Source organism: Bacillus sp. EKM501B, assembly GCF_011800505.1.
Classification (GTDB): domain Bacteria; phylum Bacillota; class Bacilli; order Bacillales; family Bacillaceae_G; genus Bacillus_A; species Bacillus_A cereus.
On sequence record NZ_JAALFZ010000011.1, the window covers coordinates 93539 to 151209 of the forward strand.

Genomic DNA, 57671 nt, shown 5'->3' on the forward strand with positions numbered 1-57671 from the left:
TTGACTTCTTCAAAATTTTATTAGGGGTAATATTTTGAAAAAGAAAGCCTTTCATATGTAGGTTAACACCACTGGAATATATAGTAAATTGATAATATTTATACGGAAGATTGCTAATGTTTAGTATAGATAGTTTACACTATGCTAACAGTGAAAACTATCTATACTAATAAAAAAAGGTGCCTTCAAAAAAGACACCTTTCAAAAACAGACACTATAAAACAGAATTATTTATTGTTATACGATTGTTAGATACAAAAAGTAGAGGGAAATGTTTGTATTAAATTCTGCTTTATAAAGTCTGTCTACAAATTATATTGTAATCCTCTTCATTTGAAAAAAAATATAATATGCACAATTGCATACAAAAAGAAAAAGCACTCTATTGAGTGCCTTTTCAACCATTTTACTTTTAATATATCGCTTTGAATATATTGTAACATATGTATCCATATATTTTATTGAGAAAATTCAAAATCCTTTTTCTTTCATTTTCACTTATAAAATCATGTAATATAAAAGGTATGTCAAATTCTTATACAAATTGAGGTGTACTATATTTATGATGTATTTCGGAATTATTCCTCTTATATTATTTATTATTTTTCTTATCTCATATTTAAAAGATCCGCGAAAAATAATAAACGGCTTTTTATTTAATTCCTTTGTCTGTTTTTTCCTTCTTTTTTGTGTGATTATATCTGTAAATTCAAGTAGTGATGTCCTACGCTATATTATAATTTTACCTATTTTAGCACTTCTTATTATGCTTCCTTTCGGTATTGTTGCTTTAATGTTTGGGCTATTTCTTAATGCTAGAATTTTAATGAAGCGAGAAGGAAGACGGTTCACTAACTGTTTAACACTCCTTGCTGCTTTAGGGATGTTATTCTTTATGTTACTCCCTATCATAAACCCAGCAAGTTTGGTCTCATCGCATTTAGAGCCTATTTTTGCAGCTATTTCTCTTATAAGCTTCTATTTCTTTATACACTTATCTAACTTCTTAAGTGCATATTTTTTATACCAATTCAACAGACCAAGACGTAATCAAGATTTCATCATCGTTCTTGGTAGCGGCTTAATTAATGATAAAGTACCACCATTACTTGCAAGCCGCATTAATAAAGCTATCGACTTCTATTGGAAACAAGCAGCTGTAAATACACCACCAACAATTATTTTCTCTGGTGGTCAAGGTCCAGATGAAGGTCTTCCAGAGGCAGAAGCAATGCAAAATTATGCTGTTGAAAAAGGAATTCCTCTTGAACATACGGTGCAAGAAAATCGCTCTGTAAACACATATCAAAATATGTTGTTCTCTAAAGAAATTATGGATTCTTTAAAACCTGAAGGTAAATATAAAAGTATTTTTACCACAAATAATTTCCACCTTTTCCGCGCTGGCATATACGCTAGACAAGCTGGTCTTAATAGCCAAGGAATCGGGTCAAAAACTGCATTTTATTACTGGCCTAACGCAATGATTCGCGAATATGTTGCGATTGTCGTAATGGGACGTAAGCGCCATATGAAAATATGTGGAACTATTTTAGGTTTCGCTTTATTCGTATCAATACTTAGTTTTATATTTTCTTAATAGCATCCCATCCTTTGAAAGGATGGGATTTCTTATACTGATTTCAAAAATATTTTAAAGATAATATGATGATAATATTCCCTGCATACATCCATTAAAGGAGAATTTTTTCAAATTAAATGTTAAAATAAAATTTAGGTGTGAATGACGTAACAAATAAGAAACTAGTTTGAAACGAGGAAATTATATGGAGAAAATTATCAAAAACAAGCCCAATAAGCTAAAAATTGCTTCAAAAGCTTTGATGATTATTATTGGGGCATTTATCACAGCGTACGGATTAGAAGCAGTATTAATTCCAAATAACGTATCAGACGGTGGTGTGACTGGTTTAAGTATCGTTAGTTCAAGATTATTTGGATTGCCATTAGGAGCTCTAATCGCAGTTATTAACATTCCTTTCGTTTGGTTAGGGTATAAGCAAATCGGTAAAAGCTTTGCGATTTATTCTATTATCGGAATTGCTTCATTAGCAGTAGGTACCGTTGTCATGCACGGAATACCAGCTATTATTGAAGGCGATACATTATTAGTTACAGTTGTTGGTGGTATTATCATCGGTTTTGGTATGGGACTAGCATTACGTAACGGTGGGGCATTAGATGGAATCGATATGCTTGCTGTATTGCTTTCTCGTAAGTTACCATTTGGAACGAGTGACCTTATTTTATTCTTAAACATGTTCGTATTTATTTTCGTATCAACGGTATTCGGTCTTCAAGGAGCTATCCTTTCGGCAATTGCTTACTTTATCGCTTCGAAAGTGATTCATATCGTTGAAGTTGGTTTAAGTGGTTCAAAAGCATTTAAAATTATTACAAAAGAGCCTGAATTAATGGTAGAAACAATTCGCGATCGTTTAGGCCGAAGTGCAACATATAACGAAGTATACGGTGGTTATTCAAGAGAGAAATTCAAAGAAATTTCTTGCGTAATTAACCGTTTAGAAGAAAGTAAAATGAAAGAACTTATTAATGAAATCGATCCACACGCCTTTATTACAGTTTATGACGTAGCAGAAGTAAAAGGCGGTAATTTCAAGAAACGTGATATTCATTAATCGTTATATAAAAGAGGGTGTGCCAAAATTTTGGCACACCCTCTTTTTATTATTAAGTTGCTATCGTTGTCAGTTTTTGTCGGTAAGTCGATATATTTCAATAATCGCTGATATATTTTGAGTTGTGGTCGATATATTCCAATAATCGCTGATATATTTTTACTTCCCCCCTTATGCCTAAATCGTACCAACTGAAAGGGATTAATTCCCATAACAAAAAAAGACCAAAAAGCAATTTACACTTTTCGGTCTCTACACTATCTTCTCTTCGTAATCTTTCCTGAACCACCGACCCTCGTTTTCGGAGGAGATGTATTCCTTGGCGGCGTTTTAATAGATGATTTTGGCTTCACATCTGATCCGCTTGAACCGCCTGGTGTTTTCGTAATTTTCCCCTTGCTTCCAGTAGAAGGTGGGGGCGTCGTATTACTTCCTTTTTCAGTAATACTTCCCTTATCACCTACTGATGGTTTCGAATCTACATTATCGCCTCGCTTAATGATAGATCCTTTCCCTTCCTTCGTAATTGGAGGTGGGGTTTTCTTTTCTTCTTTCGTAGGTGGTCTTTCTGGAATAACTGGTTGATGATTTTGTCTGTCATTATATCCTCGGTAATCACCGGATGATGATCTTTTTGAACCGAATATATCGTTTAATATGCTACCCATAATATATCCTTGCAAGAAGGACGGTTGGTAATTTTGACGGACAAATTCTTTATTACTTATTTCAATTAACGTATCAGATGGTTTCTCTTTATCCTTTTGCAGGTTATAAATCTTATCAGAATAAACGAGGAACATTTGATTTTCGTCTTCTTTAGATGCTTGCTTCGGTTCTCTTTCGTTAATGAGTTCCTTCGCTACTTCAGGAACTGACCGATTGGCGGCCCTATACACGTAAGATTCTTGTTTACCTTCCTTGGCAACAGATTCAAGTGGATAACGGTCTTGAATCGACTTTGTCTGCCCGCCTTGACAACCTGATAAGGCATAACCAGCAACAACAAGTAATATAACGATAGCAAGTATAGGGATTACAAACGATTTAATCATGGTAAACAATCGGTTTGACATGATTACGCCCCCTTACGTTGCTCTTATAATTTGTACATCAGCAGGAATGATTGCTTCTCCCTCATACATCATTGTGCGACCATTTTGCCATTCAATACGCAATAATTTTCGATTGTCTGATTGGAATTCCCATACGTGCTGTTCTTCTGAAGCTGAGAATGGAGTTTTTCCCATAACAACAACACGTCCGTTATATTGTTCTTCCATATGGTACTCGGTATCATCCATTTCAATTGTCGTCGGAATTTCATCAATTGAATCTAAGCGACCATCAATTGGTGTATATAATTTGTAATACGTATTTTCACGATCTTCAATTTTTAAATAACGAATGTCTTTTCCATCTTGCAATGTCAAAACAATTTCCTTACGCGAATGCATACTCGTTTTCCCAATTAATTCATACATAACTAATGACACTTCAATCATATCGCCAGGAGCTAACGTTAAAAGACTCTTTTCCGGCTTCGGTGGCTCTGGGCTTTTCATTATATTTTTAATTCGTTTAAATAAACTCATGATCTACCCCTCCTTTTCTCTTTATAAACAAGCACCTAAAATTAGTGCACCAACAATATGTAATGATCCGGCTAACATCGCATGTGCAACGCTACCTTCTTTCGTACCTTCTTCTAAATCAAGACCAGACATTTTCTTTAATACAAATTCGATAAACATTTCTACCACTAATAAAATAACGAAAGAAACTGCTGAAGCAAGAAGTGCCTGCCATAAGTCATTTGCTTTCGTAATTGATTGAGATAAAATGTACCCTTGTGCAAATAATTTCATAATAAAACGAGTTGTTACAGCTGTATTTCCATTTTTAATTTCTTTTAAATCATTGTATTTTGTAAAAATTGAATCAACCCACATAATTGCAAATAAAAGTACTGCACTCGCTCCAGTCCATACAAGCATGGCAACTACATTCATCCATGTCATTGCAAAACCTCCTCTAAATATAATAGAAAACCGACATGAATATATTTAGACATGTCGGTTCATTTGTCTTTATTCTATATTATTTCTCATACTGCTTCATAATACGAGCTAATTCATCGTCAACAGCAGAATTTTTGTTTAAGCTTGCGAATTCATCATCTAATGATTTTTCTTTCTTATAAACTTCACCGCTTGCTTCTGCTTCAGCCTCTAATTGAAGAGCTTTCTCTTCCATACGGCTTAAACCAGCTTTTGCTGAGTTTGAATCAAATCCAGACATCGCCTGATTAATATTCTTTTGTGCTTTCGCCGCATTTACACGCGCTACAAGTGTCTCACGTTTATTTTTCAGCTCATTTAATTGCTTACGCATTTCTTCTAGCTTTAGGCGCAGGTTATCAGCAGCAGCTTTATTTTGCTCATAGCTTGCTTTATACTCATTCATCTTTTGCTCTGCATTTTGTTTTTCTTCTAATGCACGACGCGCAAGATCTAGGTTATTAGCTTGAACAGCCATATGAGCTTGCTCTTCACGTTTTTTCACAAGTGCTTCTTGCTCTTCAAATAATATTTTGAATTTCTTCTCAAGCGCGATTTGAGCTGCTACACTTTTCTCAGCTTCTTGTACATCCGCTTGCATATCGCGTAAATATTGATCCGTCATCTTAACTGGATCTTCCGCTTTTTCAATTAATGAATATACATTCGACATTGTTAAATCTCTTAATCGTTTGAATACAGACATCTAAATTCCTCCTATGATATACCTCATATTTCAAATTCACTACTTGGAAAACTGAAAAATCTCCCTTTACAGTAAAGAATATTCATTTTTACAGCCTATGTGTTTATTATAACAAAACTAATATGTCCTTACATGTTATTTCCAAAATACATCCATTATAATATGACATTCTATATACAATATTGTATTTCTAATATATTCTCATTATCCCTCTTTGAAATTAACTTACTTTTGTGCAATTTCACTAAATTACATAAGTGTAATGTTACTGTAAGCTAACTCGATAGTTGCATTCTGATATTTCTTATACACTAATACCAGAAGCAACAAACAAGCTTCTTCACTTGTAAGCAATAATACAAAAATTGTATTTAATATAAAACATATAAAAGGAGAAATCATCATGAAAAAATTAGTAGGAATCGGATTAGCAGCAGCAATTTCACTTGGAGCATTATCAGGTTGTTCTTTATTAGGAGAGAAAGCGAACGGTTTTGTACTGTACGGCTCAGAAGAACAAGTTCAGCAAATTACAGATAAAAACAAAAAAGAAGTGAAAGAAAAAGACTTCTATAAAATGAAAATGACAACATTAGATGGTAAAAAAGTTCTTGTAATGGATAAGAAAACTGGTGAGGAACTAGTGAAAAAAGAGTTACTTAGCAAAGTTGATGAAAAAGACAACACGAAACCACTTGATAAATTACCAGCTGTAACAACAGAACAAGGTGTATTATTTGCAAAAGAAAAAGTAGAAAATGCTACACTTGATGGAGCGAAATTAAAATATGAAGGCAACACAATTATCGGAAGTGGCCGTGCATATACAGATATGTATGCGATTGTCGATGACGCAACTTACAACAATGTAAAAGGTGATGAAAAATCTGTAGGTGTATTAAAATTTGATAAAGACCCAAGTAAAGAATTCCCTGGTTACAACGGCGTCGAAGCTTCTCAACTTGTAAAAATTAAAAAGTAAAACAAAAAAGCTTTGCGACATTCGCAAAGCTTTTTTCTATTTATTATGAGCAACTTGTTCCATATCTGGACTACAAGTTTTCGACTGACATGACTTATTTAAAGAACATGCTGCGCATTTTCCTTTTTTACTTCTCTTTACAAAATTAACTAACGTGTATGCTGCATAACCAAAAATGATAGCTCCAATTATAATATTGACCATCATTATACATCTCCTTTTAGAATCCTAGTAAAGATCCAACTTGGTATATAATAAGCGTTAATACATAAGCAACAACAAGCGGGTAAACGACTGAGAAAATCGTCCATTTCGCTGATCCTGTTTCACGTTTAATAACAGCCACCGTCGCTAAACATGGAACGTATAATAAAATAAAGAACATAAATGCATAAGCTGATAATGCTGTATAATGTGCTCCCATTACGTTTCCAAGCACATCTTCTTTAACTGCATAAATAATTGCCATTGTTGAAACGACAACTTCCTTCGCTAAAAATCCTGTTAAAAGGGATGCTGCAGCTTGCCACGTTCCGAAGCCGAGCGGTGCAAATAGCGGTGCGATAAATCCACCAATCATCGCTAAGTAACTGTCTCCCATATCAACACCAAATCCTGATGGACCTGCATAGTTTAATAACCAAATGACAACCGAACCACCAAAGATGAATGTACCAGCTTTACGAACAAATCCTTTTCCTTTCTCCCACGTGCTCAGCCATAATGTTTTCGCTTGTGGCACACGGTAAGGCGGTAATTCAATTACGAAAATAGACTTTTCCGCTTTCAAAATCGTAAGAGACATAATTTTTGTAACTAATAACGCAAGAACAATCCCTGCAACATATAAAGAAAATACAACAGTCGCCTGACTATGCGGGAAGAATACGCCCGCAAATAATGCATATACAGGTAATCGTGCTGAACAAGACATAAATGGTGTTACTAAAATGGTAAGTAAACGTTCTTTCTCCTGTTCAATCGTTCTCGCAGCCATAATACCTGGAACGTTACATCCAAAACCGATAATCATCGGAATAAAAGCTTTTCCGTTTAAGCCGAAAAACTCCATAATTCTATCCATAACAACTGCAATTCGCGCCATATACCCTGAGTCTTCTAATAATGAAATGAAAAAGAATAGTGCAAAGATTTGTGGTACGAATACTAATACAGCACCAACACCGGCAATAATACCTTCTGTAACGAGTGCTTGAATAAAATGAGAAGCTCCAATACTTGTAAGTCCAGCCGTCACCCAATCCGTAAGCTGGCCACCAAAAAACTCATCTAACATATCAGATAAAGGTGTACCAATCCACGTAAACGTAACCTGAAAAATAAAAAACATAACTGCTAAAAAGATTGGAAGTCCTAAAATTTTATGTGTAATTAATCTATCAATTTTTTCTGAAAAAGGAATTTTTCCTTCTTTCTCATGCTTCATAACATTTGTTTTTAACTTTTCAATATACGCTTCACGAGTTTTGTAAATGTGCTCTTCTAACGTACAATCAAGTTCTCCTTCTAAGCGAGATCGAATGGCTATGAGTTCCTTATAAATTGGTAATGCTTTCATTTCTTTTTCTACTACTTCGTTATTGCTTAAAAATTGAAGTGCTAACCATCTCGGATGCTCGTAATTCGCTGTCTCTAAAAGAGCAATTACTTCTCCAATTCCTTCATCCATTTGTACACCATATGAAATAAGGAATGGCTTTTTCTCTTTTTTGTCATTTTCTTTAAGAGTCGTAAGCAGTTCTTCACAGCCTTTTCCACTTCTTGCAACAACAGGAACGACTGTTACACCTAATAGTTCTGATAATCGTTTTACATTAATGACAATTCCTCTTTGCTTCGCCACATCAACCATGTTTAAACCAATTGAGACTGGCTTACCAAATTCAAGTAATTGCAACGTTAAATGCATATTTCTTTCAAACTGCGAGGAATCTACGATATTTAACATATGATTAAATTCTTCTGTTAATAGAAAGTTTGTTACAACACCTTCATCACGTGAAACTGGATTTAAATCATAAACACCTGGTAAATCAATTAATGTTCCTTGTCTATCTTTTAATTTACCAACCTTCTTTTCTACTGTTACACCGCTCCAGTTTCCTACATACTCATAAGAACCAGTAAGTGCATTAAATAATGATGTCTTCCCTGTATTCGGATTCCCTAGCAAAGCTACCTTATTCACGCTAATTCCACCTTTATCATTTTCGCGTCACAATGACGAATACTAATTAACTGTCCACGACACTCCAATGTACAAGGACCTTTGAACATCGCTTTCTGTTTCAGGCGAAGTTCGCTTCCTTCAGCAAGACCGAAAGCAGCTAGTCTACGCTTTAATAGCTGATCTAAAGACTGAATACTTTTTACTAACACTTTCTCTCCAATTTTAATATCTACTAAACTCATAACCTTCCCCCTCAGAAGAGAATGATAATTATTTTCAAAAAAATTATACCACACCCAATTTCTCTTGTACTATACCCTTTTGCTTCATATTTATTAACATTTCGCTACAATTCTATTTCAATTATTGTCATACTGTATTCGTTTGCCATTCTCATCCATTTCGCTTACAATAAAAAATAGCAAATAAAGAATCTCGTTATCACTGGGGGAGCCATGCCGCTGAGAGGGAACACTTCGTTCCGACCCTTCGAACCTGTTAGTTAATGCTAACGCAGGGATTGTGCAAACGTCCGAAATACATACCTCATTTTTATTTACGTATTTCGTATCCTCCTATGATATCTATTCTTTTTTGTACAACTTGGATTTAGGGGGAGACAACATGCGTAACACTAATTTACAAGCGATGATCGAATCTGCTATTCTTGCAGCCTTCGCCATGATTATCGATATTTTACCATTATCACTTAAACTTCCAACAGGCGGTTCTATCTCATTCGCTATGATTCCTATTTTTATTATCGCTTACCGCTGGGGCTTTAAATCAGCTTTCTTAGGTGGTTTAGTTTGGGGACTATTACAAATAGTCGTGGGGGATGCTTACATTTTAACACCTGTTCAAGCATTCATTGAGTACTTCATTGCCTTTGCTTTTATCGGATTTGCTGGCTTATTCTATCGTCCAATTCAAAAAGCACTTTTAACGTCTAATGAAAATAGTGAAGAACATTCAAGTTTAGGTAGTCGCAATGAAAAACCTTCAGCAAAACAAAACCATGGTAAGAAAATCCTTGTTTACATTATCCTTGCTACATTTGTCGGTAGCTTTGCTCGCTATTTCTGTCACTTTATTGCCGGTATTATTTTCTGGGGACAATATGCGCCGAAAGGTCAATCAGCTGTGTTATATTCATTAATCGTAAATGGAAGTACAATGCTTGGTTCTTTTATTTTATGTACAGTTTTACTTATATTTTTATTCCTCACTTCCCCACGCTTATTCAAAAGCATCAGTGCTTATCAAATGAATACACAAAAAAAGGGCGCTTAATGAGCGCTCTTTTTTCATATCGTAATATTAATTAAAAATACAATAAATGCGCAAAAGAAAATAAATACCATTATACTTAGCCAATTGCTATGCACGGTTCATCGACTCCTTACATAACCTCATTTTCTAACCAGATTATATCGCTTAAAAATAAAGATTAGGTAAAGATAATATGAAAATAAATTAAAAAAAGCGTAGCATGCATTATCTACGCTTTTTTCGGTAAGTAAAAGTAAAATAATACACCGTCTTCTGTATTTTTCACTCCATATTCAGCATCGTGTAATTCTAAAATATTTTTAGAAATAGCAAGCCCAAGTCCCGTCCCACCTTGTGAACGCTGACGAGCTGTATCCACTCGATAAAAACGATCCCAAATTTTATCTAATTGTTCTTCTTCAATGTGAGTACCTTTATTTTCAATGCACACTTTTATACGATCCTTCTCATCTATTGTAGAAATAATAATATCTTCTTTATTTGGTGTATAACGTATGGCATTCGTAATGAAGTTAACGATGACTTGTTCAATCCGGCCTTGATTTGCAATCACTTCAAATGAATGTATATTTTTATGAACATGAAGTTCTTTTTTCTCTATTTCCACAGATAGATGTTCACATATATCTTCAATTACTGTATCAATATAAAACGAAGACTTTTTCATTTTATATGTACCAGATTCAAATTTAGCTAACTCAAGCATATCCAAAATTAAAGTATCCATTTTGTCTACTTCTCTCTCCATCGCTTGAAAATAATACTCTTTTTTATGCTCAGCTACCCCGTCTTTTAAAATGGAAATACAACTTTTCATAATACTTAGCGGTGTTTTTAATTCATGCGAAACACCAGAAATGAATTCTTTCCGTGTATTTTCTAACTTTCTTTCCTTTTCAATATCTTCTTCTAACTGTCCAATATGGGAATGGAGTTTATTTGATAGCACATTAATATTTTTCGATAAATCTCCAATTTCATCTTTTGAAGTAATCGGTATTTTTTCTGTAAAATCTAATTGTGCTATTTTCTTCGTCGTATCATTTATTTTTAATAACGGTTTGGCAATTTGTTTTGAATAATAGAACGAAGCTAAAAAAATAAGAACAACTACAAATGCAATGATATAGATATAGTAATCTTGCACCATTTGTACAGCTTCATCTACGGGCTGTAAAGAAGCCATCGCATAAATATATGTTACTGATCCGTCTTTTTCTATTGGCTTAATTAATAATTTATATTTAATATCATTTTTCTCATAGTCCATTGTTTGTGTTGTATATTGTATGGGCTTGCTCTCTTTTAATAATAAATTAGTTTGAAATTCTTTTATGCTATCTAAGAAGATGCCATTTTTATAAATTGGATTCACAGGACCTTTTACATCTGGTAACTGTACTTTTGTAACACGTCCTCCTATGTAAACATTTAATTCTTGAGCAGCTTGCTCCTGAACAGCTGGTTTCTTTTCCTTAACAAGTTGTTCCTCAACTGCTCTCTTTTTCTCCTCATTTAATTTGCTCATTTTCTCATTAAATGCTTTTTCTAACGGTTTATTAGATCCACTTAAATTCTGCTTAGATAAAGAAAAAGAGAATGGAATAAAACTATCTTCTTTTCTCACTCCAGAAAAATAAATTTCTTGCCCTAAAAACTGCTCTGATAATTTATTATCAATTTCCTCTATATTGACGAGATTACCTAAGGGAATTTTAAATATTTGTTGTCCAAAGCTCTTTTGTTGCCTACGATCTATCGTTACTTCAAAATAAAAATCATCTGCATGTTTTAAATTCCCGTTCTTATCTAATGTCGTAATCCACGTATTATTTTCTCTTAAAAAGTCTTGCTCTAGTTTCTGAATTTCTTCTGCATTTCCTGCATAATTTAAATAATTCTTCTCAAAAGAATTTAAATTCACTTTAATATCTTCCACTTTTCGATTCGCATAATATTGTTTAAAAAATATCGTTTGTCCAATAAATATCGTCGCTAAAATCAACATACATAATGCTGTTGTAAGAGTAAATAATTTTAGTACAATTCCTTTCTTCATACATTCCCCTCAAATTTATAACCAGTTCGTACTACAGTTGTAATATACTTTGCTTTCTCTCCTAATTTATTTCTTAAATTACGAATATGGCTATTCACCGTTCGATCATCGCCAGCAAATTCATATCCCCAAATTCTTGAAATGAGTTGCTCTCGCGTTAAAACGATTCCTTGATTTTTCATGAAATACACCAATATTTCAAACTCCGTATGCGTTAAACTAACATCTGCCTCATCAACAGTAACAGTACGCGACGGAAAATGGACATGGATGCCATGAATCGATAACGTATCATCTTCGTTCTCTAAAGGTTTCTTCGATGCTTTTCTACTTTCTAATAATCGTTTCGCTCTTGCTAATAAAATTGGAGGACTATACGGCTTCGTCACATAGTCATCTGCTCCAAGTTCAAAACCAAGTAACGTATCGTCTTCATCTACACGCGCCGTCAGCATAATAATAGGCACCTCGGACGTCTTCCTAATCCTTCGGCAAACAGACCATCCATCGAGTTCTGGCAACATGATATCTAAAATAACTAAATCAACCTCTTCTTCTTCAAATACAACTAAAGCCTCTTTCCCGTCCCTCGCTTCAAACACTACATATTGTTCACTTAAAAAATAATCTTTTAATATTTCACGTAATATGTCTTCATCTTCAACAATTAAAATGTTTTTTGACATAACTTATATATCCCCCTCTCGCTTTCAGAAACTATAATTTCACTTTGAATAACTGCCAGTTAACTTCGCCTCGATAATATATCTATCTGGTGCATCCCCTATATAATCAAATGGGTAACAAGTTGTCAGTGTTAATATCGGTTCTTCTTTTTTTATAATAACAGTACGATCATCCGCATGAGTAATCCATGTCTTTTGAATTTCATATGTGTACGTTTTATTATCATACTCTAAAACAAGGGTATCCTTTTCTTTCAACTCTTCTAAATCTGTAAATACAGTATCTCGATGTCCACTCAGTACAGTATGTCCCCCTCCAGATGGAGTTGTCGTTAAATCACTAACGAACATACCCACTCCTTTTTTCAAAGTCATATCATCTGCTCCCCAATATATAGAAAACTTCTTCTTTATTTTCGGTATGTTTAACATCGCTACCTTTTCTCCTTCTTTATGTTCTGTTTGAGAAGAAGGCACTTGAGAAGTTACAGGTGTTTCATGAGAAAGTTGAGTACCTTGTATATTTTTAAGGCTCTTTATTTCTTCTGCCGTTAATTGCCCGGCAGAGCTTCTTCCTTTATACCATTCCACAGCATAATAGGATCCCATGAATAGCCCTATAGCCATCAATATGATACCGATATAATTGAGTAACTTCATTCTTCATTCCTCCATGCCAAAAATGGTAGGAGTAACCTACCATTTTTAATATATGAAATTATCCCATTCTTTATAGGAAAATATTTTATTTACGCTTTAATCTTATTGCGACGATTCAAACCAAATAATGTACCTACCGCTACAAGACATGCACTTAATCCCATCATTGCTACATTATTTGATGCTGTATTTGGTAATTTTTCACCTTGTACAACTGGCTTTGCTTCTTCTTTTTTAGCTACTTCATTCTTTTGCTCGGCTTTTATCGCTGCTTCTTTTTTGGCCATATCGTTTTTTAACTGTTCTTGCGCTATTCTCTTTTTCTCTTCTTCACTTTTTTTCTCAGCTTTTATTGCTTCCTCTTTTTTAGCCATATCATTTTTTTCTTGTACTTGTGCCGCTTGCTTTTTCTCTACTTCACTTTTTTGCTGTTCCTTAATTGCTTCTTCTTTTTTAGCTTTATCCTGTTGTACTTGCGCTTCTTCTTCCTTTGTTACTGTTCCAGTATCCGCACTCGCTACTGAAGAATATCCTACTGTTAAAAGTGCCATTGCACAAATTGGTAATAGTTTCTTTTTCATTTTCACTCTCTCCTTAAATTTTATTCACATCTACTCGCATCGGATGTATTACTAGAATAAGCAAGAGATATAAATATAAGATGCAGATGAAATATATTTCATTTAAAGATTTCATTGTAGAAAAAGAAAAAAACATCGCAATATGTACGATGTTTTTTCGGGTGTGTGTCTCAATTATTTACATGTTACTTTCGCGTGATTTGGAAGTAGAACGGGCCGGAGCGATAACTAATTGTCTCGGCTCAGTTTTCTTGAAGTGATTTTTGACGTTACACTTACGACGTTGAACAACCCACGCTTTAATAGGGTTTGTTAAAATAATCTTTTGCTCTTCGTTAGGGGCCTCTTCTTCAAACCTACAACTCTCGCTCCATTTATTCCATTTCATTGTAAATTTAGAAGAAGAATGATCATCTTCACGATCAAACAAGTGCAAAAAATCTATTTTTCCATCTAGCATTACGGTGTTACTAGTCGCTAAAAAAGAAAAGGTCGTCCAACGTTTCTCCATGCCCTCCTACTCCTTTTTCACATATAGAGTGCCTAAAACTTAATTTACCTAAAATATGCTTGCCTTTTACCTTACACCCATAGTTTATCCAAAATGCTCTTATGCAACTATCGATTTGCCTTACAACTACCTTACATTTTTGTAAGAAACAAAAAAACCTTCACTCTATATAATGAAGGTTTCTTACTTTTTATCTATATGATCTCTCATATCATCAAGTCCAGCTTCTTTTAGCTGCGACATCATACCGTGCGAAATTGCTCCTAACACTAAAGTCATTCCAATTAATGAAATACGAATCGCAGGTACATCAATTACGTAAGCCAACAGGCCAAGAACAATTGTTAAAAGTAATGCTTTTATAAATGTTACACTTGTGTACTGTTTCTTCTTCATCATATTCACCCTTCATGGAAGCGTTTTCTTAATAAACTTAGTATATCATATCATCAGATGATTTTGTCGTTACCTTTGTAAAAAATTACTATCTCCTTTGACTTTTTCTATTCTATCCTTTACAGTCGGAATGTTCATAAGTTTTACACTGTAGGAGGATTACAATGAATATTGAAATAAAAGACACTTTAATTTCTGAAGAACAATTACAAGCAAAAGTTAAAGAATTAGCACTTCAAATCGAACGTGACTTTGAAGGAGAAGAAATTGTAGTTATCGCAGTATTAAAAGGTTCATTCGTATTTGCTGCTGATTTAATTCGTAACATCAAAAATGATGTAACAATTGACTTTATTTCTGCATCTAGCTACGGAAATCAAACAGAAACAACAGGAAAAGTGAAACTACTAAAAGATATCGACGTAAACATTACTGGGAAAAACGTAATTGTTGTAGAAGATATTATCGATTCTGGTTTAACACTTCATTTCCTAAAAGATCACTTCTTTATGCATAAACCAAAAGCACTCAAGTTCTGTACATTACTTGATAAACCAGAACGTCGTAAAGTAGACTTAACAGCTGAATATGTTGGCTTCCAAATTCCAGACGAATTCATCGTTGGATACGGTATCGACTGTGCGGAAAAATATCGTAACTTACCATTCATTGCTTCAGTTGTAACGGAATAATCGTATAACTTAAAAAATCGATAGTACATAAAATGTATATCGGCGATTTTTTAAATATATCGACTTACCGACAATAACTGACAATCTTAGCACCCAATTAATAGGGAGAAGCTGTTCTAAAATACATGGGAACAGCTCCTTTCTTTCCATTACAAACTACAGGGAGAGATGAAATATGACAAAGACAAAATTTGAAAAAGTACTCCTCATCGTAAATCCGAAAGCTGGTCAAGGTGACTTACATACAAATTTAACGAAAATCGTACCACCTCTTGCCGCAGCTTTTCCTGATCTACATATCCTTCATACGAAAAAACAAGGTGATGCAACAAAATATTGCCAAGAGTTTGCTAGTAAAGTAGATTTAATTATCGTCTTTGGTGGTGATGGAACAGTATTTGAATGCACAAATGGCTTAGCACCTCTCGAAACTAGACCTACACTTGCAATCATTCCAGGTGGAACTTGCAACGACTTCTCTCGCACACTTGGTGTTCCGCAAAACATTGCAGAAGCGGCAAAACTTATTACAAAAGAACATATAAAACCAGTTGACGTTGCAAAAGCAAATGAACAACATTTCTTAAACTTCTGGGGCATTGGACTCGTATCTGAAGTATCAAACAATATCGATGCAGAAGAAAAAGCAAAGCTTGGTAAAATTGGTTACTATTTAAGCACAATTCGAACTGTAAAAAATGCTGAAACATTCCCAGTAAAAATTACTTATGACGGACAAGTATATGAAGACGAAGCTGTCCTTGTCATGGTTGGAAATGGTGAATATCTTGGTGGTATTCCATCCTTTATTCCGAACGTAAAATGTGATGACGGAACACTTGATATTTTCGTAGTCAAATCAACAGGTATTCAAGCATTTAAAGATTACATCGGAAAGAAACTATTTGAAGACTCAAATGAAAATGACATCTTCCACGTAAAAGCGAAATCCATTCATATTGAAACGAAAGAAGAAAAAGAAGTAGATACAGATGGAGAAAGCTCGCTTCATACACCTTGTCACATTGAATTATTACCAGGACACTTTACGATGATTTATAATCCTGCGGTTGTGTAATAAAAAAACGAGTGCTAGCACTCGTTTTTTCTCTTCTAATCTAGTTATATTGTTGGATCATTTCCTCTATTTCTTTAACTCTCTCTAAAGTAATTCCATTTCTTTGTTCGATCGCTAAAGGATGCTCGGTTGGCTCTAATTCAACATACGGTGCCATTCCAACTTCTCTTATATGTACATTTGTTTTTAAATTTAATGTTTCTGGATAAACTGGTATTTCTACAGATAACCAACCAAAATAAGGATCACTATTTTCTCGGCCTCTTTCATCCCACTTTTCTAATACTTCATCATAACTTTCTTTACTAAGTGATACCCACACAGTCCATATGAAATTTTCGTGGTAGTCAATTATAGGAATCTCTAAACATCCTCTAATAAAATAATGTTCACCATCCATTACACAAAGATCTGATGTTAAATGGAAGCGTTCCTCTCTTTCATGGGGCGCTACCTCGTAATAATAATATGGTGCTTCACTTCCGTAGCATAGAGGTAGTGCAAAACGATGCATTTGTACTTTTTCTCCGGATTTTCTTCTTCTTTTCATTTGTCATTCTTTCTCCTATCCTTTTCAGTCACAATCAAACTCTACCCAATTTCTCCAATGCGTATTAGCATTTTCATTCACAATAACACTTGGATCTTTCTTCTCTATTGCAGCGGCTACTGATTGGAAGAATTCATTTTCACTTACTTTTTCGTCTTCAACATGTTTCCATTCTTCCGTTTCATACGCTACTTCCCAGTCGCCTTCTAAACCGAACTCTTCTAAAATTTCTCCTTTATCCCACCACAATAATTTTTGAGCTTCCTCATTAGTAGCAAGCATACGCATAAAGTATGTTGGATAATGCTCTGTCGTTTGTACTTCTATTCCATTATTTATATAATCCTCTTCTGTAAATTCATATTCAAAATGATGCTCGCGAATTTTTAAACTGCCGTTATAAATATTCGGTATAAATTCACCTTCATCATCAAACAACTCATAATCGCCATTATTTAATTGTAAAATGCAATCATCACCCATTGAATGAGTAATTCTATCGCCATATACTTGAATATCATTACATACACCTAATGAACCTACACCCACAATTTGAAACACCATTAGCCAATCCTTAGCATCTTTAAAGAAAAGAGAGAATTTCACTTGTGAAATATCCATATATTCATTATCAAAGGCAGGAAATTCATAGTTACTTTGCTTTTTATCTAATAACCTTAAAATCTCTTTTTGCACATGTATCACCTTTTCATTAATATTATCTAACGTTTACCGTGCTCTCATGTAGCTAGAAAAATTCCTCTTTCATCACTATTCGTATACTCAATCTATCTTAACAAAAATGCTTTTCCTACTTCCATCATATATAGGCCGTACACCGATTCCATTTCTCTTACTTACGCATATATTGGAATATTGTTGCTTCTAATGCAGTGTGTTTTATTTTTGCTCGGAGGTGTTATAAATCGTGTTCGAATGTAAGAACGAACTAAGTCTCTCTAATATAGAAAACTTAAAATATAATTCAAACATTCCTATAATAGTAATAGCCTTCAATAACCTTACTTATGTGAAAAATATGTTAAAACAATTAGAAAACAAAAAGATAAAAAGTGAAGATATATGGATTTGGGACAATAATTCAACCGCTCCCGCTTTGCTTGCTTTTTATGAGCAAATATCAACTAAATATAATTTAGTGAAAAATAATGCCAACTATGGACCACGTTTTTTTGCCGTTCCTTATATTTTCGATTTACTTCCAGATTTTTTTGCTGTAACTGATCCTGATTTATCTTTTAATGAAAAAATGCCAGATAACTTTTTAGAGTATTTAAAGCAGTTAACAATCGAGCTTTCACTCTTTAAAGCCGGCCTTGCTTTAGACATTATACCTACTTCTAATTTCAACAGAGAGCTCATGTCAAATGAAAAATGTACAGTAACAGAATGGGAAATGCAGTATTGGCTTTTTCCTATAACTAAATACAATAACCCTAAAGTTTTCAACGCTGGAATTGATACAACTTTTGCTGTTTACAATAAAAAATTTATTAGTAACGGTTTTTATAATGCCGTAAGGGTAGCTGATAATTTCACCTGTAAACATTTACCCTGGTATAAAGACAATATAATTTCAGAAGAAGAAAAAAATATGCTAAATACGAAATGGGCTAACTGGCACTAATAAAACGAAACGTTATTCAGTAGCAGATATTACTACAAATCGAAAACCTACTTTACAGCATATGTAATAATTCAAAAATAGCTTGAATGGTTTCAAGCTATTTTTTATCAAATTTCCTCAATACTATCCAATTGAGTCTTATAACATTCATCACACTCTGGCCTCGTAGGAAGAATCCCTCTTTCATCAGGTAATAAAACCCTCAAAACTTCTCGATCCATCTCTACGAAAGACTTCATAATAATGGGATATCCTTCAATAATATTCGTATACTCAATCCCTTGTTCAAACTTTTTTCCGCTCTTTATTTCTTCTATTATGGTACAAAAAACACTATGCGCGACTTCAGGATCCATATTTAATGCTATTTGTAAATCTTGATGATTAAAGTTATCTCTTAGACCATGCGTATGATAATTAGCATGGATGCCATCAATATCTTCTGCTAATATGCTATGCATGTACCATCCATACTCTTGTAGCATATTTTCTTCCCATTCATCTGCATCCTCTTCTAAATCTTCATCAAACAAATTCGGATCATACCACACGTCCTCGTAATCTCCAGCAATTAAAAATCTCCAACCAGGTGGTAACCCTAAATACTTCTTTATTTCAGGTGCCCATTCATCAATATGTTGAACGTGTAAAGGAAGAAAGAAATCTTCTTCTGTCCCCATTTCTTCACCAGCCCAAATGTACCAACCTGTCGTTCCATTTTCTATAGGCATTCGTAACCCATTAATCGGAGCGATACCATCTTTCACATTTTGCGCTATTCCTAATTTCAAATCATTCGGAGATTCTACATACTCCGCTTTATATTTATCACATATACTCTTCTGTTCTTTTATGTATTTTTCCACCCTTTTAGCACACTCCCCAATTTTTGAAAGATAGATTTCTTTGCCGAAGCACTCTCTAACTTCCATACCCCACACGGATTATAAAATGGATCCTCTTGTTCATATATATCAATTTCAAAGCCAATCTCTTTCTCCTTATGGTGCATAACATTTCCCGCTAATATATAGTTACTTTTACTCACAACTTCTTGTATTAATTCTGTTCTATCTTTCCATAAACCAGGTACTCCAATAACGATTTGTGTCTCCATCATATGCACTCCACTTCTCATCTATTTTCAATCTATTCTTTCAATCTTCCAAACTAAATTAGCTGGGATATCTTTCTCTAAAAAGGTTAACATCCATACAGTTTAGACATCCTACTATGATTAAAATCTCCAAATATAACACTCCATGTGTACATTTATATTTATTTTCGTTTACATACTATTGTTATTCATAATCCATTTTAGCTAATAAACAAACGAAAGAGAACTAGGTGGATTAATGTTTACTTAAAAATATTAAATTACATTTCGAACAAAAAGGAGCTGAATTTCCTCTTCTAATTTTTGTATCACATTTTGGACAATATACATATCGTTCCTCTACCTTTTGTCGTTCTATCATGTGTAAAGATACTATTTTCATACTGCACATAATTCCAATTAAGATAAGGCTAAAAATGAGTAGCACAACGCTCTTCCTCCCTTAACTACTTACCTATATTTCACCATTAAATAAAGATAATTTTATACTTATAATCCTATCTTGTCCTTCATACTGGAAGAAACTTTCTTTACTTCTATTTACTCATCAGTGTGATTCTTTTTTGTCTATATAAATAAAGAATACCTGTAACAATAAAAACAATCACGCCAAAATACAAGCCATATTCTATCGCAATCGCTACAATACTTTCAATGTGTTGTCCAAATAAAGCACCGAGCACAAAGTAAACGAGTGTCCAAACAAATCCTGTCGTATAAGAATACAAAGCATACGTCTTAAATGGCATGTTATTCATTCCAACTAAATACGGTACGATATGTCTTACAACTGGTATGAAGTAACTTGTGACTAACGCATAATGACCATACTTCTCTACCATTTGTTGAGATTTCAAAAGATATTTCGCCTTTTTCTTTTTCATTAGCTTATCAAGTACTTTCGTACCAAATATTTTCCCTAATATATAACCTAAAGAAAGCCCAGATACAACACCTAAATATGTTAATAAAAATGCAGGAATGACACTTAATATCCCTAGTGAAGATACAAAGCCACCACTCATTACGATCATTTCGTCTGGAATTGGCATACCAATAATACCTAACCATAAACAGAAAAATAATGCCCAATAACCGTATTGTTCAATATAAGATAATAATTCATGTAATTCCATTATGCATATGCTCTCCTTAGCTCTTTTTTACAGCTAAAGACATACGCTGGTGGGAAATTGAGCCACACTTTCTCTAGCGTAATTTCAGGAAAGAAGTGCTGTATAAATCCTTTTTTCACAAGTGAATATTGAAATGTAATAAATTCACCATTCTCATGTATCCCTTCCATTACATTGTTTAAAATACGCTTTGAAACTTCTTCTGGTAAAGAGGTAAAAGGTAATCCCGATAAAACGTAATCCACGCATTCTATATTGAGATCTTCTATATACTTTTTTATATTTTCGGCTGAACCGTGTACAACAATGACGTTCTGCTCATCTTTAAATTTTCTCTTTAGTTCCTTGCAAAACACTTCATTAATTTCAATAAGAAGAAGTATTGTTTCCTTCTTCTTTCTCTTCATAATTTCTTTCGTAAAGACTCCTGTACCAGGACCTAACTCTACAATGCATTTCGCTTTATTAAAATCAATTACATCTACCATTTTCTTTGCTAATATTTTTGAACTTGGCGCAATTGCACCAGTATGTTTCGGATGTTTAATAAATTCATGTAAGAATGTTATGAGTTGCATATAAACCTCTCCTCATTCGTTCAATAGTTTTTAACTTGTTTCTAAGTATAACTATTATTTCTTAACAAAAATTGAGGAGATTTCTTAAGATTTTATGAAGAATAAAAAAACAGCTATCGCCTCTAGCGATAGCTGTCCCTTATTACTTCGCACTCACGATCTTATAATAAGAACGAACCGTTAAGAAGTAATATCCAATATAAATCGCGCCGTATACTCCGATACTAATTAGAAGCGGAATCATAATTTCAAATGGTAATATATTTGATAAACCTTTTAGTGCAAATAGGCTGTGTAAAATACCAATTACTAACGGAATAGCAAAGATAAAGCTCACTTGTTTTGCGATAGCTCTCTTCATCTCTTGCTTCGTTACACCAATTTTATGAAGAACAACGTAGCGATCACGGTCAGCACTTGCTTCTGTTAATTGTTTAAAGTAAATGATTGAGCCTGTTGCTAATAGGAATACTAATCCTAAGAATAACCCAATAAACATCATTAAGCCTGTTGTTTCAAGCCCCATTTGGAATCCTGTATAGAAATCGTTAAATGGTTTTAAAACTTCTGATTCTCCAGCCGGCATAATGCTTGCTAATTTTGCTGTTAACTCTTTACTATTTCGCTCACCTTTTACATCAATATTTTTTACAGTACGCGTTTCGTTTACTTGTTTCACTTGCTCATATGTTTTATCAGGAACGATTACAAATAGTTCATTTAAATTTGTAAGGCTTCTATTATTTACACCTTTAATTTTTAATTCTTTTGACTCGTTTCCAACAGGGAATACAGCTGTATTTCCTGTATAAAGAGGACCAAAATCAAGTTTCTCAATATATAAGCTATCATATACGAAAGCTTCATTCGCACTTAAATTTACAGGTTCTACATCTAAATGTTTCACAAGTGTATTAAAGCTTGATTGAGAAATAAGCTGGTACTGATTCGTAACATTATAGTGTGTGTTCAGAACTTGATCAGCTCTTTCACCTTTAAATGTTCCCTTCACAGGAATCATTTCAACTTCTGATTCATATGTGACTGGGTGATTATTCTTCTCTCCAGCAAGTATTTCATTTACTTTTTTATCTAATGCTGCATCTTTTTTCTCATAGGAATAACTATACGGCGCAGCAACTTTTGATTGCGTAAATGTGTTGTAATACATCGTAACTGACGTACCAACCGCTGTTAATGTTACCGCACTTAAAATAGCGATTGTCGCCAGTGATTTCGCATTTCCTTTAATACGATATAGTAACTGTGATGTCGTTACCATATTCATACCATTATAAAATGCTGACTTATTATTTCTTGCACGTTTCAATACAAATACTGTGAAGAACATGAACAGTAAATAAGTCCCTGCTACTGTCGCTAATAAAATATATAATGCAACGACCATAAAGTCTGCATACATAACTGCTTTCATGTACATTAATGCTAAAAAATAACCTGAACCGATTAAGAAAACTGAAATTAATGCCATAATGACAGATCCTTTTGGCATTGCTTCTCCTTCACGTTCTGCACGGAAAAGTTCAATTAACTTAAAGCGATAAATTAAACGATATCCTTGAAGTGATGTATATAAAATAATTACAAAGAAAATAATTGCTGTATCAATAATGGCAGCCATCGGTACTTCAAAATGAACGTTTAAATTTAATCCCATCATATTTACTAATAACTCAAGGAATAATTTTGAAAGGACACTACCGATCGCAATCCCAATTACTAATGACATTAATCCCATTAACATATTTTCATAAAAGAGCATTTTACCAATTTGTCTTTTACGAATACCTAATAAGGAATAGAGTCCAACTTCTTTTTTACGTTTACGTGTAAAGAATCCGTTCGAATATATAATAAACACTGCTACGAAGATGATAAGCATCACACTTGAAACTTGGAACGCTCCGCTAATTTTTTTTGAAGCTTCTGCTGCTTTTTCCATTTGTGAATTATATTGCAGTGCTTTAAATGTAAAATAAATAACGATACTAAAAATCATAGATGCAAAATATACAAAGTAGTCTTTAAAGTTCCGCTGTATGTTGCGGAGGGCAATGCTAGATAAGGTCATCAGCCATACCTCCAGAAATAGAAGACATTACGTCAACAATTTTTTGGAAGAACTGTTTACGCGTCGATTCACCGCGGTGTAATTCTTTATATAGTTCACCATCTTTAATGAAAATAACTCGTTTACAATAACTTGCTGCAAATGCATCGTGCGTTACCATTAAAATTGTTGAGTTATCATATTCATTTAACGACTTCATACTTTCAAGTAAATCTGTTGCAGATTTAGAATCAAGTGCTCCAGTTGGCTCGTCTCCGAAAATCATACTTGGATTCGTAACAATTGCACGCGATGCTGCACAGCGCTGCTTCTGTCCACCAGATACTTGATATGGGAACTGACTTAAAATATGATCAATACCGAATTTCTTTGAGATTTCAAGAACGCGGCGATCAATCTCACTCGCTTTCACCTTTGATAACGCAAGTGGTAAAGCGATATTCTCTTTCACCGTTAACGTATCTAATAAGTTATAATCTTGGAAAATGAAACCTAAATGATCACGGCGGAATAACGCTAACTTATCATCATTCATCTTTACAATATCTTTTCCATCAATTAAAATTTCACCGTTCGTCGCATTATCAATTGTAGAAAGAACATTTAGTAAAGTCGTCTTACCAGAACCAGAAGGTCCCATAATTCCAACGAACTCACCTTCTTTTACTTGTAAGTTAATACCTTTTAACGCTGCAAATTTATTCCCACCCGTGTCGTACACTTTTTCAATATTTTTTGCTTCTAACACTGTTTTCATCTCGACATCCCTCATTTCTTCTATTCTCTATTTTCAACTATATACACTCTCTACTCTTGCCACTATCGATGTTTCTTACACAAACATGACAGTTATGTAAGACGCATAAGTAAAGATATAAAAATTTAACCTACTGAACAAAAGTACTTTGTTACTATAACATTGGGATATCATACCATCCATTCATTCTCCTTACAGGAACATTACAATTTTGTAAGGTTAAAAATGTCCCCTACAAAGTTGTGCACGAAATGTCGGATGGAGCTATTTCGTTCCTGCTATTCTATGTACAGAGGAGGTCATAATATGGATTCACTTAAAAATATGAATACTGCAATGCGCTATATTGAAGATAACCTTACGAATGAAATTGATTTTAAAGAAGTTGCGAGGCTAGCTCTCTGTTCTGAGTATCACTTTAAAAGAATGTTTTCGTTTTTAGCAGGTATATCACTATCTGATTATATTCGCTGTAGACGTCTTACTCTCGCTGCCTTTGAACTAAAAAATAGCGATGCAAAAGTCATTGATGTCGCTATAAAATATGGCTACAACTCACCAGATTCATTCGCCCGTGCATTTCAAAACTTGCACGGTATAACACCTTCAGAGGCCCGAAATAGTAGCCATTCTTTGAAGGCTTATTCACCAATGACCTTCCAATTATCCATTCAAGGAGGAAATGAAATGAACTATCGAATTGAAGAAAAAGAGCCATTTCGAATTATAGGTATTACAAAACGAGTACCAATCGTTTTTAACGGTGTAAATGAAGAAATTGCTTCTATGTGGAAAAGTTTAAACCCAGATTCTATTCAAACATTAAAGTCCCTTTCAAACATTGAACCTACTGGAATCATTAGTGCTTCTACTAACTTTTCTGAAGGAAGAATGGAGGAAAAAGGCGAACTCGATCACTACATTGGAGTAGCCACAACAAAGGATTGTCCAGAGCAGTTTAAACAGCTTGAAGTTACTGCTTCAACATGGGCTATATTCGAAGCTGTCGGTCCATTTCCTGATGCATTACAAAATGTATGGGGACGTATTTACTCTGAATGGTTCCCTTCTTCGAACTATGAACTAGCGGAAGGACCGGAGATATTGTGGAATAAACAGAAAGATATATCTTCTCCAAACTTTAAAAGTGAAATTTGGATACCGGTTTTGAAGAAGTGATAACAAAAGGAAAAGAGCTAAGCATTGTGCCTAGCTCTTTTTACATATTTGCTTACTCGTAAAAGTGTATATATTTCATCAGTTCTTCGATTCCTTTAAATTGGAGTAATAGTTGATTGTTCAAGTTTTCTAAAGCCAACTGAAAGGAACGTTCAATTTTTCCATAGTGTAATGTTTCTAAATCATCTAGCAAGCTTTTCATATTTTCTATATAATACACGGTTTTTCTCAAACTGCTTATAACCAGTATTTTACGCAGTTCAGATATTGGAAACATTCTATAACCGTTTTCTTTATTTCTTTCTGAGTGGACTAACCCTTCATGTTCCCAATGACGGATAGCCGAAGTATTTACGCCTGCTATGTTTGCAGCCTCTCCAATGCTCATGCGTTCATTTAACTCTACATTTTTATATTTAGTAAAATCAGCATTTTGAATCATGTTTAGTATTTCTTCTACTCGTTTTTTCTCCACCTGAACATTGAATTGCTGTTCATTAATTAACCAAAGCGCTTCTTCAAACTTTACGTTTTTAATCATCCTCATAACTTTATAAACAATAGGTATATCATATCCTTTTAATAATGCTCTAATGGTAATAAATGCTTGAAAGTGTATCGATGTATAAAACCGGTGATTACTTTCCGTTCTTGGCACAACAGGAATGAGATTTTGTTCTTCATATCTTCTCAAAGTTGTTGTACTAACATTTAAGACATTTGCAATTTGTTTAGGGCTATATGTCTCCATTTATTAACTCCTTTTTAAAGTAAAACCTTAAAGTGCTACATTAACATATTTCAAATAAAATCCTTATATATACGAGAAAAAAGTCATAAATCCGGAAGATTGCATGAATGTTATATGATTTTAGTATAAACAATTTAGGAGTGATAGAAATGGAGAAAATCATAAAACTTACGGACGAATCAGTATTAAAGGTTGGTTTGGTTGGAAATCCAAAATTTAGAACAATCATGCTCCCAGTTGCTAAAGAATCTGTATATGGGCAAGATGCTGAAACTTTGAAGTTGTGGGGAGTAGATCCTGAATTTGGAAAACATTTTATTGATGGACTCATAGATAAGTTTCAGATTTTATATTTTGACTACGAAGGCCATCGTTTGCAACATCCAAATCCAGAGAATCTCACACCTGAAAATATAGTAAAAGACCTATTAACAATTGCTGACGAAATGAATATTAATAAGTTTAGTTATTATGGTTACTCTTGGTTAGCTTTAGCTGGGTTACAATTAGCCATTCGAACGGATAGATTAGACAGTATAATCATGGGCGGGTTTCCACCAATAGATGGTCCATATAAAGAAATGATGGTAGTAACAAATAAAACATATGAGCAAGCTGTGAATAATCACAATTCTCCTGTTATTGATCAAGCACATATTAATCCTGAAAAAATTGATTGGGATAACATACAGATAAAGATCGACATGAGTCAAACTAAACAGTTTGTTACAATGTACGAGAATTTGATGGAGTTTGATGATCAAGACATCCAACATAAACTAATCATTCCGAGATTAGCGTTTTCTGGGGAAAAAGACACTATTGTTTACGGTGAAAATTTTGGCAATGTAGTAGTTGATATTATTGGTATACTTCAAAAAAACAAACAAAAGTTAGAACATCTTGGATGGGATATAGAAATCTTAAGAGGAAATGATATGGATCACACTAAAGCTATGCAACCTATAACAGTTCTGTCATTGATAAAGCCTTGGTTAATTAAAAATTTGAATATAACTTATTAAATATAGTAATTCGAATAACCTAAAAACAAAGCTGCTCTTCCCTAAAAGGAAAAGCAGCTTTATTTACATTTTCAACTCTTCTTTATAAATACTATATGACTTTATTGTTGATACGATAATGCATATTAATATGATTCCAATCCCTATAAAAATATTAAATGGATCTGGAAGCAAAGCCCCGGCATATATACAAAGTGAACCTATTACAAATACCCTCGAAGCAAATCTATGTGTTTTCCTCCAAACTACAGGATTTTCTAATGTCCAGTCCATTCGAATGCCTACTAACCCGTTTGGCTTCGTTTGTTGCATGTAATTACCTAGTACAAGAAACAATGTTCCAAGTCCAAAATTAAATGCAATTGAGCCCGATGCAATATAATTAGACGCTGCTAATAGCGCAAATAAGTTACAGCCGAATCCTATCAAAAGAATAGCATAACGGATTGCGGAAAGGACTTTAGCATGCTGTTTATACTTATCTTTCGTTACGTCAATATACCCAAGAGCTAGCCATATCAAATACAGCAACATCATGCTACCTATTGAAACAGAACTTGCTTCTACTTTAGAAAAATATCCATCTACTACTCCTGCCGCATTATAATGACGTGGAATTTGTTCTGGTAAATGTGGCCATACAATATACCATCCAATTACAATGCCAATAATTAAACTCCATGGTAATACGTGTCTTTTCATCCTCTCTCCCCCATAATTTTTTATTAAGCCCCTATTTCTTTTTTATAAGCAATATATGAATATCCCATTGTTAATCCTACTGCACCGGTAATAATGCCAATGATTAGGAAACCTTTCCACGCTGCCGGAGCAAAAATACTTAAAATCATAATAACTCCTAATACAACAAACACCTTCCCACTAAAACGGTGTGTCTTTCTCCATACTTCCTCGTTACTTAATGTCCACGGTGTTTTTATACCTACAAAGTAATTTGGTTTACATTGTGGTAAATAGTTACCGATGATTATAAATAAAAGACCAACAAGAATATATGGTGTACTATTCATTGGAATGTCATAACCTAATCCAGCTCCAATTCCAATGATACTTACTAAAAATAATAGGAATAATACGCTATAATTTATTACATTATACCCTTTAGAAAATTTCTCATAATTCTCATGCTTAGGATCTATCTTAGGCAATAAAGTCAATAAAGCATATATAAAAACCATAACTGCAACATCCAAAATCATCATGCCCATTTTTGACATACGCCCATCTACCTCACCAGACACATTCCAATGACTCGGAACCTCTCCCGGTAAATGCGGCCACGCGATGCACCATGCAATAATCGTTAAAGCTATTAATAGTAACGGAAATATATGCTTTCTCATTTCCCCTCTTCCCCCTTATTCGTAAATGTAAACACCCAAGTCAACAAATCTTGAAAGACCGTTGTGTTTAAAGAGTACACAACGAATTGCCCTTTCTTTTCATCTTGAATAAGTTCAGCATTTTTAAGTGCGTTTAAGTGGTGTGAAATACTTGGTTTTGTCATATTGAAATGTTCAGCGATCTCACCAGCGGTTAGATCACCTTCTTTTAATAAGTCTAAAATTTTTCGCCTTGTTGGATCTGCTAATGCTTTGAATGCTTGATTCAATGTCTTTCTTCCTTTCGATAATTAGACATTTAGATACTTATCTAAATGTTAAAATGATTTCAGTTGATTGTCAATTATATACGAGGCCCTTTTTACTTTTCTCACTTTTAACCTATACTGTTTACTAGCTTATCTTTCAACATAATGAAAAGACTTGAAACACATGATACACTATAGCTACAATTGTTTTTCTGAGGAGGAATATACATATGTATAAAATTTTAATCGTTGAAGACGATCCAAATATTTCATCATTACTGCAATCTCACATTCAGAAGTACGGTTATGAAGCTGTTGTTGCAGAGAATTTCGATGATATTATGGAATCGTTTAACGCTGTGAAACCACATCTTGTTTTACTTGATGTAAACTTACCGAAATTCGATGGTTTCTACTGGTGCCGTCAAATTCGTCATGAATCTACTTGTCCAATTATTTTCATTTCAGCGCGTGCTGGTGAGATGGAACAAATTATGGCAATTGAAAGCGGTGCGGATGATTACATTACAAAACCATTCCACTACGACGTTGTAATGGCAAAAATTAAAGGACAATTACGCCGTATTTACGGTGATTATGCACCAAATATTTCTGAACGTATCGTTGAAGTAGAAGGTTTAAAACTATTCCCAGAACGTCCTGAAATTCACTTCGGATCTGAACAAGTTCTTTTAACGAAAAAAGAAGCTATTTTAGCTGAAATGTTATTATCTAAATTCCCTCGTACAGCAAGCCGTGAAGATTTATTAGCTGCGCTTTGGGATGACGAAAGCTTCGTTGAAGAAAATACATTAAACGTAAACATTACGCGTCTTCGTAAAAAGTTTAATGAGCTTGGTATTGAGAACTCTATTGAAACAGTACGTGGACTTGGATATCGCTTTAACGCAACTTGGAGTGAATAAGCATGAAGCTATTTTTACGTGATCATTTTGCATTTTTCCTACTGTACGTTTTAAACTTCGGTATCATTTTCGTTCTTTATGATGCAGTAGATGGATTTCAAAACAATAAATTTTATTTCGTCGTTTTAAGTTTATATTTATTTATTTGTTTCCTCGCTTACCGTTACGTTCGCAATCGTAGAATGTACCATAGATTAAGCGAGCAACCAGAAAAAATGGAAGATGCGTTTATTGAAAGAGCAACTGCTCCGATGCCTCACGGTGTCAATGAACTCGTGCGTACGCAGTACCGCCTCTTCCAAAAAGAACTACAATCGTATGAAGTAAAACAACAAGAACATCAATTATTCATTAACCACTGGGTACATCAAATGAAGACACCTGTTTCTGTTATGCAGCTTATGGTGCTAGAAATGGAAGACGAGCATTTAATTCCAAAGTTTAAAAAAGAATTAGAGCGTCTAAACCAAGGGCTTGATATGGCTTTATACATGGCTAGGTTAAATAACTTCCATGAAGATTTCCATGTTGAGACGATTTCATTAAAAGATACGGTAACAAAAAATATTAACGGATTAAAAGAACTATTCATTCGTAATGGTGTCTTCCCTGTTTTAGAAGTCCATTCTGATTTAAAAGTTGCTTCTGATGCGAAATGGCTAAAATTTATCATCTATCAGTTAATGACAAATGCTGTTCGTTACTCTGGGGAACGCGGAAAGAAAGTATTCTTATCTGCTTACCGAAACGGAAAAGATATTATTTTAGAAGTTCGCGATGAAGGTGTTGGTATTCCGCAAGAAGATATTCGAAGAGTATTTGAACCATTTTACACTGGGAAAAACGGTCGCGCATTCGGAGAATCTACTGGTATGGGGCTTTATATTGTAAGTAAAATTTGTGATTATTTAGGTCACTCTGTCAAACTAGATTCTGAAGTTGGTAAAGGAACGACGATTAAAATCATCTTCCACAACGCTGCAAATAATCAAGCAGAACATACGGAGAAGGTGACCGAAGCATGATCGTAACATATGCAAGCAAAATGTATGAGAACACACTCTCATACATTTTTTGCAATACAACTACATATTTTCCTTCTAGCGGGAGGTATGTATTATGACATTTTGGCAGTTTGCCTTTAAAAATGTAACACGTAATTCCAGAGCTTATTTTGCTTATTTTGTAAGCAGTTCCTTTTCGATTGCTGTTTTCTTTTCATTTGCTGTTTATTTGTTTCATCCTAAATTACAAAACTTTGACATGACCTCTGAAATTTCAGGATTAATGATATTTTCAGAAGTAGTAATTGTATTTTTCTCTTTCTTCTTTTTACTATATTCCATTGGTACGTTTTTAAAAGTTAGAAAAAAACAATTTGGTGTTTTGACCATTTTAGGAATATCAAGAAAACAATTACATCGTCTTGTTTTTATGGAGAATATGTTAATCGGGATTTTATCTATCTTTTTCGGCATGCAGTTTGGAGTTGTTTTTTCTCAATTTTTTTTATTAGTAACAGCCAAACTTACGCATGTTCCAGGAATATATTTATACGGTCCTACTAACGCGTTTATTTTAACAACCATTGTTTTCCTTAGTCTTTTTATCATTGTATCTGCATTCACACCAATGCTTATTCGTACAAAAAAAGCGGTACACCTTTTAAAAACAAATGGTGGAAAACAAAAAGAAAGAAAACCATCCATACTTGTTTCATTATTTGGTGCGATTTGTTTATTTGGTGGTTATGCGTTAGCTGGAAATCCTAAATATTTCGTATCAGTAAGCCCGCAAATCGGTGTTATATATATGGTTTCGAGTATTTTCGTTATCCCAATGCTTGTTACAATAGGAACATATTTTTTCTTTTCTCAAATTAGTTTCTTACTGATTTATATTTTAAAGAAAAGAAGAAGATTTTATATGAAACGGATTAATATGCTTTGGATTTCAGATTTAGCAAACCGTATTCGGACGAATATTAATATGCTTTTTATTGTAGCGATGCTCTCTACAATTGCTTTCACAATGATCACGTTCCTATATGGATTCGGGAAATTTATTAAGCTAGAGGTGAATAGAACTTCCCCTTTCCCAATTTCTTATTTCTCTTATGATGCGAACCCTTTTGTTACAGAGCATTTAAATTGGCTTGAGCAACAATTACAAAAAGAGCATTTCCCTTATCAAAAAATAAAAGCTGATATATATGAAACACCACTAAAAGAAGATAAAGATATAGCTATTTATAATGACGTATACGCAATTAAGCAAAGTGACTATAACAAACTTGCGAATTCTTTACGAATGAAACAACTATTTATGGATGATAACGAAGCATATGTGCTAACAGGGACATCTTATATCACCATATTCAACGAATTTGAGCAAAGCTACAATAGAGATTACATTACACTCTCTAGTACAAATACGAAATTAAGAGTTAAAGGCTATGAGCATGTAAACGCAATCCCATCTGACTTTTCATATCAAACGATAGTGTTGCCTGATGTTATCGTAAATAACTTACCTAACACCGTAAAACATATATCAGCATACAATTACAAAATTCAAAACTGGGAACAGACATATGAAATTGCTGATAATTTTATAGAAAAGGTACAAAAAGATCGAAATAAATACCAGTATGAAGGGCCTCTTATTCGATCCTTTGAATCAGCAGGATCGTTATACAAAATAACATCAGGTAGTGCCGCGTACTTCCTAATCGGGACATTTTTAGGAGTTATTTTCTTCATTGGAGCTGGTAGCGTTCTTTACTTTAGAATGTATACGGATTTGACGAACGAACAAGAGAAATATATAACGATTTCTAAAATCGGTGTAACAGATACAGAGATGAAACGATCTGCAACCATTCAACTTAGTATTTTATTTTTCATTCCGTACATTATGGCATCCATTCATACAATGTTCGCAACAAAAATGCTACAAGATGTAATTGGTTTATCTCTGTTCAAAGAAGTTTCAGCCGTTCTTATTATTTTTGGATTCGTTGAAATCGTATTTTTCTTATTCATTCGTTCACTTTATATGCAAAAATTATCACATTACACGAGTGGACAAAATATTTAAAACAAACTTGATGAAAAGAGTATCTCTCATACTCTTTTCATCTTCACCCTATTAGGAGGTTTAGGTGAATGACATTTTGGCAGTTTGCATTTAAAAACGTCACAAGAAACGCCAGAGCTTATTTCGCCTATTTTGTAAGCAGTGCGTTCTCCATCGCAATCTTTTTCTCATTTGCAGTTTATTTATTTCATCCTAAATTGCATATGACAGACGTGAATTTTTCTCTGAACATATTAATGACAATTTCAGAAGTTGTCATTGTGTTCTTTTCATTTTTCTTTTTACTGTATTCAATCGGGACGTTTTTAAAAGTACGAAAAAAACAGTTCGGGATTTTAACAGTGCTTGGCATATCTCAAAAACAATTAAAGCGACTCATATTTATAGAAAATATGTTAATTGGTGCTCTTTCTATATTTTTTGGCATTCAACTTGGACTTGTCTTTTCACAGTTCTTTTTGTTAGTTACCGCCAAAATTACACACGTACCTGGTTTATATTTATATCCGCCTACAAGTGCTATCGTTTTAACTATCATCATCTTTCTCGGCCTCTTCATTCTCGTATCATCTTTTACACCGATGCTCATTCGCACGAGAAAAGCCGTACGTCTTTTAAAAGAAGGAAAACAACAAAAAGAAAGAAAAGCATCCGTGCTCATCTCTCTATTTGGTGCGACCTGTTTAATATGTGGATATGCGTTAGCCGCAAATCCGCTGTATTTTATGTCGCTAGGTGACATAATTGGGCTTTTATATGCCGTCTCTAGTATATTTGTCATCCCATCGCTTATTGCAGCTGGAACATACTTTTTCTTTTCACAAATTAGTTTTTTACTTATTCGTATTTTAAAAACACGAAGAAAGTTTTATATGAAACGAATTAATATGCTTTGGATTTCAGATCTAGCATCACGTATTCGGACAAACATTAACATGCTCTTTATTGTAGCGATGCTATCGACGCTCGCTTTTACAATGATTACATTCTTATATGGCTTCGGGAAATTTACAAAGTTTGATGCGATTAGACAAAATCCTTTCCCGTTTACTTATTTATCGCATACTGAAAATACGTTAGCTGATGAACATTTAAACTGGTTAGAGCAGAAATTTAATGAAGAGCACTTTACTTATACAAAATTTAAAACAGATATATATGAAGTATCTTCAGCTGAAGATAACACGCAGCTCTATTATGCCATTAAACAAAGTGACTATAATGTACTTGCTAAGGCTTTAAATTGGGAAACGCTCACGGTCAATAAGAATGAATCTTATATTCTTATGAAAGACTTAGATGATCAAGTTATTGGAACGCTCCATAATAAAGAACAGAAAAATACTCTTACACTTACTCAAAACAATTTACAACTACAAGTGAAAGAATATAAAAGTTATAGCCCATTCCCAAACAGCTTAATATACCAATTACTCATACTATCTGATGAAAATGTAGAAGCCTTATCCACCGTTTCCAAACAAATGAGTGTATATAACTTCAAAGTTACAGATTGGGAAAAAGCACATAATATCGGTTCATCGTTTATAACAAAAATCCATAACGATAATGCAGCAATTCAAGCAGAGCATCCACCTTTCCATGCAAGTGAAGCGAGCGATTCTCTATATAAGACAAAACTAAATGTCGCTTCGTTCTTCTTAATTGGTACTTTCCTAGGAGTTATTTTCTTTATCGGTGCTGGCAGTGTTCTTTACTTCCGGATGTATACAGATTTAACAAATGAGCAAGAAAAATATATAACGATTACGAAAATCGGCTTAACTGAGACTGAAATGAAACGTTCAGCGACAATTCAGCTTGCGATTCTTTTCTTCGTACCTTACATTATGGCATCAATCCATACGATGTTTGCGACAAAGATGCTACAAGAAATATTACATCTCTCGTTCTTCGCTGAAATTACAGTCGTACTGTTGATCTTTGGAACAGTTGAAATTTTATTTTTCCTTTTAATTCGTTCCTTTTATATGCAAAAATTATCACAACACATTAAGTTTTAAAAAGTAGAAAGGTGATTACTATGGAAGAAGTATTACACATAAAAAACGTCTCAAAAGTATATGAGGGGAAAGTCCCTCATACTGCTTTAAAAAATATAAATTTACACGTGGATAAAGGGGAATTCGTTGCCATTATGGGACCATCTGGTAGCGGAAAATCTACATTTTTAAACGTTATCTCTACAATCGATTCTCCGACTTCTGGTGATGTCGTAATTAACGGAAAAAAACCGCACACATTTCGTAGAGAGAAGTTAGCTATTTTCCGCCGCCAAGAGTTAGGATTTGTTTTCCAAAACTTTAACCTACTAGATACACTAACAATCGGTGAAAATATCGTACTACCTTTAACATTAGATAATGTTCCATTAAAAGAAATGGATGAAAAGCTTGATAACATTTCAAAAAAGCTTGGAATTGATCATATTTTGGACAAGCGTATTTTTGAAGTTTCTGGGGGACAAGCACAGCGTACCGCAGTAGCACGTGCTGTTATTCATCACCCTTCTCTCTTACTAGCCGATGAACCGACAGGAAACTTAGATTCAAAAGCGGCAATTGACGTAATGGAGCTATTTACGAAATTAAATAAAGAAGAAGATGCAACGATTTTAATGGTTACGCACGATCCGTTTGCAGCAAGTTATTGTAACCGTGTTATTTTTATTAAAGATGGCGAGCTTTACAATGAACTGCACCGCGGATTATATCGCGAGAAATTTTATCAAGAAATATTAGATGTTTTAGCATTATTAGGAGGAAGACGTGGATGACATTTTGGCAATTCGCATTTAAAAATGTCTCACGTAATTCGAAAGCATATTTCGCCTACTTTGTAAGTAGTGCGTTTTCTATCATGGTTTTCTTTTCATTTACTGTATACGCGTATCACCCGCGGTTACAAAGTGTACAAAGTTTCCAAGAACGTGATCCTCTAATGAACTTAGCTAGTACAGCACAGCTTGTGATTGTTATGTTCTCGTTCTTCTTTCTCTTATATTCAATTGGAACATTTTTAAATGTACGGAAACAGCAATTCGGGATACTCACTATTCTTGGTATCTCACAGAGACAATTAAAAAGATTGTTATTTACCGAAAACATGATAATTGGGATATTATCTATCTTTATCGGCATTCAAGGTGGACTTGTATTTTCTAACTTTTTCTTATTAGTCACTTCGAAATTAACAAGTGCGAAAGGTCTCTATTTATATTGGCCAACAGAAGCGATTATCGTTACAACCGTAACGTTTATCATTTTATTTTTAATCGTTTCTACATTTACACCAATGTTTATTCGTACTCGAAAGACAGCCCACCTCATTAAAGGGAACAAGAAAATGCCAGCTGAAAAAAGACCATCTATACTCATCTCTTTATTCGCTTTAATTTGTTTAGGGCTATGCTATTATATCGCTGGTTATCCGCGAGGCTACGTAACGGAAAAAAATGTGCAAAATGGATCTGTCTTTTTTATTATGTTATCTATTTTACCGCTCGTAATAGTCGGGACATATTTATTCTTTTCACAAACATTCCTTCTTTTCATCTATATTTTAAAGAAGCGCAGAAAGTTTTATTTGAAACAAATAAATATGTTATGGATTTCAGATTTAGTTTCTCGTACACGCAGTAATATTAATGTACTCTTTATTGTTTCTATGCTATCTGCACTTGCATTTACGATTATTATTGGATTATTCGCCGCTAATAACAATACGAAGGCATCAGTATTAGAGCGATATCCCGTTCCCTTCACGTATACATCAGAAGGTGACAATTCCCTTGAACAAAAGCATATTTCTACAATTGAAACGGAGCTTACAACTAATAATTTTCTTTACAAAAAATATAAGTTTACAGTATTAAAAGATACAGCTTCCAAAGAAGATATTATGCTTATGAAGATGAGTGATTATAACGCAATTGCTAAACAATTGAAAAGACCGGAAATAACAATTGATTCTACAGAAGTGTATATTATTTCTCGCCACTCACCAGAACTTCTCGATCTCGTATCTAATCCATTTGCAAAGCAAAATACGATTACACTTGGATCTAATAAAAAAGAATTTCATATTAAAGGGTTTATTAATAAGGGAATCGAACCATCATTTGCATTCCCTCATTTAGCTGTCGTACAAGATTATGTATTTGATAATATGATTCCTCATATTGAAACAACTGTAATCTATAACTATTTCGTAGAAAACTGGGAAAATGCAATCGTTCCAACAAAAAATATGTTACGTGTTATTAGTGGTGATGCACGTGAGTTCTACGAAAAGCATACTGAAGAGAACGCTCAAGTTCCTTTCTTCATACATACGGCTACGGATGAACTTATTTACGGTAAAGGAAATGCAGTTGCTCAATTTTTTATTTGGGCATTTCTCGGCTTTATTTTCTTTATCGGTGCGGCTAGTGTTCTATACTTCCGTATGTATAATGACTTAACAACTGAAAGACAAAAGTATATTACGATTACAAAGCTTGGCTTAACTGAATCAGAAATGTTTCGCTCTGCAACGATTCAATTAGGAATTTTATTTTTCGTACCTTACATCGTTGCTGGTGTTCACACGTTATTTGCGGTTAAGTTTTTACAAAGCATGTTTTCTTTCTCATTACTAAAAGAGACATGTATCGTACTCACCTTTTTCGGGATTATCGAGATTATTTTCTTCTTCTTAATCCGCTCTCTGTACATTAATAAATTATCACAGCATATAAAAATATGAATAAAATGGCCTTGTGCATATTGCACAAGGCCATTTTCAATAGTTTTTAATAATTAGCAGCAATATCCGCCGTAGCCACCATATCCGTAGCCGCCGTAACCGCCATAACCACAACCGCCGCCTCCGCCGAAGCAGCTAGCACCGATGATAATTAATAAAATAAACAATACGATTAGAAGCGCAAAACCGCCTCCGCAACCATGTCTGCGGTTACAATCATCATGTCTGTGTTCACACTTTTCGCTCATTACCCTATTCCTCCTTTAGTATCATTCATAACAAGTTCACCTTGCTCTAAATGAGGGGATTCCATTTATATTATGTTTTCAGGGCGAATAGGAAGCTTGGCTTACCTAAAAACGGGCTTGTTTCAGAAAATGAGCCTTATCAAGATGTAGGTATAAAACATTTGACATACTAATAATTTCTTACTAATATTTAATTGAACGATCAATCAATTTTTTGATTATACATTCAAATTATATAAATCAGGAGTTGAATAGCATGACTGATTCTTTTATTGCAGAGGCTAGGCGTGAACAAATTATTCTTGCATGTATTGATACATTAGAAGAGGTTGGATATAACAACTTGAGCTTAACGAAGGTAGCAAAAAAAGCTAAGATTAGCACTGGACTTATTTCTTATCATTTTAACGATAAGCTTTATCTTATGAATCGGACATTACAATTTTTAGTTGATAAACAACATGAATTTATTAGTAATCGAGTACTATTAGCCCAATCTGAAATAAACAAACTAGAGGCTTTTATTGAAGCACATTTGGCTTATCAAGAAACTCATTACAAAAATAATATTGCCTTAATTGAGATTGTCTTTAATGCAAGAAATGAAGAGAATGTTCCTTATTACAGAATCGAAGACGACGACGAAGATGATGCTCTTAGAACGATGTTATTAGATATTTTGAAGACTGGACAACAAAATGGTGTGTTTTCTAACTCTTTTCAAACCGACACATTAGCTTCATTTATTTTAGGAGCAATCGAAGAAAGAATGTTGAAGGCAAATTCATCTATATCCATAGAAAATTACTCAGATGAGCTCATAAAAATGGTGAAAAAACTCACTATTTAAAACATGCCCTGGTTAAAAAATATATATAAGAAAGGATGAACTACACATGAAAAAGGCATCTGTCATTGGATTAGGTTTTTTAGAAAAGTTACTTGCTATAGTAAGTCCAATCCTTTTAGGCGTTATTGGATATTTTTCACCTAAATTAATAGAGATTATAAAAAAGATTCCTCTCTTTTCTGATTCAAAAATTATAGAACTTTTAAATTTTATTAATCCCTTCTGGCTTCCTATTATCCTCATGCTAATTGGTGTTATTGCAGGAATTTTATTTTCTTTAATTATTTATAGTGAAGCTTTAAAAATGAACATTACTTCGGAAAGCATTCACGTGAATAAGGACGATCAAAAGAAACAAATCACCAGATCAAATGTAAAAGCCGTTTTTGTAGATAAGCGTCAAGTGGTTATCATTGATCAAGAAGACCGAGAATGGTTACGTGAAACATCTGACATTACCCCAAGCAAAATTAAAGATACTTTCTTAATGCACGGCTTCCCCTGGGTGGAACAAGATCCTTATAAACATGAGTATAGCTTATGGAAATTAGAGGATGCGCGATTTAATAAAAGCATAAATACTATTTTGTATGAAAGACGAAATGCCCTTCGAGAAGGAAACTCGAAAAAAAAGAAGCATTTACGCAAAGATTTGAATGAGCTAGGAGTCTTTGTCAAAGACGATGGAGAAAATCAGTATGTCCGTTCTATTAAATAATAGGACAATAGAAAAAAGATATAAAAAGCACCTTGCCCTGTATATTTGTAAGTAACTACGATTAAAAAATAGCAAAACCCACAGAGAAATTGAATTTCTCCTGTGGGTTTTATTAATTAAAATGGGCTTTTCTCCCTAAAGAAACATATTCAACAAAAGAGCAAAACCAAATGCAATAAATGATAACAATGTCTCGAGTACCGTCCACGTTTTAAACGTTTCCTTCACCGTCAAACCTAAATACTCTTTTACAAGCCAGAACCCTGCATCATTTACGTGAGAAAACATTAATGATCCTGCACCGGTTGCAATAACTAGCAACTCTAAATTCACACCAGACATGTGCTGAATAACTGGTGAAACAATCCCTGCTGCTGTCGTTAATGCTACTGTAGCTGAACCTGTTGCAATTCGAATTAAACCAGCTACCATGAAAGCTAATACAATTGGTGATAACGAAATATGTTCTGCCATTTGTGCAATAGCTGTTCCAACGCCGCTTTCAATTAATATTTGTTTAAATCCACCGCCTGCACCAATTATTAAAATAATAGAACCGACAGGCAATAAACTTTCATCTGTTAATTTTTTAATCATCTTTTTATTAATACCTTGTTTGATACCAAGTAAATAAAATGCTGCGAAACATGAAATAAGTAAGGCGATTACTGGACTCCCTATAAACACAAAAAATTCAGTCAATTTTTTCGGTAATGAAATATATGGTGCAACTACTGATAAAATCATCAATACAACTGGTAATAAAATAATAAAGAATGAAACTTTACGACTTGGCAAATCAGTTGATACTGTCGTAACTCGAACAAGCTCCGGTTCATTTTCAGGTATAACCCTCTTATGTACCCACTTTGCAAATATTGGGCCTGCGATAATGGCTGTTGGTAACGCGATAATTAATGAATATAAAAGTACCTTTCCTAAGTTCGCGTTATAAATACCGATTGCTGTCATCGCCCCTGGATGTGGTGGTACGAGCCCGTGAACAATAGATAATCCTGCAATGACAGGTAACGCAATTAATAATATATTTTGCTTCGTCGTTTTTCGAATTGAAATAACGAGTGGTAATAAAATGACAATCCCCACTTCAAAAAATACGGGAATCCCTATAACAAACCCTGCAAATAACATAGCCCAAGGTAGTTTCTTTACACCGAAAAATCGAATAAAGAAATCTGCCACTTGCATGCCGGCCCCTGAATCGGACATCATTTTCCCTAAAATTGTTCCGAGAGCTAAAATACCAACTAAATGCCCTAGTACACTACCAACACCAGTTTCATAGGCAGTCACTATTTTCGTTACATTCAGTCCAGACATAATGGCTAAAAATAAACTCGCAACTGTTAAACTAATAAATGCATGCCATTTCCACCATGATACCCCTAAAATAACAATTGTGATCGCAAGTAACGTGACGATTAATAAGTATATATCCATCTCCCATTCCCCTTACTTTTATCCCGATTGGTGTGAGCTAATAATTAGTGGATGATGCCCTCCTCCACTAATTAAAGTTTTACTTTATAAAAAAAGAGGGAACATCCCCTCTTTTTTATACGTCATAATTCACTACATAATGCTGCATCTCTGTATTGTAGTAGCCTTCGCTATATTCAATTACTTCGCCAACTTCATCGTAAGAATAACGCATACGTTTTAATAGCGCTGTCCCCTCTTTTTCACCTAGCGCTTCTGCAACGAAACTAGGCGCGAGTCCAACAGCGAATTCATCTCTGAAGTTTTCTAAGTGAATGCCTCGGTCTTCAACTAAATCATAAAGCGATTGCAAGTCAAAGTCCGATAAATCTGTACTTGCCATTCCTGCTGAGAAATAGTGCGTATAATGAATGTAAGGTGCATCATTTAACGTATATAAACGTTCAATACGAAAACTCTCCTTGCCGAATAATCGAAATGGCACCGTTCCTTCTTCATTATGAACGATTTCTGCTTTTAGCAATTTCTTTTGTACTTTATATCCTTCTTCCACTAACACTTCTGTAAATTTCTTACCTTTTGACAACTTTGTCGCAGAAGTATTACGGATAACTTTCGTTCCTTTACCGCTTTTCTTTTCTAAATATCCTTCTTGAGCGAGTTCTTTAATTGCATTACGCACTGTAATTTTGCTCACTTTGAACTCTTCTTCTAACTGCGGTTCAGAAGGAATATTCGTATGAATCGCATATACACCATGCAATATTCGATCACGAATAATATTTTTTATTTGTAAATATAATGGTCCTTTTTTCCTCGTTACGTTCACCGTTACACCCACTACCTTTCTACATCACCTACTGATGCCGTCATTGCCCGAAGTATATCCTTCTCTGATGACATGGGCGTATCACCGACGATTGTATGTGCAAGCATTCCAGCTGCTGACGCAAATGAAACAGCTTTCTCTGGTGCAAACTCTTTTATCTCGCCATGAATAATCCCGCTCGTATAAGCATCTCCAGCACCTATTCTATCATATACAGAAAACGCAAGTGTTTTTGCAAAAGTGAACGCACCATCTTTACATATAAATCCGCGAAGCGAGTGTGTATTATCACTATTAATAGAGCGATGTGTACCAGCGATTGTAGCAATATGATATGTTTCAGCCACCTTTGGAATAAGATCAATAAGTTGTGCTTCTCGCTCCGTCTCCTCTGTTTTCATTCCAAGAACGAACATTGCATCTTTTTCATTCATCATAACGATATCAGCAAGAGCCAGCATTTCTTCATAATGTGGTTTCGCCTGCTCATACCCATCTTCTCCCCAAAGAGATGGACGATAGTTGCAATCAAAAACGACGGTTCCTCCGTTTTCTTTCACTGCTTTCGCTAAAGATTTCATATGATGGCGCACAGTATCATTCATCGCAAGTGTAATACCGCAAAAATGAACGATATCAATTTCCTTTGCGATTTCTTCAAATTGATACATTTCTTCACATGCCATATTGAAGCTACTTTCTAGTCGATTCGAATACGTAACGCGGCTTGCACGTGCACCCAATCCATTTTCTAAAAAGTACATGCCGACATATTTGCCACCTCTTGAAACAAGTGAGGTTTGCACACCCAACTTTTGAATGTAAGATAATGCAGCATCTCCAACCGAATTTTCTGGTAAAGTTGAAATAAGAAAGCCTTCATGCCCGAGATGAGAAAGTGCCGCTGCCACGTTCACACCTGTACCAGAAAAGGAGTAATTTAACGTGTTAGCTTGCGACAATAACTCATATCCAGGTACTTGCAGGCGCATCATTACTTCGCCGAATGCTGCAATTTTCTTACGCATATTGATCAACTAACTTCTTCACGACTGCTAATAATTCACGCACATCTTCTACTTTCGTGTTACCAGTTTCTTTATCAATAATAGAAGAGTACACGTGCGGGATAACTTGCTCTACATTTGCCTCAAGCGCAATACGTACAATTGTTTCGAAGTTTTCTTTATCAATTCCGCCTGTTGGCTCTAATGCAAATCCTTCTTCTGCACAAGCCTTCGCAACTGCGCGATATTCTTCCTCATGAGCTAAACCTTTCATTGGGAAGTATTTCAATGAATTTCCGCCCATATCACGTACAAGTGCAATTGCTGTTTTAATTGGAACGATTGCTTTTTCTTCTCCAGCTGCGCTAATTGGACCAGTAGAAATATTTACGTAACCCACTTTTCCTGTTGGGGATACTAAACTATTAATCCAGCTATCTTTTTCGCCAAGATTTGCACGTGTCGCTCCAACTGAAGGGAACACTTGGTTAATATGGCTGCCAGGATAATGCTTCGCAATTTCAGCTACAACTGCCGCTTGGCGATTATCTCCTGCTCCTAGTCCGATTGATACAGCGTCATCAATTTCTTTTCCGTATGCTTTCATCGCTGTAACGGCTTCTTCTACTGTTGGGTAGTCTTTTGATAATACCCCCACTACTACATACCCTTCTGCTGCTTCAAAAATATCTTTCGCATTTCGGGTATTGTTCGCTAATACATTTAATGCTACGCGGCCTTTATAAAAACGTTTTTGAATATTTGTCATTTTAGTTTCCCCCTACAATTTCTCTCAATTTTTCTTCAATTACATGTATGTCATCACCTTGAAGTGGACGTGGATCAATATCAAAGAATCCTTGTCTTACTCCGTAATCACGTGTATAGATTGCGATTTCCCCTTCGCGTAATGCTGTCACAACGTCTTTTGCCGATTTATTTAACTCTTTTTCGTTAATATGAATACGTGCTCTAAAGATTGCTCTTCCGGCTTCATCTTGAACGATCGTTACATTTACACCTTTTAATTCTTTTAGCGGCATAAGTACTTGTAGCAATTCTTTTTCTTGCTCACTTTTATCTTCTTTTACGCCGTACTCATCAAGCGCTTGAAGTAAGCCGAAAGTTGTTTCTTTCCCAACTTTCATACTTCTTCCGATGCAATGTAATTGCACTTTCAGCCATTCGATATATTTTCGTTTACCGCCAACAATACCAGAAGTAGGTCCTTCAATTGCCTTTGAACCACTATAAATGGCAAGGTCTGAATACTTCACATATTTTTGAATGTCTTCTTCAGCTGCCGCATCAACGATAAGTGGTACGTTATTTCGCTGCGCTACTTCCCATGCTTCTTCAACAGAAATCATATTTTTTTGCACTGCATGATGTGATTTCACATACAGAATCGCTGCTGTATTTTCACCAATTGCATCTTCAATATGCTCTGCTTTCCCTTCATTTGCGTAGCCAACTTCTACAAGCTTACCGCCGCCTAAATAAATCATCGTTTCAACTGGAGCACCGTATTGAACGTTATGACCTTTTAACATAATTACTTCGTTTTTCGCGATTACTTCTTGATGAAGTCTTTCACTTTTACGGCGATTTCCTTCCGTCACGATACCAGCGATAGAAAGCGCAATGCCACTCGATGCTGAGTTCACAACGACCGCTGCCTCTGAATCTAGAATTCTCGCAATATGGTCTCCCGCTTTATCTACTAAATCAGCAATTTCCACATAATTTTGTCCACCATGTTTCATCGCATCCATAACTGTATCTGTAGGAGCGGATACACCTAAAATACTCATTCTACCGCTCGCATTAATTACTCTTTTTAATCCGTACTTAGCATTCAATGAATGACCCATTGATTACAACCCCTTTCGTATCAATCCTTCTTTCAGCAATGCGCTGATCCCCTTCTGAATCAATTAACGTAACCTTCTCATCTTTCACTGTAAATAAAGTTAAGTTTGCAATATCTCCTTCTTGAATGCGGCCAAGCTCTGGTTTTTTCAGCCACTCTGCTGCATTTTTCGTAACCGCGTCAATTACTTCTTCTAGCGGATAACCTAAGTAAAGGAATTTCGAAAGAACGTGAGCCATACTATACACGGGACCGTGTATACGATTCTTCCGGTAAATATCTGTACTAATTGTATTAAAAGCAATACCGTGATGCTTCGCCGCCTCTGCTACTTTAAAAGAAAAACTAGCATTACCGTGACCAACATCTAAATGAACACCACGATTCACTGCATCTAGTAATACAGGTAGCGGTTTGCCTTCTTCATCGAATAAATTATTTTCTTTCCCGTTTAAGTAATGTGTAATGACATCATCTTTTTCTAAAAGAGGTACAACTTCCTCAATGCGAGGAGGCGCTGAACCGATATGTACCATAATTGGTAATGATGTTTCACGAGATAAAGAGCGTGCAACATGAAGCGGTTCAATTCCACTATCACAAACGACACTTTTACTCATTCTCGCCTTTAACCCAACGATTACATCTTTATACTTTTCTACTGCTTCTATTACTTTCTCTTTATCTATCCATTCCATATTGGATAATTCATCGATTCGTTTCAAACCGATACGAGAAATATTTAAAAAGGCAAATAAATTCGTTTTTGCCTGCTCTCTACTTTTTACTAAATCTGCAATACGATCAGCACCGCAGCTACCCGCATCAACAATTGTCGTTACCCCTTGCTTAACGCCAATTTCATCCACCTCATCGCCATACGGATCAAACTCCGGAAAAGCATGAACGTGTAAATCAATCCAACCACTCGATACGTAAGTACCTGAGTAATCAAGAACCTTTCCACCTTCGCCAGCACCAGCTTTCGTCACCTGTGCGATTTTATTATTTTCAATTACAATGTCAATCTCTTCCCCGTTCACACGTTTTACATTACGTAGTACGAATCGTTCTGTCATTGTACTTCCACCCTTTTCTATAAGAAGCCATAAGAATACGCTTACATTAAAGTTTCATTTTATATGTCTTTCACACGTTTAGCGTAACACAAAAAAAGGGAGAAGTAAATATAACGTTATAATGTTTGAAAGTGAATAAAAAGATGCTCCTCCAAAATGGTAGTAGTATAGGAAATTATATCAACGATTTTTTGAATATATCTATCATAACTTACAATATATCAACGATTCGACAAGGAATATCGATTTACCGACAAGAAACGTCAATTCCTTTCTTATATAAAAAAAGGCTGTCCCAAATGGCACAGCCTTTTTCTCTATTCCTGAACCGTCACAATAACCCCATCCATATTATTCCCCGAAATTTCATACTGCTTGTTTGCTGGAACGTTCACTTTCATATTCTCAGAAACTTTATAATAAGAAACAGTATATTTCTTACCTTCTACTTCAGTTGAAATCTCTTTTTCCTCTTTTAAGAAATCTAAATATTCCTCTAGTGTGAAATTCTTTTTTTGCATAATCGCGCTATGAGGTAGGCCGACATAACGGATATGCCATGGCTCATATTGAATTCCAGTAATGTTACTTTTATTTTTCGGATAACGTAGTACAAAGCCATGCTTCCATACGTTCTCTTCAATCCATTTTCCTTCAGGCGCTTTCTCCATTTTCTTTTGCGTTGATCCAACGTCTAGTGATAATCCTAAATTATGTTCACTATATCCTGCTGGAAGCGCGTAATCAGATCCCATTTCTTTATATAATTTACTTTGTTCTTTAAAATCTCGATACCCACTGCTCATTAAGAAATGCTGTACGCCATCTTTTCCAGCCGCATCGACAACGTTCAAAAACTTTTTTACAACATACTTTGATAAACGAAGATTTCTATCAAATATTACGTAGCCTCTTACTAATTCACTATTATGATTTACATTTATAATATCAGACCTAATACTATCTTTTTTTACTGGATAATCCCTATTAACTAATAATAAATCACCCTTATAAATTTGTTCCTTCGTAATCTCTTTCCTCTCGGTATTTGCCGCCTTTACTAGCTCATCTTTTCCGACAATTTTAACATCGATTTCCTTTTGAAATAACGGTGATATATAAAAGCCTACACATACTGTGCATGCTATAAAAAAAGAAATAAATACCCACTTTTTCATTTCTAGTTCCTCCTTAACGTAACTTACGTATAGAATAGAAAAAACTATTAAAATAAAAAGTGGGGTAAAGTTTAAATTTTTATTAAATTGTTAAGTTCTCGTCTTTTGGCAATCGCACTTCAAACATTGTTCTAACTACATTACTTTCAGCAGAAATTGTACCGTTATGCTGCTCCACAATATTTTTCGCAATAAACAGTCCAAGGCCTGTCCCGCCACGGTTCTCAGTTCTCGATTTATCACCTGTATAAAACATATCAAAAAGATACGGTAAATCTTCTTCTGGAATGCTGTCTCCATAATTCATAACTTGTACGACAACTTCTCCATTATCGATATACCCATTCAGATCAACAAATTGCCCATCATATCCGTATCGAACGGCATTTGTTAACAAGTTTTCAAATACTCTAGCTAACAATTTTCCATCACCGTTAATTGGCAAATGAGGATCAATATTCAACCTAGCTTGTAAATGATGTTTCTCTAATAAAGGATACAATTCCTCATCTAACTGTATAAGTAGTTCACTTATATCAATCGGCTTTTTATCCAGCTTTAGCATGCCATAATTCATACGTGTAATTTCAAATAACTCATCAATTAAACTTTCGAGCCTTTGCGATTTCGTATATGCAATTGTGGAGAAATGTTTAATTTGTTCTTTTGTTAAATTTTCATCTTTAAGAATTAAATCTAAATACCCTAACACGGATGTTAATGGAGTTCTTAAATCATGAGCTAAGTTTACAACGAGCTGATCTTTACTACTTTCAGCAAAGTCTCCTCTTTCCACCGCTTCTTTTAACTTTTCACTCGCAACATTTATTTCACGTGCGATATCTCCAAACTCATCGTTTGATGAAACTTGAACTTTATTCGTAAAGTTACCGTTCGCAAGATGATGAATCCCGTTAGAAATCTCACTAAAATACTTTAAATACGGTTTTGTCAAAAAGAAGAAAAAGATAATAGATAACGGAATAAAGAAAATTAAAAAGAAGTTAATGTCTCCAACTTCCCTTACCACTGACCTAAATTGCGCTAAAGGCTCTTCGTAGCGAACCATCGTTTTATAATACAGCTGCAATCCTTTATAAATTATATAAGTTACAGTTGCTGCAAGCACCATACTTAACGCAAATAAGGCAATCATTTTAAATCGAAAACTTTTCATCATATTAGCCATTGAAAGTATAACCTACTCCCCACACTGTTTTTATTAATTTATCCTTTCTTTTATCTTCCCCAAGCTTTTTCCGCAACGTACGAATATGTACCATAACTGTATTTCCGCCTTCATAATAATCATCTGCCCATACTTGCTGAAAAATATTTTCCACATTATACACTTTCTTCGGATGGCTCGCTAATAAATATAAAATATCAAACTCTTTCGGTGTTAACTCAATTTGCTCTCCATAGACGTTCACTGTTCTTCGCTCAGGATCAATAATAACTCCGCCTATCTCTAAAGCAGATTTATTCTCCGCTACTTTCGGCTGATTTAATGTAAGAAACCTACGTAATTGTGCATTTACACGCGCAACTAATTCAATCGGTGTAAAAGGTTTCGTCATATAATCATCTGCACCTAATACTAAACCTGTCACCTTATCAAAATCAGATGTTTTCGCACTTAAGAAAATGATTGGCATATGATGCTTCGCGCGAATTTGGCGCGTCACCTCATACCCATCCATTTTCGGCATCATAATATCTAAAACCACTAAGTCGATTGGCTGCGTTTCAATAATATGAACAGCCTCTTCCCCGTCTGCTGCCTTCACGACGTGGTACCCTTCTTTTTCTAAATGTATCTCAATTAAATCAGCAATTTCTGCCTCATCATCCACTATTAAAATTGAAATGCGCTTCATTTTACTCCCCCTTTTATACGCTCGATTGTAAACTAGTCTATCCAATTTGTACAATACGAAAAGGTTACCCATTAGAGTAACCTTTGTAAATAAAATTATATCAGCGATTTTCCAAATATATCGACCATAACTTGAATTATATCGGCGATTTCTCAATTATATCGACCGTAACTCGCATTATATCAGCGATTATTGAAATATATCGACTTACCGACAATTAACAACGAAATTCGCCCGCTACTTTAAAGACTCAAGTTACCGCTCCAAAACAATTCGCTGTTTCGTGATCTCCGCCAACCTTCCGCGGTCTACTTCATACTCAGCTTCAACACTTTGCGGCACCATAACTTTTCCGCCCTTAAGCGTCACTTCCGGCGAAATAATATCCTGCTCCCAATGTCTGCTAGAAGCAGATATATCGCCTGGAATCGTAAAGTTCGGCAATGAGGCAAGCGCAACATTTTGTGCTCTTGAAATCCCCATCTCCACCATACCGCCGCACCAAACGGGTATGTTGTGCTCCATGCAATAATTATGGATTTGAACCGATTCTGTTAATCCGCCCACTCGCCCTGGTTTAATGTTCACAATTTGGCAGCTACCAAGGGTAATCGCAACGCGTGCATCTTCTAAACTATGAATACTTTCATCTAAACAAATCGGCGTTTCAATTTTCTTTTGCAACTCCGCGTGATCAAGAAAATCATAATCGGCTAACGGTTGTTCAATCATCATTAATTGGAATTCATCTAGTCGTTTCAGCCTCTCCGTATCCCCTAATGTATATGCTGAATTTGCATCTGCCATTAGCGGGATATGCGGAAACTCTTTTCGAATCTCTTTCAATAATTCGTAATCATGCTCTGGCTTTATTTTCACTTTAAAACGCTCGTATCCTTCTTCTGCGTACTTCTCGATTTGTTTTAACATAACCGGAATCGTATTGATCCCAATTACAACGCCGACTTCAATTTCAGACTTCGTTCCGCCAAGCACTGTCGCTAACGATTTCTTTTGACACTTCGCATATAAATCCCAAACAGCCCCTTCAATTCCGGCCTTTGCCATTCGGTTTCTTTTTATATGTTGAAATAGACCCGGTACCTCATTCGGATGAGAAATTTCAGCCTTTAATAAATCAGGTATTAAAAAGTCTTGCAGTACATGCAATGCTGTCTTCACTGTTTCTTCCGTATACCACGGTTCAGAGAAGGCGACGACTTCGCCAAATCCAATGTATCCGTCCGTATCCTCTAATTTAATAACGATGCTCTCACGCTTCTCATACGTTCCGTAGCTTGCAGCAAACGGGATTACGAGTGGCATTTCTGTTATATGAAGTGTCGCTTTTTTTATTTCCACCTACATCTGCTACTAAAAATATAGACAAATGTATATTCTTAGAGTATTCCTGCTTCTACGTGCCCTGCCTCGCTAATCACTTGCTACTACAGTTTGCTGTGACACTCCACAGGCGTAAATTCCGATGTAGCCCACCGTACATATATACAATCTATTTACGTTAGTATTGTATATTTTTTTGCTTGTAAAAGGTTGATAGATGCATTTAAATCTCTATCCATTACATTTCCACAATCACATGTATATACTCGGTCAGACAGCTTTAAATCCGACTTTTTTTGACCGCAACATGAACATATTTTAGAAGATGGATAGAATCTGTCCACTTGCCGTAGTTCAATTCCATATTCCCTACATTTCGTTGATAACCATGTTTTAAAAGCATAAAAACATTGTTGCGCTACAGCTTTAGATAGATGTTTGTTCTTCATCATACCTTTCACATTCAAATCTTCTACTGTAATAAACATTGGCTTGGTTTTTACCACATCATTTACAATAGACTTTACATACGCTAATCGAATATTTGCTAGCCTAGCATGTAGCTGTTGCACCCTAAGAATATTTTTGTTTATATTCGCTCTTTTATTAGTAACAGGTTGTTCACCTCTCTTTCTTATATTTTCAAATTTGCGTGATAAAGAGCGTTGTTCACGTTTTAACCGTTTTTCTATCTTTTTTACTTGTACTGTTTTATTTATATTTTTGTGAGTTTTTCCATCGCTACGTACAGCGAAGTCTTTAATTCCCAAATCAATTCCTATACCTACTGCATTGAGAATTGAATTTGGTTTTACCTCTTTCACTTCACAGAGTATAGACACATAGTATCTTCCTGCTCTTTGATATACTGTACCACTTTTTACAGTTGTATTTTTTGAAATATATCCATACTCTTTTAACCTTATCCAACCAATTGTAGGGACTTTTACTCTATGTCTTTCTACTGTCCAATCTGTTTTGTTGTTTTTCGGAAAGTAGCACTTCACATCTTGCTTCTTCTTTTTTTTATATCGTGGAAACTTAGATAAACCTTTAAAAAATCGCTTAAAAGCTTTATCTCCATTCATAATCGCTTGTTTTACCGCTTTGCTCGACACTTCTTTAATCCACTGGTCACACTCTTTTGTATGAATGTTGTTTAACCATTTAGAAAAGTCATAGCCACTAAGAAATTTCCCATCCGACTCATATGCCTCTTTATTTTTAGAGATATACAGGTTATATACATATCGACACACCCCAATAGTTTGACGGATTTTACTAACTTGTTCAGTTGTCGGTTTGATTTCTATTAAATATGCTCTTTTCATAAATCTTCATCCTCCGACATTTTCTTTTTGTATTTTCTCAACCCATATATTCTACCGCTAAATACATGAATGATAGATATTAAATCCTGCACAAGTTCTTCTTGAGGAGATAGTTTTTCATTGTTAACAATCATAATTTCCACTCCCATTTTACGAAGAAACTTTTCAAACCACTCATATCCAAAACGTACAAATCTATCTTTGTGTGCAATGATGATAGTCGAAATATTTCTTTCCATACAACTGTCAATCAGGTTATTCCACTGTTTTCTTTTGTAGTTTAATCCGCTACCAATATCTTTGATAACTTCATCTACAATCATCCCTCGTGCATTTGCGAATGTTTTTAAAAACTCAACCTGATTTTCTAAATCATCTTTCTGACCTGGATTTGATACTCTTGTGTAAATAACTACTTTGCCTACTTTATTTTCTTCTTGAATACCCATATATTCCTTATACTGTTCTTCTGTATAGTATCATCTTCCTTTTTGGTTTCAGTAAGCAGTTAAAACACCTTGATTGTCCCACCTTTGCAATGTCTTAACAGAGACATTAAGCATTTCTGAAAATTCTTTTGGTTTATATTGTTTCATAATTACTTTTTATTATATATGCCTACTTTTGTCTATGTTTTTGTTTACTGTTTCTTTCTCCTCCACTAATTCTCTTAACTCTCGTCTTAACAATTTTTTCGAAGCGTTACGTGGTAATTCCTCTAAGAAACATGCTTTCTTCGGCACTTTATATTTCGCTAATTTCTCCTCGCAAAAGTGAAGAATTTCTTCTTCTGTTACCGCCCCGCTTTTCACAACAAAAGCAGCGGGTACTTGTCCCCATTTATCGTCAGACATACCGACAACACCGGCTTCCGCTACCATCGGATGAGAGAGTAACACTTCTTCAATTTGAGCTGGGTATATATTCTCTCCACCAGAAATAATTAAATCGCTGCGGCGGTCTAATACGTATAAAAATCCTTCTTCATCTAAATAACCGAGGTCACCAGTATGAAGCCATCCGTTTTGAATTGTCTCACGCGTCGCATCTTCACGGTTAAAATAACCGCCTGTTACGTTCGGCCCTTTTACTACAATTTCGCCTTCCGCATGTGGCGGCACTACTACGCCGTCTTTTTCAATACGAAGTTGGCACTGAAATAGTGGCTTTCCAGCTGATCCTACTTTCGTTAACATGTAATCTGCGGACAACGTACAAATTTGCGAAGACGTTTCTGTCATACCGTACGTTTGATACACAGGAATTCCTTTATCTACACATGTTTCGAGTAACGGTTTTGGCGCTGGTCCTCCGCCAAGTAACATACATCGTAAAGAAGAAGGATATGTTTCTTCTCCAAGTCTCTCTAATAAATCAGTTAACATTTTTGATACGACTGAAATAATCGTTACGCCTCTCGTTTGAAGTGCTGTATGAATAAAATCAGCATCATATTTCGGAACGAGTAAAATGCGCATGCCGTACATAATATTTTTCATTAGAAGAGATAACCCGCCAACATGGAACATCGGCATACACGCTAACCAGCAATCATCATCACGAAGTCCTAAATTAAGCGAAGAGCCAACCGCGCTGGCCCAGTGATTACCGTACGTTAAAATAACGCCTTTCGGTTTCCCTGTCGTCCCTGACGTATAAATAATCGTCATCGCTTCTTCTAAAGAGAATTCTTCTTGTATAGAGGCTTCCTCTTTTGGTCCATTCATCACCTCGGCGAATGAATAGACAGGAACATCTTTAGCATCAAATTCTTGATCGGTCACTAAACAAATAACTTCAGCATCATCCATTTGCCAAAGTAGCTCTTCTCTTGAAAGACGCGTATTTAAAAGCACAGCTACTGCCCCTACGTACGATAGGGCGTGAATAACTGTAATCATCTCCATACCATTTTTCATCAGAACAGCCACCTTTTCCCCTCGCTTCACTCCTACATGCGTGAGGTGTTCACAAACAGATACTACCTTTTCATGCAGCTGCATAAAAGTAACTTTCTCTTCCTCTATTTCAATTGCAGTACGATCTGGTGTTAAAAATGCACGTTGCTTTAACCAATTTGGCATCGTCTCCATCATACATTCTCCTTTCATGAAAGAAAGAGACTTGATGTGACATCAAGTCTCTTAGTTGTTTTGTTTCCGGTTTGATCTCATCTAGCTACAGCGGCTAGAACAGTCGGTCGTTTCACGCCTTCCTACGAGGCAAAAAGCGCCTCTACGTCAGGAGTTCCAACGCCCTCTTGTTCTAAGCGAGCCGCTTCCGCTTTTAATTTCATCCAGCTACAGCGGCTAGAATGTTCGGTGGCTTCACTTCTTCCTACGAGGCAAAAAACGCCTCTACGTCAGAAGCTCCATCCCCCTCATATTCTAAGCGAGCCGCTTCCGCTTTTGATTTGATCAAGGGAAACGAGGGAATTGACCGAAGTCCGGACTGCGTTTTTCTTTGAATGCGTCGCGACCTTCTTTTGCTTCGTCAGTTGTGTAGTACAATAACGTTGCATCTCCAGCTAGTTGTTGAATACCAGCTAGACCGTCTGTGTCTGCGTTGAATGCAGCTTTTAGGAAACGAAGTGCCATTGGGCTGTTTGCTAAGATTTCTTGTGCCCATTGTACTGTTTCTGCTTCAAGTTGTTCTAATGGTACTACTGTATTTACTAAGCCCATATCAAGCGCTTCCCCAGCACTGTATTGACGGCATAGGTACCAAATTTCGCGAGCTTTCTTGTGGCCTACCATACGAGCTAAGTAACCAGCTCCGTATCCACCGTCAAAGCTTCCTACTTTAGGACCTGTTTGTCCGAATACAGCATTTTCTGCAGCGATTGTTAAGTCACATACGATATGAAGTACGTGTCCTCCACCGATTGCATAACCTGCTACCATTGCGATAACTGGTTTAGGAATTGCGCGAATTAGACGTTGTAAGTCTAATACGTTTAGACGTGGGATTTGGTCGTCACCTACATATCCACCATGACCACGAACTTTTTGGTCGCCGCCAGAACAGAATGCACGTCCACCTTCACCTGTTAAAATGATAACGCCAACATTTGCATCATCACGAGCTTGTGCAAAAGCGTCGATTAACTCCATTACCGTTTTTGGACGGAATGCGTTATGTACTTCAGGACGGTTAATCGAAATTTTTGCGATACCATTGTATGTTGAATAAATAATATCTTCGTAATTGCCTTCTTTTACCCATTCAATAGCCATTACAACTACCTCCTTGTATATTTCTGATCTCCTCTATAAGTGTAACTTTATTCTTAACTGAAAAAAGCATCACTGCATAGTTTTTAGAAATCCCTTTACTATTGTATCAAACTTTTCCGGTTGTTCCACATGAATTGCATGGCCAGCACCATCAATTTTGACAATTTTCGCATCAGAGACGCATTTTTCGATGTTTTTTAATATGCGAAAGAACTTTTCATCATGCTCTCCGTTCATTAAAAGAACAGGTATTTTTAAGTTTTTTAGCTCATCCCACCATGAAGGCTGAGCCCCAGTTCCCATGCCGCGCAAGCTATTTGCGAGCCCTTTTGGGTTGTTAGCAAGTCGTTCTTTTCGCACCGCTTCTTGTACGTTTTTTGCTAAACGTTTTTGCGTTTCAAACAGCGGAATATTTTCCCACATCGATACAAAACTTTCTATGCCTTCTCGCTCAATTTTATCGGCAAGTCGCTCATCTTTTTCACAGCGTTCTTTTCGCTCATCTTCACTTTTGAGTCCAGCTGTACAATTTTCTAATAAAAGAGAACGTACATATTCTGGATATAGACACGCCATCGTAATCGCCAGTCTACCGCCCATTGAATAGCCAAGTATATGTGCTTTTTCAATATGAAGGTAATCTAATAGTTCTTTCATTTGCAATGCCACATTTCGAATGTCATAATGCGCAACATCTTCAGGACTCTCGGTCTTTCCGTGTCCAACAAGATCCACTACAATAACTTGAAACTGCCCACTCCATGAAGAGATAAAAGAACGCCACGTTTCCATGCTTCCCGTAAAACCATGAAGAAGTAGAAGTGGTTCCCCGCTTCCGACTACTTCATATTCATACGATACACCTTGCAGCGTTACTTTCATTTTGATTCACCTTGCAATGATGTAGTAATTACGTCCTGTGTTTTTGCCCATAACGTACGGTGCAACGTTAAGTTTTCATCACGGTTCGTACAAATTTCTACAACGTGTAAACCTTCTGTCGTTGCTCCCTTTTGTACTTCCTCCCGGAATTGCTCCCAACCATTTACACGGCTAAATGAACCACCGTACATTTTAACAACATGCTCATAGTCAAGCCCAATCGGCGTTCCAAATAACGATTCGAAGTGTTCCTTTTTCTCATATTGTGGTAAGAATGAGAAAATACCCCCACCATCATTATTTACAACGACAATCGTTATATTTAATTCATGTAATTTTGCAGCTAATAGTCCATTTAAATCGTGATAGAATGATAAGTCACCGATGACTAATACGAGCGGATCGCAAATCATGCTCGCTCCTAAAGCTGTCGAAATGATGCCATCAATCCCATTTACACCGCGGTTTGCCATCACTTGAATATTTTTATCTGATGTGAAGAAGAATGAATCTGTATCACGAATTGGCATACTATTACTCGCAAATAACGTTGCTCCTTCTGGTAATACGCGTACAATATCTGTAATGACTTTTCCTTCAAATGCAGTTTCATATGTTTCCATTTCACGAAGCGTTTCCTTCGTTTTTTCGTTTATATGTTGCCACATTTGGGACCAATCATTCTTTTTCATAACTGGCATTTTTTCTATTAATGTACTGCAAAATGCAATATCACTTGCCTGTACAACTTCTGTCGCAACAAGAGCTGGATCTCTCCATTGTCCAGATTCGTCAACAACGATATGAACAGCTTTCGTTTGTTTTTTAATGAACTGCGTTAATGCTTTCGAAACAGGCATACCACCAAAACGAATTAAAACGTCCGGCTTCCACGTCTCTTTTAACAATTCATTTCGTAAAAATGTATCATAACAGTCGATTACCATCGTTTTATCGTGGTGTCCGCTACGAATATTAGAAAGTGGGTCTGCTAATATTGGGTATCCCGTTTTTTCAGCTAGTTGCGTTGCAAACGTTGCGATTTCTGAATGACTATCATCTCCACAAATAATAAGCCCCTTTTCCATATGTGAAAGGCGCCCTACAAGAGAATCTACATATTCACTCGGCATCACCACGTTCCCTTGCTGAACTACTCCTGTATATTCCCCGCGTCCTTTATCCCATAAACTTTCTAATGAAAAGTCCGGGATAAGCGGTTCACGAACTGGAAAATTAAGATGAACAGGTCCTTGCGGCGCTAAACAAGCACTTGCTATCATGCGCTGCGTTGTCATGCGAGCGTAGTGGTACATCGCTTCACTCGCTTCTGGAAGTGCCATCTCTGTAAATTGCTTCACAAACGTACCGTATAAATTAAATTGATTCATCGCTTGTGGTGCACCGACATCTCTTAATTCATGCGGTCTATCTGCTGTTAAGACGATAAGCGGCACTCGTGAATGGAAAGCTTCACATACAGCTGGATAGTAGTTCGCTGCTGCCGTTCCTGACGTACATAATAATGCAACCGGACGTTTTTTCGCTTTTGCGATACCGAGCGCAAAAAATCCTGCAGATCTTTCATCTACATGTAAATATGTGTTCATTCCTTCGTGTTGTTCCATTAGTAGAGCAATCGGCGTTGACCGTGAGCCTGGACTAATGACAACATCACATACATTTAGACGCGTCAGTTCATCCACGAACGCGCCTAAATAATATGATAATGCTTCTATATGATTGTTCATTTCATTAATTCCTCCAAAGCACCAAGCATCGGTCTAAACTTCAAACTTGTCTCTTCATATTCAAGTTGCGGTACTGAATCAATTACAATCCCGCAACCGGCAAATAAGGATGCTTTCTCGCCATTTAATAATCCGCAGCGAAGTGCAACCGCAAATTCACCATTTCCTTCATCATCTATCCAGCCAATCGGTGCACCATATAATCCTCTGTC

Annotated in this window: 60 protein-coding genes, 1 pseudogene and 1 riboswitch (1 of these 62 cut by a window edge); of the genes and pseudogenes, 17 read left to right on the forward strand and 44 right to left on the reverse strand. The window is 35.3% G+C overall.

The features are described 5' to 3' along the window. The first annotated feature begins 562 nt into the window (after window positions 1-562). Window positions 563-1600 (forward strand): YdcF family protein, encoded by a 1038-nt coding sequence (locus tag HFD78_RS19635; protein ID WP_000990101.1) that lies wholly within the window; start codon window positions 563-565, stop codon window positions 1598-1600. A gap of 187 nt (window positions 1601-1787) precedes the next feature. Continuing rightward, window positions 1788-2660: a YitT family protein gene (locus HFD78_RS19640; protein WP_000411244.1), complete on the forward strand. Its 873-nt coding sequence runs from the start codon at window positions 1788-1790 to the stop codon at window positions 2658-2660. Window positions 2661-2917: 257 nt separating this feature from the next. Here HFD78_RS19640 and HFD78_RS19645 read toward each other — a convergent pair whose 3' ends face one another. The 4 genes from HFD78_RS19645 to HFD78_RS19660 form a co-directional block, all read right to left on the reverse strand. Next, window positions 2918-3736 carry a DUF4247 domain-containing protein gene (locus tag HFD78_RS19645; RefSeq protein WP_000071185.1) on the reverse strand — a complete coding sequence of 273 codons (819 nt, stop codon included), beginning with the start codon at window positions 3734-3736 and terminating at the stop codon, window positions 2918-2920. 12 nt (window positions 3737-3748) lie between these two features. Then, window positions 3749-4255 carry a DUF4178 domain-containing protein gene (locus HFD78_RS19650; protein ID WP_000051744.1) on the reverse strand — a complete coding sequence of 169 codons (507 nt, stop codon included), beginning with the start codon at window positions 4253-4255 and terminating at the stop codon, window positions 3749-3751. Between the two features lie 21 nt (window positions 4256-4276). After that, window positions 4277-4681, reverse strand: coding sequence for a DUF350 domain-containing protein (locus HFD78_RS19655; protein ID WP_000220087.1), 405 nt, complete (start codon window positions 4679-4681; stop codon window positions 4277-4279). A gap of 79 nt (window positions 4682-4760) precedes the next feature. After that, window positions 4761-5426, reverse strand: a complete 666-nt coding sequence (locus HFD78_RS19660) for a PspA/IM30 family protein (RefSeq protein WP_000110280.1) — start codon at window positions 5424-5426, stop codon at window positions 4761-4763. Window positions 5427-5829: 403 nt separating this feature from the next. Between HFD78_RS19660 and HFD78_RS19665 the strand changes: the two genes are divergently transcribed. Next, a complete protein-coding gene (locus HFD78_RS19665) occupies window positions 5830-6408 on the forward strand; it encodes a lipoprotein BA_5634 family protein (protein ID WP_000737502.1) in 579 nt (192 codons plus the stop codon). Window positions 6409-6444: 36 nt separating this feature from the next. On the opposite strand, the gene HFD78_RS19670 is transcribed toward HFD78_RS19665, so the two are convergent. Genes HFD78_RS19670 through HFD78_RS19680 form a run of 3 tightly spaced genes read right to left on the reverse strand, consistent with a single transcriptional unit; the run spans window position 6445 to window position 8841 of the window. Then, on the reverse strand, window positions 6445-6615 hold the full coding sequence (locus tag HFD78_RS19670; protein ID WP_000989593.1) for a FeoB-associated Cys-rich membrane protein: 171 nt from the start codon (window positions 6613-6615) through the stop codon (window positions 6445-6447). A 13-nt stretch (window positions 6616-6628) separates the two neighbouring features. After that, window positions 6629-8617 (reverse strand): ferrous iron transport protein B, encoded by a 1989-nt coding sequence (gene feoB / locus HFD78_RS19675; RefSeq protein WP_001044850.1) that lies wholly within the window; start codon window positions 8615-8617, stop codon window positions 6629-6631. Continuing rightward, window positions 8614-8841, reverse strand: a complete 228-nt coding sequence (locus HFD78_RS19680; RefSeq protein ID WP_000060512.1) for a FeoA family protein — start codon at window positions 8839-8841, stop codon at window positions 8614-8616. Before HFD78_RS19680 ends, feoB begins: the two co-directional genes overlap by 4 nt. 194 nt (window positions 8842-9035) lie before the next feature. Then, window positions 9036-9137, forward strand: a riboswitch (TPP riboswitch). A gap of 86 nt (window positions 9138-9223) precedes the next feature. On the opposite strand from HFD78_RS19680, the gene thiT reads away from it, so the two are divergent. Next, a complete protein-coding gene (gene thiT / locus HFD78_RS19685; RefSeq protein WP_001246585.1) occupies window positions 9224-9892 on the forward strand; it encodes an energy-coupled thiamine transporter ThiT in 669 nt (222 codons plus the stop codon). A 208-nt stretch (window positions 9893-10100) separates the two neighbouring features. Here thiT and HFD78_RS19690 read toward each other — a convergent pair whose 3' ends face one another. The 6 genes from HFD78_RS19690 to HFD78_RS19715 all read right to left on the reverse strand — a co-directional run bounded on the left by HFD78_RS19690 (window position 10101) and on the right by HFD78_RS19715 (window position 14788). Beyond that, window positions 10101-11951 carry a sensor histidine kinase gene (locus tag HFD78_RS19690; RefSeq protein WP_087967184.1) on the reverse strand — a complete coding sequence of 617 codons (1851 nt, stop codon included), beginning with the start codon at window positions 11949-11951 and terminating at the stop codon, window positions 10101-10103. Beyond that, window positions 11948-12637 (reverse strand): response regulator transcription factor, encoded by a 690-nt coding sequence (locus HFD78_RS19695; RefSeq protein ID WP_000041848.1) that lies wholly within the window; start codon window positions 12635-12637, stop codon window positions 11948-11950. The genes HFD78_RS19690 and HFD78_RS19695 overlap by 4 nt, the downstream gene beginning before the upstream one ends. Before the next feature lie 39 nt (window positions 12638-12676). Then, window positions 12677-13297, reverse strand: a complete 621-nt coding sequence (locus HFD78_RS19700; protein WP_000771596.1) for a class D sortase — start codon at window positions 13295-13297, stop codon at window positions 12677-12679. An 89-nt stretch (window positions 13298-13386) separates the two neighbouring features. After that, window positions 13387-13878, reverse strand: coding sequence for an LPXTG cell wall anchor domain-containing protein (locus HFD78_RS19705; protein ID WP_098219774.1), 492 nt, complete (start codon window positions 13876-13878; stop codon window positions 13387-13389). Window positions 13879-14056: 178 nt separating this feature from the next. Then, on the reverse strand, window positions 14057-14389 hold the full coding sequence (locus tag HFD78_RS19710) for a hypothetical protein (RefSeq protein WP_098219777.1): 333 nt from the start codon (window positions 14387-14389) through the stop codon (window positions 14057-14059). A gap of 183 nt (window positions 14390-14572) precedes the next feature. Next, window positions 14573-14788, reverse strand: coding sequence for a hypothetical protein (locus HFD78_RS19715; RefSeq protein ID WP_002001286.1), 216 nt, complete (start codon window positions 14786-14788; stop codon window positions 14573-14575). 161 nt (window positions 14789-14949) lie between these two features. Between HFD78_RS19715 and hpt the strand changes: the two genes are divergently transcribed. Together hpt and HFD78_RS19725 are read left to right on the forward strand one after the other, a co-directional pair. Further along, on the forward strand, window positions 14950-15477 hold the full coding sequence (gene hpt / locus HFD78_RS19720; RefSeq protein ID WP_001019298.1) for a hypoxanthine phosphoribosyltransferase: 528 nt from the start codon (window positions 14950-14952) through the stop codon (window positions 15475-15477). Window positions 15478-15652: 175 nt separating this feature from the next. Beyond that, entirely contained in the window at window positions 15653-16555 is a 903-nt protein-coding gene (locus tag HFD78_RS19725) for a diacylglycerol/lipid kinase family protein (RefSeq protein WP_000167895.1), read from the forward strand. 40 nt (window positions 16556-16595) lie between these two features. Here the strand turns inward: HFD78_RS19725 and HFD78_RS19730 are convergent, their stop codons facing one another. Both HFD78_RS19730 and HFD78_RS19735 read right to left on the reverse strand, forming a co-directional pair. Then, window positions 16596-17105 carry a DUF2199 domain-containing protein gene (locus tag HFD78_RS19730; protein ID WP_000830212.1) on the reverse strand — a complete coding sequence of 170 codons (510 nt, stop codon included), beginning with the start codon at window positions 17103-17105 and terminating at the stop codon, window positions 16596-16598. 24 nt (window positions 17106-17129) lie between these two features. Beyond that, entirely contained in the window at window positions 17130-17801 is a 672-nt protein-coding gene (locus HFD78_RS19735; RefSeq protein ID WP_001168352.1) for a DUF7003 family protein, read from the reverse strand. 232 nt (window positions 17802-18033) lie between these two features. Here HFD78_RS19735 and HFD78_RS19740 point away from each other — a divergent pair, with 232 nt between their 5' ends. Further along, window positions 18034-18753, forward strand: a complete 720-nt coding sequence (locus tag HFD78_RS19740) for a glycosyltransferase family protein (protein ID WP_000461059.1) — start codon at window positions 18034-18036, stop codon at window positions 18751-18753. A 107-nt stretch (window positions 18754-18860) separates the two neighbouring features. Here HFD78_RS19740 and HFD78_RS19745 read toward each other — a convergent pair whose 3' ends face one another. The 7 genes from HFD78_RS19745 to HFD78_RS19775 form a co-directional block, all read right to left on the reverse strand. Beyond that, a complete protein-coding gene (locus HFD78_RS19745) occupies window positions 18861-19619 on the reverse strand; it encodes a DUF4262 domain-containing protein (RefSeq protein WP_000417356.1) in 759 nt (252 codons plus the stop codon). Then, a complete protein-coding gene (locus tag HFD78_RS19750; RefSeq protein WP_000970753.1) occupies window positions 19604-19873 on the reverse strand; it encodes a hypothetical protein in 270 nt (89 codons plus the stop codon). The genes HFD78_RS19745 and HFD78_RS19750 overlap by 16 nt, the downstream gene beginning before the upstream one ends. Window positions 19874-20105: 232 nt before the next feature. After that, on the reverse strand, window positions 20106-20297 hold the full coding sequence (locus HFD78_RS19755; protein ID WP_097813958.1) for a hypothetical protein: 192 nt from the start codon (window positions 20295-20297) through the stop codon (window positions 20106-20108). A 109-nt stretch (window positions 20298-20406) separates the two neighbouring features. Next, window positions 20407-21006, reverse strand: coding sequence for a DedA family protein (locus HFD78_RS19760; protein ID WP_000418920.1), 600 nt, complete (start codon window positions 21004-21006; stop codon window positions 20407-20409). Next, the gene (locus tag HFD78_RS19765; RefSeq protein ID WP_001176068.1) at window positions 21006-21584 is read right to left on the reverse strand and encodes a class I SAM-dependent methyltransferase; all 579 of its coding nucleotides are present in this window, start codon (window positions 21582-21584) and stop codon (window positions 21006-21008) included. The genes HFD78_RS19760 and HFD78_RS19765 overlap by 1 nt, the downstream gene beginning before the upstream one ends. A 142-nt stretch (window positions 21585-21726) precedes the next feature. Then, window positions 21727-23676, reverse strand: a complete 1950-nt coding sequence (locus HFD78_RS19770; protein WP_000176154.1) for an ABC transporter permease — start codon at window positions 23674-23676, stop codon at window positions 21727-21729. Continuing rightward, entirely contained in the window at window positions 23663-24433 is a 771-nt protein-coding gene (locus HFD78_RS19775) for an ABC transporter ATP-binding protein (protein WP_000859655.1), read from the reverse strand. Before HFD78_RS19775 ends, HFD78_RS19770 begins: the two co-directional genes overlap by 14 nt. Before the next feature lie 306 nt (window positions 24434-24739). Between HFD78_RS19775 and HFD78_RS19780 the strand changes: the two genes are divergently transcribed. Next, window positions 24740-25612 (forward strand): AraC family transcriptional regulator, encoded by an 873-nt coding sequence (locus HFD78_RS19780; RefSeq protein ID WP_000377728.1) that lies wholly within the window; start codon window positions 24740-24742, stop codon window positions 25610-25612. A gap of 52 nt (window positions 25613-25664) precedes the next feature. Here the strand turns inward: HFD78_RS19780 and HFD78_RS19785 are convergent, their stop codons facing one another. Further along, window positions 25665-26363 (reverse strand): MerR family DNA-binding transcriptional regulator, encoded by a 699-nt coding sequence (locus HFD78_RS19785; RefSeq protein ID WP_061654856.1) that lies wholly within the window; start codon window positions 26361-26363, stop codon window positions 25665-25667. Window positions 26364-26512: 149 nt separating this feature from the next. Here HFD78_RS19785 and HFD78_RS19790 point away from each other — a divergent pair, with 149 nt between their 5' ends. Beyond that, complete coding sequence (locus HFD78_RS19790; protein ID WP_000411236.1) at window positions 26513-27388, forward strand: alpha/beta fold hydrolase; 876 nt, start codon at window positions 26513-26515, stop codon at window positions 27386-27388. A 63-nt stretch (window positions 27389-27451) separates the two neighbouring features. Here the strand turns inward: HFD78_RS19790 and HFD78_RS19795 are convergent, their stop codons facing one another. The 3 genes from HFD78_RS19795 to HFD78_RS19805 are packed head-to-tail and all read right to left on the reverse strand — an operon-like array spanning window position 27452 to window position 29021. Then, window positions 27452-28090 (reverse strand): SdpI family protein, encoded by a 639-nt coding sequence (locus HFD78_RS19795; RefSeq protein ID WP_000820678.1) that lies wholly within the window; start codon window positions 28088-28090, stop codon window positions 27452-27454. Between the two features lie 23 nt (window positions 28091-28113). Then, window positions 28114-28752 carry an SdpI family protein gene (locus HFD78_RS19800; RefSeq protein WP_053514582.1) on the reverse strand — a complete coding sequence of 213 codons (639 nt, stop codon included), beginning with the start codon at window positions 28750-28752 and terminating at the stop codon, window positions 28114-28116. After that, window positions 28749-29021, reverse strand: coding sequence for an autorepressor SdpR family transcription factor (locus HFD78_RS19805; RefSeq protein ID WP_001070526.1), 273 nt, complete (start codon window positions 29019-29021; stop codon window positions 28749-28751). Before HFD78_RS19805 ends, HFD78_RS19800 begins: the two co-directional genes overlap by 4 nt. A 209-nt stretch (window positions 29022-29230) precedes the next feature. Between HFD78_RS19805 and HFD78_RS19810 the strand changes: the two genes are divergently transcribed. The 6 genes from HFD78_RS19810 to HFD78_RS19835 all read left to right on the forward strand — a co-directional run bounded on the left by HFD78_RS19810 (window position 29231) and on the right by HFD78_RS19835 (window position 37792). Further along, entirely contained in the window at window positions 29231-29926 is a 696-nt protein-coding gene (locus HFD78_RS19810) for a response regulator transcription factor (protein ID WP_000276738.1), read from the forward strand. A 2-nt stretch (window positions 29927-29928) separates the two neighbouring features. Then, the gene (locus tag HFD78_RS19815; protein ID WP_000765341.1) at window positions 29929-30951 is read left to right on the forward strand and encodes a sensor histidine kinase; all 1023 of its coding nucleotides are present in this window, start codon (window positions 29929-29931) and stop codon (window positions 30949-30951) included. 94 nt (window positions 30952-31045) lie between these two features. Next, on the forward strand, window positions 31046-33025 hold the full coding sequence (locus tag HFD78_RS19820; protein WP_000145054.1) for an FtsX-like permease family protein: 1980 nt from the start codon (window positions 31046-31048) through the stop codon (window positions 33023-33025). A 68-nt stretch (window positions 33026-33093) separates the two neighbouring features. After that, window positions 33094-35049, forward strand: a complete 1956-nt coding sequence (locus HFD78_RS19825; RefSeq protein WP_000144973.1) for an ABC transporter permease — start codon at window positions 33094-33096, stop codon at window positions 35047-35049. 20 nt (window positions 35050-35069) lie between these two features. After that, entirely contained in the window at window positions 35070-35822 is a 753-nt protein-coding gene (locus HFD78_RS19830; RefSeq protein WP_000393250.1) for an ABC transporter ATP-binding protein, read from the forward strand. Beyond that, a complete protein-coding gene (locus tag HFD78_RS19835) occupies window positions 35819-37792 on the forward strand; it encodes an FtsX-like permease family protein (RefSeq protein WP_000144954.1) in 1974 nt (657 codons plus the stop codon). The genes HFD78_RS19830 and HFD78_RS19835 overlap by 4 nt, the downstream gene beginning before the upstream one ends. A gap of 53 nt (window positions 37793-37845) precedes the next feature. Here HFD78_RS19835 and HFD78_RS19840 read toward each other — a convergent pair whose 3' ends face one another. Continuing rightward, window positions 37846-38040 carry a YjcZ family sporulation protein gene (locus HFD78_RS19840; RefSeq protein WP_001290395.1) on the reverse strand — a complete coding sequence of 65 codons (195 nt, stop codon included), beginning with the start codon at window positions 38038-38040 and terminating at the stop codon, window positions 37846-37848. Between the two features lie 256 nt (window positions 38041-38296). Between HFD78_RS19840 and HFD78_RS19845 the strand changes: the two genes are divergently transcribed. Next, entirely contained in the window at window positions 38297-38890 is a 594-nt protein-coding gene (locus HFD78_RS19845; protein ID WP_000132250.1) for a TetR/AcrR family transcriptional regulator, read from the forward strand. A gap of 46 nt (window positions 38891-38936) precedes the next feature. Further along, the gene (locus tag HFD78_RS19850; RefSeq protein ID WP_000710357.1) at window positions 38937-39608 is read left to right on the forward strand and encodes a YqeB family protein; all 672 of its coding nucleotides are present in this window, start codon (window positions 38937-38939) and stop codon (window positions 39606-39608) included. Window positions 39609-39743: 135 nt separating this feature from the next. Here HFD78_RS19850 and gntP read toward each other — a convergent pair whose 3' ends face one another. The 17 genes and pseudogenes from gntP to HFD78_RS19935 all read right to left on the reverse strand — a co-directional run. Further along, the gene (gntP, locus tag HFD78_RS19855; protein ID WP_000356201.1) at window positions 39744-41069 is read right to left on the reverse strand and encodes a gluconate permease GntP; all 1326 of its coding nucleotides are present in this window, start codon (window positions 41067-41069) and stop codon (window positions 39744-39746) included. A gap of 115 nt (window positions 41070-41184) precedes the next feature. Beyond that, window positions 41185-41910 carry a GntR family transcriptional regulator gene (locus HFD78_RS19860; protein WP_000539261.1) on the reverse strand — a complete coding sequence of 242 codons (726 nt, stop codon included), beginning with the start codon at window positions 41908-41910 and terminating at the stop codon, window positions 41185-41187. After that, window positions 41910-42926, reverse strand: a complete 1017-nt coding sequence (locus tag HFD78_RS19865) for a sugar kinase (protein WP_191968103.1) — start codon at window positions 42924-42926, stop codon at window positions 41910-41912. The genes HFD78_RS19860 and HFD78_RS19865 overlap by 1 nt, the downstream gene beginning before the upstream one ends. Then, window positions 42919-43674: a 2-dehydro-3-deoxy-phosphogluconate aldolase gene (dagF, locus tag HFD78_RS19870; RefSeq protein ID WP_000181937.1), complete on the reverse strand. Its 756-nt coding sequence runs from the start codon at window positions 43672-43674 to the stop codon at window positions 42919-42921. The genes HFD78_RS19865 and dagF overlap by 8 nt, the downstream gene beginning before the upstream one ends. Before the next feature lies 1 nt (window position 43675). Further along, window positions 43676-44779 (reverse strand): DgaE family pyridoxal phosphate-dependent ammonia lyase, encoded by a 1104-nt coding sequence (locus HFD78_RS19875; RefSeq protein WP_087875852.1) that lies wholly within the window; start codon window positions 44777-44779, stop codon window positions 43676-43678. After that, window positions 44757-45857: an amidohydrolase/deacetylase family metallohydrolase gene (locus HFD78_RS19880; RefSeq protein WP_097813965.1), complete on the reverse strand. Its 1101-nt coding sequence runs from the start codon at window positions 45855-45857 to the stop codon at window positions 44757-44759. The genes HFD78_RS19875 and HFD78_RS19880 overlap by 23 nt, the downstream gene beginning before the upstream one ends. A 317-nt stretch (window positions 45858-46174) precedes the next feature. Further along, entirely contained in the window at window positions 46175-47035 is an 861-nt protein-coding gene (locus HFD78_RS19885) for a M15 family metallopeptidase (protein WP_097862821.1), read from the reverse strand. 82 nt (window positions 47036-47117) lie between these two features. After that, on the reverse strand, window positions 47118-48224 hold the full coding sequence (locus HFD78_RS19890) for a HAMP domain-containing sensor histidine kinase (RefSeq protein ID WP_000002610.1): 1107 nt from the start codon (window positions 48222-48224) through the stop codon (window positions 47118-47120). Next, a complete protein-coding gene (locus HFD78_RS19895) occupies window positions 48217-48915 on the reverse strand; it encodes a response regulator transcription factor (RefSeq protein ID WP_000822516.1) in 699 nt (232 codons plus the stop codon). The genes HFD78_RS19890 and HFD78_RS19895 overlap by 8 nt, the downstream gene beginning before the upstream one ends. 255 nt (window positions 48916-49170) lie before the next feature. Beyond that, the gene (menC, locus tag HFD78_RS19900) at window positions 49171-50277 is read right to left on the reverse strand and encodes an o-succinylbenzoate synthase (protein WP_065702970.1); all 1107 of its coding nucleotides are present in this window, start codon (window positions 50275-50277) and stop codon (window positions 49171-49173) included. A 155-nt stretch (window positions 50278-50432) separates the two neighbouring features. Next, complete coding sequence (locus tag HFD78_RS19905; RefSeq protein WP_000817282.1) at window positions 50433-51590, reverse strand: RNA-guided endonuclease InsQ/TnpB family protein; 1158 nt, start codon at window positions 51588-51590, stop codon at window positions 50433-50435. Further along, window positions 51587-52186: pseudogene (locus tag HFD78_RS19910) on the reverse strand (IS607 family transposase). The gene HFD78_RS19905 and the pseudogene HFD78_RS19910 overlap by 4 nt, the downstream one beginning before the upstream one ends. A 12-nt stretch (window positions 52187-52198) precedes the next feature. Next, on the reverse strand, window positions 52199-53683 hold the full coding sequence (locus HFD78_RS19915; protein ID WP_000449542.1) for an o-succinylbenzoate--CoA ligase: 1485 nt from the start codon (window positions 53681-53683) through the stop codon (window positions 52199-52201). A 324-nt stretch (window positions 53684-54007) separates the two neighbouring features. Next, entirely contained in the window at window positions 54008-54826 is an 819-nt protein-coding gene (gene menB / locus HFD78_RS19920) for a 1,4-dihydroxy-2-naphthoyl-CoA synthase (RefSeq protein ID WP_000963886.1), read from the reverse strand. A gap of 69 nt (window positions 54827-54895) precedes the next feature. Then, complete coding sequence (menH, locus tag HFD78_RS19925) at window positions 54896-55708, reverse strand: 2-succinyl-6-hydroxy-2,4-cyclohexadiene-1-carboxylate synthase (protein WP_000869216.1); 813 nt, start codon at window positions 55706-55708, stop codon at window positions 54896-54898. Continuing rightward, a complete protein-coding gene (gene menD / locus HFD78_RS19930) occupies window positions 55705-57459 on the reverse strand; it encodes a 2-succinyl-5-enolpyruvyl-6-hydroxy-3-cyclohexene-1-carboxylic-acid synthase (protein ID WP_001059220.1) in 1755 nt (584 codons plus the stop codon). Before menD ends, menH begins: the two co-directional genes overlap by 4 nt. Beyond that, window positions 57456-57671, reverse strand: the end of a protein-coding gene (locus HFD78_RS19935; protein WP_000616753.1) for an isochorismate synthase. It continues 1179 nt past the right edge of the window; the window shows 216 of its 1395 coding nt (coding positions 1180-1395); the start codon falls outside the window, past its right edge — the gene reads right to left on this strand; it ends in the stop codon at window positions 57456-57458. Before HFD78_RS19935 ends, menD begins: the two co-directional genes overlap by 4 nt.

Coding starts and splice junctions, on each gene's coding strand:
- HFD78_RS19635 (WP_000990101.1), top strand. CDS start 563: ATGATGTATTTCGGAATTATTCCTCTTATATTATTTATTATTTTTCTT.
- HFD78_RS19640 (WP_000411244.1), top strand. CDS start 1,788: ATGGAGAAAATTATCAAAAACAAGCCCAATAAGCTAAAAATTGCTTCA.
- HFD78_RS19645 (WP_000071185.1), bottom strand. CDS start 3,736: ATGTCAAACCGATTGTTTACCATGATTAAATCGTTTGTAATCCCTATA.
- HFD78_RS19650 (WP_000051744.1), bottom strand. CDS start 4,255: ATGAGTTTATTTAAACGAATTAAAAATATAATGAAAAGCCCAGAGCCA.
- HFD78_RS19655 (WP_000220087.1), bottom strand. CDS start 4,681: ATGACATGGATGAATGTAGTTGCCATGCTTGTATGGACTGGAGCGAGT.
- HFD78_RS19660 (WP_000110280.1), bottom strand. CDS start 5,426: ATGTCTGTATTCAAACGATTAAGAGATTTAACAATGTCGAATGTATAT.
- HFD78_RS19665 (WP_000737502.1), top strand. CDS start 5,830: ATGAAAAAATTAGTAGGAATCGGATTAGCAGCAGCAATTTCACTTGGA.
- HFD78_RS19670 (WP_000989593.1), bottom strand. CDS start 6,615: ATGATGGTCAATATTATAATTGGAGCTATCATTTTTGGTTATGCAGCA.
- HFD78_RS19680 (WP_000060512.1), bottom strand. CDS start 8,841: ATGAGTTTAGTAGATATTAAAATTGGAGAGAAAGTGTTAGTAAAAAGT.
- thiT (WP_001246585.1), top strand. CDS start 9,224: ATGCGTAACACTAATTTACAAGCGATGATCGAATCTGCTATTCTTGCA.
- HFD78_RS19690 (WP_087967184.1), bottom strand. CDS start 11,951: ATGAAGAAAGGAATTGTACTAAAATTATTTACTCTTACAACAGCATTA.
- HFD78_RS19695 (WP_000041848.1), bottom strand. CDS start 12,637: ATGTCAAAAAACATTTTAATTGTTGAAGATGAAGACATATTACGTGAA.
- HFD78_RS19700 (WP_000771596.1), bottom strand. CDS start 13,297: ATGAAGTTACTCAATTATATCGGTATCATATTGATGGCTATAGGGCTA.
- HFD78_RS19705 (WP_098219774.1), bottom strand. CDS start 13,878: ATGAAAAAGAAACTATTACCAATTTGTGCAATGGCACTTTTAACAGTA.
- HFD78_RS19710 (WP_098219777.1), bottom strand. CDS start 14,389: ATGGAGAAACGTTGGACGACCTTTTCTTTTTTAGCGACTAGTAACACC.
- HFD78_RS19715 (WP_002001286.1), bottom strand. CDS start 14,788: ATGATGAAGAAGAAACAGTACACAAGTGTAACATTTATAAAAGCATTA.
- hpt (WP_001019298.1), top strand. CDS start 14,950: ATGAATATTGAAATAAAAGACACTTTAATTTCTGAAGAACAATTACAA.
- HFD78_RS19725 (WP_000167895.1), top strand. CDS start 15,653: ATGACAAAGACAAAATTTGAAAAAGTACTCCTCATCGTAAATCCGAAA.
- HFD78_RS19730 (WP_000830212.1), bottom strand. CDS start 17,105: ATGAAAAGAAGAAGAAAATCCGGAGAAAAAGTACAAATGCATCGTTTT.
- HFD78_RS19750 (WP_000970753.1), bottom strand. CDS start 19,873: ATGATGGAGACACAAATCGTTATTGGAGTACCTGGTTTATGGAAAGAT.
- HFD78_RS19760 (WP_000418920.1), bottom strand. CDS start 21,006: ATGGAATTACATGAATTATTATCTTATATTGAACAATACGGTTATTGG.
- HFD78_RS19765 (WP_001176068.1), bottom strand. CDS start 21,584: ATGCAACTCATAACATTCTTACATGAATTTATTAAACATCCGAAACAT.
- HFD78_RS19770 (WP_000176154.1), bottom strand. CDS start 23,676: ATGACCTTATCTAGCATTGCCCTCCGCAACATACAGCGGAACTTTAAA.
- HFD78_RS19775 (WP_000859655.1), bottom strand. CDS start 24,433: ATGAAAACAGTGTTAGAAGCAAAAAATATTGAAAAAGTGTACGACACG.
- HFD78_RS19780 (WP_000377728.1), top strand. CDS start 24,740: ATGGATTCACTTAAAAATATGAATACTGCAATGCGCTATATTGAAGAT.
- HFD78_RS19785 (WP_061654856.1), bottom strand. CDS start 26,363: ATGGAGACATATAGCCCTAAACAAATTGCAAATGTCTTAAATGTTAGT.
- HFD78_RS19790 (WP_000411236.1), top strand. CDS start 26,513: ATGGAGAAAATCATAAAACTTACGGACGAATCAGTATTAAAGGTTGGT.
- HFD78_RS19795 (WP_000820678.1), bottom strand. CDS start 28,090: ATGAAAAGACACGTATTACCATGGAGTTTAATTATTGGCATTGTAATT.
- HFD78_RS19800 (WP_053514582.1), bottom strand. CDS start 28,752: ATGAGAAAGCATATATTTCCGTTACTATTAATAGCTTTAACGATTATT.
- HFD78_RS19810 (WP_000276738.1), top strand. CDS start 29,231: ATGTATAAAATTTTAATCGTTGAAGACGATCCAAATATTTCATCATTA.
- HFD78_RS19815 (WP_000765341.1), top strand. CDS start 29,929: ATGAAGCTATTTTTACGTGATCATTTTGCATTTTTCCTACTGTACGTT.
- HFD78_RS19820 (WP_000145054.1), top strand. CDS start 31,046: ATGACATTTTGGCAGTTTGCCTTTAAAAATGTAACACGTAATTCCAGA.
- HFD78_RS19825 (WP_000144973.1), top strand. CDS start 33,094: ATGACATTTTGGCAGTTTGCATTTAAAAACGTCACAAGAAACGCCAGA.
- HFD78_RS19830 (WP_000393250.1), top strand. CDS start 35,070: ATGGAAGAAGTATTACACATAAAAAACGTCTCAAAAGTATATGAGGGG.
- HFD78_RS19835 (WP_000144954.1), top strand. CDS start 35,819: ATGACATTTTGGCAATTCGCATTTAAAAATGTCTCACGTAATTCGAAA.
- HFD78_RS19840 (WP_001290395.1), bottom strand. CDS start 38,040: ATGAGCGAAAAGTGTGAACACAGACATGATGATTGTAACCGCAGACAT.
- HFD78_RS19845 (WP_000132250.1), top strand. CDS start 38,297: ATGACTGATTCTTTTATTGCAGAGGCTAGGCGTGAACAAATTATTCTT.
- HFD78_RS19850 (WP_000710357.1), top strand. CDS start 38,937: ATGAAAAAGGCATCTGTCATTGGATTAGGTTTTTTAGAAAAGTTACTT.
- gntP (WP_000356201.1), bottom strand. CDS start 41,069: ATGGATATATACTTATTAATCGTCACGTTACTTGCGATCACAATTGTT.
- HFD78_RS19865 (WP_191968103.1), bottom strand. CDS start 42,926: ATGCGTAAGAAAATTGCAGCATTCGGCGAAGTAATGATGCGCCTGCAA.
- dagF (WP_000181937.1), bottom strand. CDS start 43,674: ATGACAAATATTCAAAAACGTTTTTATAAAGGCCGCGTAGCATTAAAT.
- HFD78_RS19875 (WP_087875852.1), bottom strand. CDS start 44,779: ATGGGTCATTCATTGAATGCTAAGTACGGATTAAAAAGAGTAATTAAT.
- HFD78_RS19880 (WP_097813965.1), bottom strand. CDS start 45,857: ATGACAGAACGATTCGTACTACGTAATGTAAAACGTGTGAACGGGGAA.
- HFD78_RS19885 (WP_097862821.1), bottom strand. CDS start 47,035: ATGAAAAAGTGGGTATTTATTTCTTTTTTTATAGCATGCACAGTATGT.
- HFD78_RS19890 (WP_000002610.1), bottom strand. CDS start 48,224: ATGGCTAATATGATGAAAAGTTTTCGATTTAAAATGATTGCCTTATTT.
- HFD78_RS19895 (WP_000822516.1), bottom strand. CDS start 48,915: ATGAAGCGCATTTCAATTTTAATAGTGGATGATGAGGCAGAAATTGCT.
- HFD78_RS19905 (WP_000817282.1), bottom strand. CDS start 51,590: ATGAAAAGAGCATATTTAATAGAAATCAAACCGACAACTGAACAAGTT.
- HFD78_RS19915 (WP_000449542.1), bottom strand. CDS start 53,683: ATGGAGACGATGCCAAATTGGTTAAAGCAACGTGCATTTTTAACACCA.
- menB (WP_000963886.1), bottom strand. CDS start 54,826: ATGGCTATTGAATGGGTAAAAGAAGGCAATTACGAAGATATTATTTAT.
- menH (WP_000869216.1), bottom strand. CDS start 55,708: ATGAAAGTAACGCTGCAAGGTGTATCGTATGAATATGAAGTAGTCGGA.
- menD (WP_001059220.1), bottom strand. CDS start 57,459: ATGAACAATCATATAGAAGCATTATCATATTATTTAGGCGCGTTCGTG.